This window comes from Paenarthrobacter sp. 10L412, from assembly GCF_056395565.1.
Window position 1 is genome coordinate 286934 of sequence record NZ_JBFTJT010000001.1, and the last position, 57671, is coordinate 344604.

Sequence of the window (57671 nt, forward strand, 5' to 3'; positions counted from 1 at the left end):
AGAAAAATCCGAGAGCACGTTGGGTCTTTTTTAAGTCGCTCAAGGTCGCTCATGGCATTAAGAACAAACCACGAGTCCGACCTGAATCCTTCATGGGCAGACTCGATGGCCGGCTGGCATACGTCTTTCCTGGAGAGCCGCCCCCAACGCTCCTGCGCAGATAGCAGACCGAGAAGGGTTCGGGGAACTCCGTTGGCACGAGGGCCATCTACGTTTGCGTTGTCCCTGACTGAGTGGATACCCAGAATCGCGGCAGCTGGCGCGCGGGAATCCAGAAGGAACATTTCGGCGGTTGCCGCTAGTGGAGCCTTGGGCCCGAATTCCACGGACTGCGGCGGTGCTGCAGTGCCGTCGCTGTAAAGAAGGAAGCCAGAGCCGGCAAGAGTGGTCTCCGTTGGTTCTATGACTCCGGCGACTAGGGCTGCGGCCACGGCGGCATCGACGGCGTTACCACCCTTGTGGAACATCTGCAGCCCAGCCTGGACACTTTCTTCTCGTGCGCAGACAACGGAACCCAGTTGGTCATCCGCTCTAGTGGAGACGGGTGTGAGTGCTCGAGTATGCGATCGCAATTGCAAACCTCCGGATCGATGATCTTCATTCATGTAAAAGTCTATGATTTAGGTCACGTGCCGCCCCTAGATTTTGCATAATTTTGTACCGGCCATTACTGCGAGGACTTGGGGCCAACTGATGCTCTTGATTGGGCGCCACAGCAGGGGTCTCTCCTGCGGCGATCTCAAGTGCTCCGGCCTTGCCGGGTCCCATCTCAATAGTCCCGAATATCATTGAGGCCCACTATCAGGCGTCTTGGGCGGATCCCACACGCTATTGGCGTTGCCTTCCGGGCAAGCCCAATGGCCGCGGCCACCCGGAGGTCGAACTGATCCAAGCTGTCGTGCTTCTCTCGGCCAGTGGGGCGTGGCAAATATCACTCAAGCCCTTGTCAACTCATACATTCGGAACTATATTTTTCTCAGGCTCCCACTCGGGTAAGGCACTGAAATGGCCGCCACCCTCAGGCAGACCCTTTGAGTAAGTCCACCGCCAGTGGTTGGATGCAACTCACCCACTGCGGATCGCCACCATGCCTTCGCCTCACTTCATCTATTGGAAGGAACCCATTATGGGCTCGTCTGTCGCTATTAGATCCGCTGCCGTCGTCGACGGAACCGGTGGCATTGTCCGTACTGGCCATACCGTCCTGGTGGAGAACGGTCGCTTCAGCAAGATTGGGCCTGATGGTTCCTTCGAGATTCCCGCTGGCGTAGATCTTGTCGATGGCACGGGAAAGTGGCTCATCCCGGGCTTCGTCAACGGAAATGTTCATCTCCTGGACGGCATCATGATGATGGGAACGGGGGGTATTGAATACCTCTCAAGATGGGAGGGGCAGTTCCACGAAGTATGTGAGGAAGCTGCTCAGTTGGCCCTCAAGGCTGGTTGCACGACTGTCTTTGATACCTGGAACGGGCACCAGCCTGTGCTCACCGCCAGGGACCGCATCAATGCAGGTGCCATCGAAGGTCCCCGGATCTTTGCAGCGGGAAACATTGTCGGTATGGGCGGTCCATTCAGCCTTGACTTCAACCACATGGCCAGATCAGTCATCAGCAAAACGTTTGCCGATCGTATGGACTCCTTGTTCGATGCCGGCGTGGGCGCTGAAACAAGCTTGATGTCACCAACTGAAATACGGGCCGTCATCCGGGACTATATCGGCACGGGAGTCGACATGGTCAAGATCGCCATCAGCGATCACCTTTTCGGGGTCACTCATGGCAACCGCTCCTATCTGACATTCAGTGAACGGGTCCTTCGGGTGCTCGCTGAGGAAACAAAGTCAGCAGGTTTGCCTCTACTGACTCACACTCAATCAGTGGAGGCAGTCCAGATGGCAATCGACTTGGACGCAGATCTCATGATCCACGCAACCCTGACTTCCCAGGCTCCCCTCGATGGCGACATTGTTGACCAGATCGTAGCCAAAGGCATCCACTGCGGCGTGCAGTCCGTGACCCACCCGTACCAAGAGAAACTGGAGGCCGTTGGCCACCCGATGGCTGGCTACGGTGGATTCCAGCACATTCTGAACGAGAAAATGCTGATTACCGCCGACGCCCCGATAGTACTAGGGACGGACGCCGGCTGTACGTCCCGTGACGTTCTTACCGATACTGGTGAGATTGGCGACCGTGAACGCCCGTGGAGCATCGGAACCGACCACTTCGCATGGGCCCGCGCGCTCCATCAGAAAGGCATGTCACCTTCCTCAATACTTCAATCCATGACAAGCAAAGTCGCCACCGCCTACAACAAGGGTAATGACCTCGGGACGGTGGAGGTTGGAAAACTTGGCGACTTCCTGCTTCTCGACAGCAATCCGCTCGAAGATGTCCGTAATCTCGAAAGCATTGAGGCGATCTATAAAGAGGGCCGGCTTATCGATCGGCAGGCGTTGCCCACACGGCCTCTGGTCACAGCTCCAATAGGTACACGCTAGCCAGGATGGTCGTTGCTTGGACAGATGATCAGGCAACGACCATCTTCTTGCCAGAAACTGAAACCACAGCGCTGGATGTTGAAGGCAAGCGCCCTGCCTTGCCGGTGCCGGCGAGGCCACTACCCATGAGGTCGACTGTGGCCGGATAACTACTGCCGGTGCACGTGCATGTGGCCAGGGCCGAACTATTCGCGGTGCGCGGCGTACTGCCAGGCCGGCCGCCTGTATGGCCATCAGTTGCATGGTTGCAAGTTCGCCCTGCACCTAGCCAGTCCTTCCTGCGCAATCTGGGACGCGGCCACGGGCGGCCAAACTGTTGGCGTTGCGCGGAGTTTACTATCAGGACGGATCGAGTACATACAGTCCAACCTTCAAGGTGCGTGCTAAACGCCGATTTCACTCACACGGCTGTTGCCCTACGGGACGCCCTGATCATTCCCGGCACCCTGGTCACGTCGTTGAAGTTACCTAGAACGCAAGGGCTTCGGATGTCGGCAAGGCAGTAACCCTGCCAACCAGCTCGCTCCAGAGCGGTCCCAAATCACCATGAAGCGGGGCCAACTGGGCTTTCAGTGGAGCCCGCACTTGGAGGCTCCCTTGACTGTGTTACTACGTTATCCGCGTCTCAGAGCGCCTCTCAAAAGACGCGGCGCTCAGATGATTCCCACAGTAGCGAGCCGAATACTTCACCGGTCCTCATCACAGAGTGGCACGCCTGTGAAGACAATTGCCATTGCTGCCAAGGGGTGGAATCGGTCTGGCGCCTTCCGGCAGCCATTTCCGCACACCATCGCCCCAATCCAGACACATCTATTGCCACACTTTTTGACCCAAAACAATCTAGCTACCGCCTAACGCAAGATCACCTGTCGTAGCACCCTTAGAGAGGACATATCCCATGCGCGTATTGATGTACGGCCTTGGATCTGTAGGAACCACGCTAACCAAAATGCTGCTGAAGCGAGAAGCCACCATCGTCGGTGCAATCGTCGCCTCAGACTCCAAGGACGGCAAGGACGTCGGCGACCTCATTGGCCTGCCCCAGCCCCTTGGGGTCAGGGCCTACACTGACGCAGATGAGGCGCTTGCCCTCAAACCAGACTTGGTGGTCATGAGTATCGCAAGCTATATGGATGACATGTATGAGCCACTTCGACGCTGTATCTTCGCTGGCAGCAATGTCATCTCACTTTCAGAGGAGCTGCTTTACAGCTGGCACACCGACTCCAAGAGGACGGCCGAGCTTGATACCCTCGCCAAAGAGCAAGGTGTCCGGGTGTTGTGTACCGGTCACCAGGACGGCTACTGGATTTCCCTCGTGTCCGTCCTAATGGGCACCGCCTTCTCCATTGACGCTGTCCATGGGCGTTGCAGCTGGAACGTCGACGACTTTGGCGCCGAGTTGGCCCACGACCAGCAGGTGGGCACGACTCCAGAAGAATTCGCTGCATGGTCCGGGGCCGCGTCGAACCGGCCTCCAACATTTGGCCGCACCTCCCTCCATGCCCTCGCCGCCATGGCAGGGCTCGAAATCAAAGAGTCCACCACAACTACTCGCGCGGACGTGGCCGCCACGCCCGTTTTCTGCAGAGCTCTGGATCGGGAGATCCCTACCGGCCAGGTGATCGGTTTCACTGACATCGACGAGGTTACGACCACGCAGGGAATCACCCTCCATCTGGAGATGACCGGCAAGGTCTATACGGCGGGCGAAACCGACTCTAACCACTGGGAAGTCCGCGGCGAACCCACCGTGAGCATCCACAGCGATGACCTCGCCACTCACTACACCACGTGCGGAACATTACTCAACCGCATTCCTCAGCTGCTAGCCGCGGGCCCGGGTTACCTGACGATTGACCAGCTCCCCCAGCTTCGCCACCAAAAGACGCTGGGCTGAAACGTCGCTACCTCTAGGTCCAGGGCGCCGGTCCGCTTCAGGAACATACATACTTGACGAAGGACGCGTACCACTCTGGCCCATTCCTGAGAGTGCCGTCTCCGGTACGGACGCCCAGAAGAATCATGGCGTGTTGACTCTTGTCCGATAAGAGCCTATAACTCCGATTGACTGGTCGAGGGGTGAAGACACCGGTTGCCGGGACAACGGATTAGGTACGTGCGCGTGAGCGAACTCCAGTACGAAATACGCTAGCTCGAATGCCAGGTTTTGGATCGAGTGTTCACGGACAGACCTCACAGGGAGGGACACAGTTAGGCACGAATTCGGATTTCCGCTGACCATGAAGGCTCCAGGGCAGGAGGATCCCTTCCTCCGGGTATTGGGCAATTCTAAGTCGCAAGATTCAGTGGAACTCGTAATCCGCCTCCGGTGCTTATTGGGACTGTTCCGCTAGCTCGGCCTCGTTGCCGCGGTTGGGAGAGTTCGCGCCACGTTTCGCCACGGTTGAAGTCGTCCCACACGCTGAGCAACTCGTGGACATCGCCACCGCTGAGTGCCTGCCATGGGTCTGCTTCCGGTACGGTCGCTGTCGCCGGCCTTGGTACTTGTCCCCGGACTGACAGCACGACGTTCAGCTGCCATCCAGACGGTCTAACGGATGCAAAAGACTTCAATTGCGGACACGTGGGAGAGCCTGATGTGCCCCTTGGCCAAAGGCACTCGACGTATCAGTATCTTGTCACTAGAACTTTTCCCCATCACGAGCAACGGATGCCCAGCGGGACACAGGACAGTAAACGCGGCATGCTCCTTTGGATAGACGGTACCGGCGGATCGCCTCAGTGACGACCTTAGCCCAAGACCGAGGCGGCCTGTGTTAAGGCCGTGATGGTGGCGCTGGAACTCGCGGTGGCGCAGGCCGGGGGTGACCCGGACCGCGCAGTCGTTGTTGCGGTTGAACCGGCGGGTCGGCTTTGACTGCACTGGGTGTGCGTGGCCAGAGTCGGACAAGAAGCGCAAGGCGGCCGAGTTCTGCGAGAACGGCGCCAAGGGCGATGCCGAGGAATACACCCTGGGTACGGTCGGCGCCGAGTTCTGGGCGAAGCACTCCATCGCCGAGCTGTCCACCAAGACCGAATACTGGCTGGATCTCCTGATCCGACGCGTTCGAGCTGATCGGCGAACACGTCCGGGCTTCCAGCCCTGACCGGTGCGTGTTCTACACCTTCTGGCGCACCGCGAACGAGACAGCCTTATGTACCAGCTGTTCACCCGGGCCCTGGGTACCAACAACCTGCCTGACTGCTCGAACATGTGGCCGATGAATACCTGCAGATCAAAGTGGGCGGGGACCTGGCCCTGTTCCAGGCCCTTGGCCACCTGCTCCTGGCTGAGGAGGAACGGAACCCGGTTTCTGTCGTCAACCTTCCTTCATCGACGCCCAGACCGACGGGTTCAAGGCCTACCGCCTCGAAAGATCTGTCCGACGTGGTGCGAAAGTCCTGACAGCTAGTCCAGCCATCCCTCCCCTGCGGGGGTAAGTGCAAAGGGGGGTATGTGGTGACCTATACCAACGAGAGGCTCGATGCGGAGCCGAGAGAGTCTCAGGAATGATATTCGCCATCCTTCGGCCGTCCGGACGTACTCTTCTTCATAGTGTCCGTATCCCCTGATCCCCCACATACCTGGTACGTGAAAGCCCTGCTCTTCGCGCGAGTCGGGCTCCCAAGTCAGCTGGTCAAACATGCTCCAAATGCCGCGAATCGAGTTATCGGATCTGGGCTCAAGTTGAGGCATGAATCCTTGGTGAATGGATACCACACCCGACATGTAGGACGACACGGCCTCAACGAACGTGTCCGGGTCAGCTGGCGAGAAGCTGAAACCCAAAATCCTGGCGTCCGAGGAGAAAAGCGTCCTTAGGTCCGGCCAACGCTTGAGGTCTATATAGCGAAAATAGCGAGCCTTTAGTCGGCGTACTTCTTCATAGTCGTCAGAAGAAATGGTGGTCCATCGCGTCGCTGCCATGAAACGACTCTATCGAGAGCGAAGACCATCTGTTTCGGCGATCTGTACAGACAAAATCGGATGTGTGGACGAACTGTACGGTGTCTCGCGTTTATGACCTCCTTACGATCATGGGACAGCCTGATTCTCCCAAGCAGCATTCAACGTTCAGGCAGTCACAGTCTGGGCCACGCTAAAAGAAGGGGCAATTATGCAGCTCCAGATAAACCGTTCAAACCGCTTGACCATCATTGCAGATACCGGGCATCACGCCCCTTCCAGCGGTTGGTGGCGGCCTGAGAACGACCCCTTGCCAATCCGTTACCTGCAGCAGGGAGAAATCATGCCGGCGCTCCGGGGCTCACAGACGGTATGGACGCTCCTTCGGGAGTTGGCCCCATTCCTAAAAGATGCCTCCTGGAACACATACTCCTAGCGCGATAAGGCACTTCCCTCTTTGGACTACCCGATTTGAGATAAGAAAAGATCATGAAAAGCAGGGCTCTTGTACAGAGCAAGAAGACCTCCCGGCGCCGCGGATCAACCGAAGAAGCCCTCGGTACTTCCTCTTTGGTTGGCGGTGCGCAGCAGTCCGGGCGTGCAAGCTCCCCCGGGAAGCAAGAGCACTCCGATCGGCGGAGTGAAACGTCACATCGCGCTGCCGCACAGAGCAGCCAGTGCCGCTAGCAGAGCCTCCTCGGTTCTTCCGAAGCCTCACTTTGTGCCGGTGCTCCCGCCTCTGGCAAAAGAACCTTGGGGCCCGCCAACTCTGCTCTGTCGCCGTCGTCATCTACAGCGCTGACTGTGATGGTGCGGCGCTCGTGCGGTCCCCACAGGACATGGGTTCCCTTTCGAGTCCCATCATCGGGTCTGGGCTTAGTTAGGTACGACCATTGCTGGACCTAAGCTAGGCGACCGCTGCTGGGGGGCCATCATGTGGCCTGCCTGCAGGGCAGCCCTTCATGTCCGTCGTGTCCGGAGGATGAGGACATATTTCTAGAATTGCACCGACCAGCGTCTCGACGATGAGGACATAGGGGTCACGGTGGGCGAGCTGGGCACCAGATGTATTACCGGTGCGCGTGACCCCATGGGAACGCCATATTGGCACACTGGTCGGTGCTGAACGCGAGGAGACGATAGTGATCATCACCACCGCGGAAGGCGTCTCCTCATACGCCCCGCTGCCAAAGTATGGCGGCAGAAGGACCGCGGCAATGATAACTCGAAGGAATCATTCCACCGCGTTTCCGTACACCAGTGCGGGAGCGATCTTCCATGCCGGGATGGCGATGGGCTTGCGACTCCAAGGTCGCGGCCGCTCGAGACAGCACCGCGCCGCGTTCGTGGATCGGGGTGCGGTTCCAGGCCCAGGCCCGCTGTGAGGCGCGCGCCGCCAGGACGGCTGTGTCCAGATCCTCAAGGACGGCAACGCCGCCTTCGGCAACTATCTCCTCGGGGCGGCTGGGATTGGCAGAGGTAAGGTGTCCGCCGTTGCCTGTACCCAGTTTCCGTCGATGAGGAGCCTGAGATGCACCGTCCCCGGCCGAACGGGTGCGGTGCCTGACGTGTCGGGTGCATCAACGGCGGCACTCACCGAAAGGCTCCGATACCTGTCAGCTTCTGGCCAAGGATGAGGGTGTGGACCTCGTCAGTGCCTTCGTACGTACGTACGGATTCAAGGTTGTTGGCGTGGCGAAGTGGCGAGTGTTCGAGGGTTATTCCGTTTCCGCCCAGGATCGTGCGTGCTTCACGACAGATTTCGATAGCTTCTCTACAGTTGTTGAGCTTGCCCACGCTGATCTGATGGTTCTGCAGCTTGCCGGCGTCTTTTAGCCGTCCCAGGTGCAATGCGAGGAGGAAGCCCTTGTTAATCTCCAGCGCCATGTTCACGAGCTTCTGCTGGGTTAACTGGTAACCGGCCAATGGTCGTTCGAACTGGAGCCGATTCTTGGAGTAGTCCAAGGCATCTTCGAAAGCGTCCCGCGCGGCGCCCATGGTGCCCCAGGCAATGCCGTAACGCGCCTCGTTGAGGCAGGTAAAAGGGCCGCGGAGGCCAGTGACCTTCGGCAGGACTGCGTCGGCAGGCAGGCGTACGTCATCCAGTGTGATTTCGCATTGAACGGAAGCGCGCATTGACAGCTTCGGCTGAATTGGGGTGGCGGTAAAGCCACGAGTCTGGGTTGGTACCACGAATCCGCGTATGCCATGGTCTGTCTGGGCCCATATAACTGCCACTTGGGCTATGTTGGCGAGTCCGATCCACCGCTTGGCGCCGGTCAATATCCAGTCCTCACCGTCGCGGCGGGCAAAAGTGGCCATGGCAGAGGGGTCTGAACCGGCAGTGGGTTCCGTAAGGCCAAAGCATCCGATGGCGGTGCCGGCAGCCATTTGGGGAAGCCATTCCTCTTTCTGTTCTTCAGAACCGTGCTTCGAGATGGCTGACATGGCCAGAGAACCCTGGACGGAAACGAACGTGCGGATGCCTGAATCCCCGGCCTCGAGTTCGGCTGCGGCCAACCCGTAGTCCACTGCGCTTCCCCCGGCGCAGCCGTAGCCTTTCAAGTGCATTCCGAGCAGGCCGAGTTTGCCGAGATCAGGGACGATTTCCAGCGGGAACCGGGCCTCTTCATACCAGCTGGCGATGTTCGGTTTGATTTCCTCCCGGACATAATTCCGGACCCGGTCGCGCAAGGCGATTTCCTCGGCCGTGAGCAGGGTATCGAAGGAAATCAGGTCCGAGGGCTCGAGTGCGGTAGTGGCCTCGACGTCGGCGGAGCTAGGGGCGAGAGTCATGATGTGGTCCCTCCTGGGCATAAAACGACTTCTGAACGGGCGGCACTTTGGGGTGAAGAGATGAACGTCTTAGTCTCGGGCTGCCGCAGCCAGTCCAGCACGTCTGCGGTGTGCTCACCGAGCGCTGGTGGGGCCTGTGTTCGGGGCGGCAGTGCCGGCGTCCAGGTGATCGGATGGCGGATCTGACGTCCGGTAACGTTCCCGCGGGCGTCATGGACGTGAATGGTTGGCTCCAGGCCCAAGGATTCAGCGTATGCGATGCCTTCATCTATGCCGGCCACCCGGCCGGCTGGTACTCCCACAGAAACCAGCCGGTCCTGCCATTCCTTCGCTCCAGCACCTGCGAGCCCGGCTTCCAGCAGTTTGACAAGTTCCCGCCGATGTTCGACGCGGACAGCGTTGGTGACAAACCGGGGATCAGCGGCAAGCTCCGGATAGCCGATAGCGCGGCAGAGCTTGGCGAATTGTGAGTCGTTTCCCACGGCAACGGCCAGTGGGTCATCCCCTGTGGCAAGAAGTTGATAAGGGACGATGGAAGGGTGGTCATTGCCCAGCCGCGAAGGAGTAACACCGGCGCCGAGGTACGCCTGACCCTGGTTGGCAAGGGCGCCCTGGAGGCTCGATAGCAGATTGACCTCGATCCGCCTACCCCGGCCTGTGGAACTACGCTCGGAAAGAGCCGCGAGGATGCCGATCGTGGCATCTTTGGCTGTCAGTACATCAACCAGGGCGACGCCTACTTTATAGGAGCCGCCCTGGGGGTCACCGGTAATACTCATCAGTCCGCCGACTGCCTGGACGATGAAGTCGTATCCGGGCAGATCACGGCCGCCTTCCGAGCCGAAACCCGAAATTGATGCATACACCAGGCCTGGGTTCTGCTCAGCCAGTGACTCATATCCGAGGCCCAGCTTGGCGAGCCCTCCTGGCTTGAAGTTCTCCACCAGGACGTCGGCGCGGCGTGCCAGTTCCCGGGCAAGCTCCAGGTCCCCGGGGTTGGTCAGGTCGAGGGTGACGGATTCCTTATTCCGGTTGACGCTTTCGAAGTACGTCGCACCTGTCTCTGAGGAAGGTGGCGCCCACTGCCGGGTGTCATCCCCGGTTCCGGGGCGCTCAACCTTGATGACCCGGGCACCGAGATCGGCCAGGGTCATGGTCGCGAGCGGACCGGCGAGCACGCGGGAGAAATCGGCGACGACGATCCCCTCCAGTGGTGCGCCGGAGCCCGCTCCCGACCTCATGGCTGACTCCGCCGGGTCCACCTTCCCCGGAAAATCATGACAATACCGACCGAATGGATGCCTCCAGCACCGCAAGGCCCTCGTCAAGGACGTCCGTTTCGATCCCTAACGGAGGCAGCAGCCGGATGATGTTTCCGTTGGTCCCGCACGTAAGAGTCAGGACACCATGAGCGTTGGCTGCCTTCGCGGCCGCGACAGCAAGGTCTCCACGGGGCCCTGAGGCATCGCGGAACTCGATCGCCATCATTGCACCCCTACCGCGAACGTCTGCGACGCCGTCAAGTTCTACAAGTGGCTCCAGGCGGCGCCTGACTGCGGTTTCGATGGCAGCCGCGTTCTTCAGAAGCTTGCCGTCTTCGAGGAGTTCGAAGACAGCCAGAGCCGCCTCGCACGCTACGGGGTTGCCGGCGTAGGTCCCGCCGAGGCCGCCGGTATGGACAGCGTTCATCAGTTCGGCGCGGCCGGTAGCAGCCGAAAGAGGCAATCCGCCGCCAAGAGCTTTCGCGGACAGTGTGATGTCGCCGGCAATACCTTCGTGCTCGGAAGCGAACAGCGTGCCGGTGCGGCCCATTCCGGCCTGGATCTCATCGATCACCAGTACGATGCCGTGGCGGGTCGCGATTTCACGAATACCTTCCAGGAACCCGGGGGCCTGGACAATGAAGCCGCCCTCGCCCTGAATCGGTTCGATAACCATAGCGGCAAACGTTTCGGCGCCGTGTTCTGCCAGAAGCGCCTCGATTTGTTCCAGTGCCTTCCCCGGTCCGTCAGGAGAGGTGTGGGCGGGCGCCGTCGGTCCGCGGAAGACAGAGCCCGGCAGCGGTCCGAAGTTGAGCCGGTACGGGTTCTCCTTGGCCGTCATCGCCATCGTGAGCTGGGTACGGCCGTGGTATGCCTCGTCGAACACGAGAACATTGGGCCGGCGCGTGGCGGCCCGGGCGACCTTAATGGCGTTTTCCACCGCCTCCGCGCCGGTGGTGAACAGCGCGGTCCGCTTCTCGAAGTCGCCGGGGGTGTGCTCGTTGAGCCACCGGCAGACTTCAACGAAGGACGCGTATTCGGTCACCATGAAGCAGGTGTGGGTGAAGCGCTCAAGCTGGGCGGCGGCGCGCTTGGCCACCTTCGGGTTTGCAGCGCCAACGCTGGTCACGGCAATGCCTGAAGCGAAATCAATAAGATGGTTGCCGTCAACGTCTACGAGCAGCGCGTCCTGCGCGTGGTCAATGAACACGGGCAGAGTGATACCAAAAGCGTCGGTGACGTGCTGGCGGCGTTCGGCCTCCAGTTCGCGGGAACGTGGACCCGGAAGCTCGGTGAGCAGGCGGCGTGCTGTGGCCTTAACGGCGGCGGGATCTTTGGCCTGGTTTGCGGCGAGTTCTGATGTGACAGTCATAGGTCCTCCTCGTGTGGTGAAATCCACGATAGGGACAGTCCGGCGACGTGTCGTTGGACGATATGTCCAGAGATATTCAAGGATCAGTCACAACGTACAAAAGGCGGTCGCCTATGATTTACCCATGATCACCCTCGCAAGGCTTGTTGAGGCTGCAAAGCGCGACTTGGCGCCCTACTGGCCGGTCCCGCTCCCCCGCGTCGAACTAACAGGCGTGCACGTCTCCGAGCTGGAGGATCCCACGATGTTCCTCTACGGCGGCGAGCTCCTCCTCACCGTCGGACTGCAGCTCACCGGCTTGGATGGAGACGCGCGTCAAGAGTCCGCAAGAAACTATGTGCAACGTCTGGTGGAAGGCGGCGTGGCCGCTTTGGGTCTCGGCCTGGGCTCAGGACATGCCATGGTGCCGGACGAACTGCGTGCGGCCTGCGTGGAAGCAGGCCTTCCTCTTCTGACTATTCCCCGCGAGTCCCCGTTCCTGGCAGTGTCGCGCGCATACTGGGAGCTTGTAAGGCAGGGCGGCGAAGCCGAACTCACCGCACTGCTAGGGCTTCAGGTGGAACTGACGCGCGCCGCCGCGCAGGATGACGCTGAACCGGAGATCGTCCGGGAACTGTCCCGCGCTCTGGGGACATGGGTTGCATACCTTCCTGAAGACGACCGGGCGCCATCCTCGGCCGCCAACGGCGCTGAACTTCCGCCGGGACTACTGAGCGAACTCATGCGGGAATCTACCATGCTGCGGAACGCGCGCCGGGGTGCCACCGGCAACATACAACTAGCGTCCGGTACCGCATCCCTCTACCCGGTATCTGACGGTCCAACAGCCTCGGGCTACCTGGCGTTAGGCAGAAACGGGCAACTGGCTGCTGCCGAGCGGCACTTGTTCCTCACCGCATCCACGCTCCTGGCGGCCAGAGCAGCCGGACAGCGCAGCGCCGCGGCTGAGCGTCGACGCGCTGAAGGTATGCTCGCAGCGCTGGTTCTGGAAGGACACGACGATGCAGCCCGGTTCCTTGCAAAGCAGATGGGCTCGGACCCGCTACCGGAAACAGCCTTCGTCGCCGTCCTGCCCGATAGCGAACAGCTGGTGGCGCAGCACGCTCTGTCCGGGCTGGTACTCGAACGTTCCGGTGTTGTATTTGTGCTTCAGGCAGCATCGAGTCCCTATCCTGCGCTGCCGAAGGGTGTCCGGGGTGCATGGGGTGGTCCGATGCCTCTACGGCGCCTTCACGAAATCGGATCGCAGGTGGCCGAGGTCGCCGCCTTAGCGCCCGCCGGTCAGCTGATACGCGTTGGCCATGGCCTCGACCTGCCGGCAGATGAATGGGTGGATGAACTGGGCTCCCACACGGGGCAGCTACTTGAAACGGTCCGCTCCTACCTGGCCCACCGTGGACAATTTGAGGCTGCCGGCCGTGAACTGGGAGTGCACCGGAACTCGGTCCGCTATCGAATTGCCCAAGCAAAGGAACTGCTGGGGGTTAACCTGGATGACCCCGATGTAGCCGCCCAACTCTGGCTCGCCCTCAGAGGACGGCCGCAAGAATCGCGCAAAGAATAGGGGGCCAGAACCTTGCCGCCCGGCCTGCCCTAGTTGACCAGACTCTGCGAAGGACCGGTCCGGAGCTCCGAAAAGTCTGCACAGCTCCTGCTGCCCTCCCGGATAACAGCAGAAGCTCGAGGGCCGATTATCGCTCCGGTCAAGCCGGGGACACGCTGCCCCTGCTGGCGGGAGTTTGACTGATTGTACAAAGAGTGAGCAATTTATGGAGGTTCAGCACCTCGACTGGCGTTGTTCAGTTGCCTAGTCTCGGGGGACCGCCCGTAGAGCCCCACCGAAAGAGATGTTGATCCGATGAGTCAAGCCCTGTTCGAGCCGATAACGTTGCGCGGCGTTGAAGTTCGCAACCGCATCTGGGTGCCCCCCATGTGCCAGTACGTCGTTGACAAGCGCGACGGTGTGCCCACGGATTGGCACTTGCTACACCTAGGGTCGTTTGCGCGCGGCGGAGCCGGAGCGATCATTGTCGAAGCAACCGGTGTCGTCCCGGAAGGACGTATCAGCCCCCACGATCTGGGACTCTGGAATGACCGGCAGCGTGACGCGTTCGGACCCATCACCACGCTCGTGCACTCGCTCGGTGCGAAGATCGGCATCCAGCTCGCTCACGCTGGCCGCAAGGCATCAACTCATCCCCTGTGGGGCACTACCCGGGATGGGTCCATTCCGCTCAACGAGGGAGGCTGGCAGACCGTCGCGCCCTCCGCAATCGCCTATCCGGGCCTGGACGAACCCGTCGCCCTTGACCACGAAGGCATCCGCGGGATCGTCGACGCGTTCGCCAGAGCGGCTCGCCGGGCTGTCGATGCCGGTTTTGACATGATCGAGATACACGCTGCACACGGCTACCTCCTCCACGAATTCCTCTCACCCCTGAGCAATCAGCGTGATGACGAATACGGAGGATCGCTTGAGAACCGAGCCCGGCTGCTCGTAGAAACCGTTGACGGCATCCGTGCCGCCATCAGCAACGACGTTCCCGTGCTGGTCCGGCTGTCGGCGACCGACTGGACAAACGGTGGCGTAACTATTGAGGAGACCTGCCGGGTCGTCGAGTGGCTAGCCGAGCATGGCGTCGACCTGGCGGACATCTCCACGGGTGCGAACATCCCGGCCGGCATCCCGGCCGGTCCCGGGTACCAAGTGCCCTTCGCCACCGCGGTCAAGAACGCCACAGGGCTGCCCACCGCCGCCGTTGGCATGATCGATGACCCCCGGCAAGCCGAGCAGATCATCGCTACCGGGCTGGCGGACGTGGTAATGGTCGGCCGAGAGTTCCTCCGCAATGCGAACTTCGCCCTCCACGCAGCAGACGCTCTCCGCGTCGACCTTCCCTATCGTCCACGCCCCTACCTGCGGGCGTACCACTAACTTTCTTCCCGGAAGGAACGACGGGGTATTTGGAGGATTAGCCGTATATCTAGGGTTGACCGACAGAGGTCATGAATGGGGTTACAGACCCGAGCGGCGGACCTCGCTGCCACGTGATCGACTGAACTCTCCCTACCCGGGGATCCAGCACTTCTAGAGACCGGCTCGATCGTCTCCCCTTTACCTGCCGCTGGATACCTCACCTCCAAGGGAAGTGGCCAAGCGGCGCGGTGCGCCAGTTTCGCTGACGCCGCATTGATGCTCGGCGCTCCGTCCAGTCATACGGTTACTTCTGGTTGCATACTCGATGCGAGCACTATTTGACGGATTGTACAAAGAGAAGCTCATGAATCTACTTTCCGCATCATGACGGGGACTCTTTGTCTGTCTACTCTCGAGGGACAGCCCTTTATTGGAGGAACTCCCCACTCGGGACGGGAGGAACGATGAGAGCAGCACGGCAAACCACCAAGGCGCCGCAGCGCAACACGGTCCCTCCCCAAACCCGCCCCCCGCCCAGCTTCACTGCATCACTGCATCACTGAGAGGACAATCGTGACGATCGAAGATATGAAGTCAACCGCGACGCCGGCCACCGGCACCAGGACCATACGCGGGGCTGTACTTGAGGCCATCGGGGAAGAGCGGCCTTACGCGGACACCCGTCCCATTCATGTGGAGAACCTTGAACTCGAAGGCCCTGGCAAGGGCGAGATTCTCGTCCGCATCGAGGCGGCCGGCGTATGCCACTCCGACCTTTCCGTCGTCAACGGAAACCGGCCACGACCAGTACCGATGCTGCTCGGCCACGAGGCAGCCGGCATCATTGAGGAATTAGGCGAGGACGTCAATGACCTCTCCCTGGGTCAGCGCGTCGTTATGACTTTCCTCCCTCGGTGCGGTGAATGCTCCGGATGCAACTCAAACGGCAAAACGCCGTGCGAGCAGGGCAGCGCTTCCAATACTGAGGGAACGCTACTGGGCGGGAACCGCAGACTCTCCCGCGCGGGTCAGCCTGTCCAACACCACCTCGGAGTCTCTGCGTTCGCCACCTATGCAGTGGTCTCCCGCCGTTCCGTTGTGCCGGTCGGGTCCGACGTCCCGGCGCACATCGCCGCTTTGCTCGGATGTGCCCTTCTCACCGGCGGAGGAGCGATCCTCAACGTCGCCAAGCCGACGCCTTCCTCCCGGGTAGCCATTGTCGGTCTCGGCGGGGTAGGCATGGCGGCACTCATTACGGCCATCGCCACCGGAGTTGAACACGTCGTCGGCGTCGATACCTTGCCGGCCAAACTTGAAGCCGCCCGGAACCTTGGTGCCGCGGACGCCATGACCTCTGCTGATGCCCTGGAACGCGGCGAAAAGTTTGACGCCGTCATCGAAGCCGCCGGACACCCACGCGCTCTGGAAGCTGCTATCGCACTGACTAAGCCCGGCGGCATCACTGTCACCGTGGGACTGCCGGCGCCGGGCCAGTCGGTCTCCATCGACCCCCTGACCCTTACAGCAGAGGCCCGGTCGATCGTGGGCAGCTACCTCGGCTCGGCAGTCCCGGAACATGACATCCCGATCTACGAACAGCTGTGGCGATCCGGCCAGCTGGCCGTTGAAGGACTTGTCTCAGACACTATCCCGCTCGAAGAAATCAACCGTGCCATGGACACGCTCGACGGCGGCCACGCACTGCGCCAGATCATCACCTTTTCCTGACCAACCACATTCCAGTTCTGAAGAGAGAACACCATGACCTCCACAAATGACCACATCTACAGCGCTATCATCATCGGTGCCGGATTCGGCGGCCTGGGCCAGGGAGCCCAGTTCGCCCAGGAAGGCATCGAGGACTTCCTGATCCTCGAGCGCGGCAACGATGTGGGAGGCGTATGGCGCGAAAACACCTATCCCGGTGCCGCATGCGACACGCAAGCCCTGGTTTACTGCTACAGCTACTTCCTGAACCTCAAGGTAACCAGGATGTTTGCCGGCCAGGAGGAACTCCAGGGCTACCTGCGTTCCATGGTTGAGGAATTCGGGCTCGGCAAGCACATCCACTTCGGCCAGAACATCACCGCGACTCAATGGGACCAGGACCGCCGCCTTTGGACGGTACACACGGCTGACGGCGCGGAGTTCCTGACCCGTTCGGTGGTGGCTGCCTGGGGCCAGCTGAACGAACCAAACATCCCCGACTTCCCCGGCACCGAAACCTTTGAAGGCGTGGCCTTCCACTCCTCCAAGTGGCGGCACGACCTTGACCTGACCGGCAAACGCGTCGCTTCCATCGGCTCCGCTGCAACTGCCGTTCAGTACGTGCCCGAGGTTGCCAAGATCGCATCGAACCTGACCGTCTTCCAGCGCTCCGCAAACTACATCCTCCCCCGCGACCAGTACATCTTCACCGAGGAAGAGAGCGCCCGCTTCCAGGAAAACCCGGACGCTTACCGCCAGTTGCGTCAGGAAATCCACGAATTCCGCGAAGCCGGATTCGAACGTACCCGCCGGCACACCGCAGCTTCCGAGGAAGGTGTCGGACTGGCCCGCCAGCACCTCGAGACCCAGGTCTCCGACCCGGAACTGCGGGCCAAACTCACGCCCGACTACGACTTCGGTTGCAAGCGCATCCTACGGAGCGACGATTTCTACCCCGCACTGACCCGCGAGAACGTAGAACTCGTGACAGAGGCAATCACGGAATTCACTCCCCGTGGCCTGCGCACCGCTGACGGCGTCGAGCACGAATTTGATGTCATTATCTACGCCACCGGGTTCAAGAGCCACGCGTTCATGGGATCCATGCGCGTCTCAGGGCGGGACGGAATCGGCCTCGACGAGCGGTGGGGTAACGCCCCGGAAGCCTACCTTGGCATCACAGTGGACAACTTCCCCAACCTCTTCCTGGTCTACGGCCCCAACACCAATCTCAACCACAACTCGGTCGTATCAATGCTGGAGGCCCAGCACCGTTACATCGCCCAGGCTGTCCAGTACATCGCGGCCGATGAATCACGCTTCCTGGAAGTAGACCGGGCGGTAGTGGAGAAGTTCAACGCATACGTTCAGGAAGAACTCCAAACGTCTGCTTTCTCCTCCGAATGCTCCTCCTGGTACAAAAACGAGGACGGCCGGGTCATCAACAACTGGTCCGGAACCGTCGAAGAATACCGGGCCCACACCCACGACCTCCGGCTCGACGACTACCTGCAGCTTGCCGAATCCGGGCCGGGAAAGTGACAAGCATCGACCGGTTCAGCGACAGGCCTGTAGCACCGGACGCTGCAGAGGTTCTGCAGCAATTCCGGGCCGGCGGAGGGCGCCCGTTTCACTCCTACCCTGTGAAGCAGGTGCGCGAACTCTACGAGAGCGGCTGCGCTGCCAACGGACTAAGCGGTGACCCACTGTCGTCGGTCACGGATTTCAACGTGGAGGAATTCCGGGTTCGGGTCTATGACCCACGCCACACCGGGGGACCCAGCCCCGCCGTCCTGTTTTTCCACGGCGGAGGATGGGTCATGGGGAGCCTCTCAACTCATGACGGGTTGTGCCGTCGATTGGCTTCCCTGATCAACCTGCCCGTCATTGCGGTGGACTACCGGCTTGCCCCGGAGCACCCGTACCCGGCTGCGATTGACGACAGCCGCAGCGCGATGCGTTGGCTGTTTGATGCCGGCAACGAGCACGGCCTGGACGTAACCCAGGTTGTGCTCGTCGGTGACAGCGCGGGAGGGCAATTGGTCGCAGTCCTGGCCAACGAGAACGCCACCACTGCGAATCCTCTACCCATCGTGGGCCAGGTCCTCATGTACCCCATGGTGGACCTAACCATGTCCTCGCCGTCCTACAACCGCGTCACCGACGGGTTTCCCCTGGTTGCCGACACCATCGCCTGGTTCGCGGACCACTATCTGCCTGACGGTGCAGACCGCTCGGCACCGGATATCAGCCCCGCCATGGCCAAGGTCCCTGCAGGACTGCCGCCAACATACGTGATCACTGTGGACAACGACCCTCTGGTTGATGAAGGCGCAAACTACGCCGCCGCACTAGCCCGGGCAGGCACGGAGGTCCTGTACCAGCACCTTCCCGGATACGCCCACGGGCTGTTCACCTCAGCGGGACGCATTCCCCGCGGAGAAAAAACAGTGGACCAGGTGGCAGCGTTCATCAGGAACCGCACAATCTGACTGAGACGGAGCACGTCCCTTCATCCGATCAGTCAAAGGACGGCGATAGCCCGCCACCCAAAGGGCGAGGGCTATCGCCGTCACTCACGTTCTACAGGAATCTCATGGCTACTCCCATCATCGAGGAGATCCTGCGCCCGTGCCTTTGAGCTTGTGACCGAGCGGGCCGAGGACTTCGGGCTGCTACTTCGGGGGAGCTCGGCGGCAACGAAACCTTCATATCGTTTGAAGACGCAGACCTGGACCAGGCCGTGGAAGGGGCCATGGCGGTTGGTTACTTCTGGCGGCCGACGGTGCTGGCCAACGTTCCCAACGATGCCCAGATCCTCCTCCAGGAAATCTTCGGGCTCGTCGCCCCCGTCACCACTTTCTCCATTGAGGAAGACCCATTCGCTTGGCCACCTCCAGCGAATACGGTCTGGCCTCCTACGTCTACAGCCGCGACTTCAACAGACTCCTGTGCGTTGCCCAGCAGATCGAGTTCGGCATGGTCGGCTTCAATGCTGGCATCATCTCCAACGGCGCCCACCCTTCGACGGGATAAGCAATCAGGACTCCGCCGTGAAGGCTTCGAGATAGATGCCGTCAGGCGGGGGCCCGCGAAAACAGCAGACCTCAGGGAGGTGACATTCAAAAATCTGAAATCCCATGTTTTACCTGGCAGTAACACGATGGAACCAAAAGGGGTGATTTTCCCGCCCAAACTGGGACTGCCACCCAACTGGTCAGCCCTCTACCATTCCCGGTTGAACATCTCCTCAAAATTCCTCAGGTCATCCCTTGCGATTTCAAACATCTAAAACTAGAGTTATCGGTGACGCGGATCACGATGAGCTGATTCGAGCCCCCAAGCAGACTTTTCTTTCCTTTCAGCGATAGACGGGCGGCGCAACCGTCCAAAAGGAGTCCCCATGTCCATCAATGCCAAGAGTGCGGACCGCTCTCCAATAGATGAAGACGCCGAGCAACTCGCACGGCTGGGCTACACGTACGAAAAACAGTTCAAGCGGGAAATGTCGTTCTGGGGGAACGTCTCTCTCGGATTCACCTACCTCTCCCCGGTTGTAGGCGTCTACACCCTATTCGCCTCGTCCCTTGGCCTGGGCGGGCCACCCATGATCTGGTCGTTCCTGATCGTCGGGGTGGGCCAGCTGTTCGTCGCACTGGTATTCGGCGAGATTGTTTCCAACTACCCCGTAGCTGGAGGTGTCTACCCCTGGGCAAGGCGCCTTTGGGGGGCTAAGTGGGGCTGGATGACGGGCTGGGTCTACCTCATTGCCCTGCTGACGACCATCGCTGGTGTGGCATATGGTGCAGGAACATTCCTTGATGCCCTGGTCGGCATGGAGTCAACGACGACTTCCACGATCATTTGCGCCATTGCACTGATCTTGGCGGCGACCGCGATCAACCTGGGTGGCACCAAACTGCTCAGCAAAGTTGCAATGCTCGGCCTCTTCGCCGAACTGGGTGGGGCGCTCGTTGTGGGCATCTGGCTCCTCATTGCCGCACGCCAGCATGACCTCAGTGTCCTCTTCAACTCCTTCGGCGCCGGCGGTGACGGGAGCAACTACTTCATTGCGTTCGCGGCTGCAGCCCTCATCGGCATCTATCAGTACTACGGGTTCGAGGCCTGCGGTGACGTCGCTGAAGAAGTTCCCAACCCCGGTGTCCGAATCCCCAAAGCCATGCGTATGACGATTTACATCGGAGGATTCGCCGCCACCTTTGTCTGCCTGTCCCTCGTCCTCGCGGTCCCTGACTACACCGCCGTCATCTCCGGAGAGAACACCGACCCCGTGGGCACAGTCCTTGCCGGCGCATTCGGCGAAATTGGCCACAAAGTCGTACTGGCGATCGTGCTCATCTCCTTCCTTTCCTGCGTCATGAGCCTGCAGGCTGCAGCGAGCCGCCTGAGCTACTCCATGGCCCGTGACCGCATGCTCCCCGCCAGCCACCTCCTCGCCCAGTTCCAGGAAAAGCGGCACGTTCCGCCATACTCGCTCCTGCTGGCCTGCGCCGTGCCTGTCCTGATCATCCTCGGCTCCGTTGTCTCCCCGGACGCTCTGGTCGTGATAGTCTCCTTCGCCGCGCTGGGAATCTACCTGGGCTTCCAGCTGGTCGTCCTCGCCGCCCTGCGGGCACGCCTCAAAGGCTGGAAGCCGTCAGGAGCGTTCCAGCTCGGCAAGTGGGGTGTGCCGGTGAACATCGCTGCCCTGACCTGGGGCGTACTGGGCATCACCAACATGGTCTGGCCCCGCACTCCCGACAGCCCCTGGTTCGTCAACTACCTCGTCCTGCTCTCCGCCGTGGCCGTCGTCGGCGTAGGCCTGATTTACCTATTCGCCAAAAAGCCCTACACCCACAGCGATGCCCCTGCAGCGGACGCCGTCCCGCCCAGCGGAAGCAACCGCTCCGTGGCAGAAAACGCCCAGTCCCACAACGTTGAAAACTACCTGTGAGAGAACGATCATGACTACACCCATTGCTGAAGCCCCGTACTTGGACATTTCCGATCCCACCTTCGCCATGCAGTCCGAAGCACTTCGGAACGCCCGTGAACAAAGCTGGTACGCACGCACAAACTATGGAATCGCCGTCCTTCGCTATGAGGAAGTGACCAAGCTCCTCAAGGACCCGCGGCTGAAGCAGGGCAGCGCTCAGTGGCCCCAACACCACGGTGTCCACAGTGGCCTGTTTTACGACTGGTGGACCAAAAACCTCCTGGTCCTTGAGGGCGAAGACCACCACCGCATCCGTCGGCTGCTGAACCCTGCCTTCTCGCCCCGATTGCTTAAGTCACTGGTTCCCAGGTTCCAAGCCCTGGCCAACGAACTTGTCGACGCGTTCATCGACAAGGGGGAATGTGAATTCGTCAGCGACTTCGCCGAGCCCTACGCCACCCGCGTGCTGACCATCATGCTGGGAATCCCCGAATCCGAATGGCCGACCATCGCCCGCCTCGCCTCAACCATCGGCCTAGCCCTGGGAGTAACCCTCAAGCAGGATCTTCACAAGGTCGAAGAAGCCCTGGCCGAGTTGTACGAGTACGCCGAGGAACTCATCAAGGACCGCCAGGCCAACCCGGGGGAAGACTTTGTCAGCCGTCTGGTGCTTGCAAGCCGCGACGGCGACAGCCTCAGCGATGCCGAACTCCGGAACGCACTTGTACTGCTGATCTTCGGCGGCATGGACACCACCCGCAACCAGCTCGGACTCGCGATGCAGTCGTTCATGCGCAATCCGGATCAGTGGGAGCTTCTGGCAGACCGCCCCGAGCTTGGATCCAAGGCCGTTGAAGAAGTCATGCGGATCAACCCCACAGTTACGTGGGTAACCCGCGAGGCAGTCGGAGACTTCAGCTACGAAGGACTGGATATCACCAAGGGCACAACCGTCCACCTCTTCACGCAAAGCGCCGGCACCGATCCCAGGGCTTTTCCCGAACCAGAAATGAACCTCGTGGGCGAGCACGCACCGCACCACGGCTTCGGCGGCGGCGTCCACCACTGCCTCGGTCACTTTGTCGCACGATCAGATATGAGCGAAGCTCTCCCGCTCCTGGCGCGGCGACTCCGCAACCCCCAGATCAACGGCGCGGACGAATGGATGCCGGACTCCGGCAACACGGGCCCGATCCGGCTCCCCATCAGCTTCACCAAAGGCGAATAGCCGGACCCGCCCCCAATGGACTCACAAGAACAGGAATGACCATGAAAATCTTTGTTGACCGCCAGCTCTGCGAAAACCACGGCCAGTGCGCCATCGCAGCGCCCGATGTATTCCGGATGAACTCCGAAGGCATCCTTGAATACGAGGAGAACGTCACCGACTCGTTGCTCGCTGATGTTGAAGACGCCATGGACGCCTGCCCGGTCCAGGCCATCTTCATCCAAGACCAGCCATGACCCGCCGAATCGTCATCGTCGGCGGCTCAATGGGCGGACTCCGCGCTGCAGAACAACTCCGGGCCGCAGGCTGGACCGAAACCATCACGGTCATCGGCACTGAGACGCATCTGCCCTACAACCGGCCGCCCCTGTCCAAGGAGCTTCTGCAGAACCCAGGAACGACCGCTGAGGCCTTCGATTCGGTGAAGTTCCGCCACCGGTCTTCGGTCTCGGACGTCCAATGGCACCTGGGCACGGAGGTTATCGGCGCGAATCTGGCCAAAAACACCCTTACCCTGGACACCGGTGAGACTGTGGCTTACGACGGACTCGTCATCGCCACCGGACTGCGGCCTCGTCGGCTGCCATTGCCCGGACCGCTGCGGGCAAGGCATGTCCTGCGCACGCTCGAAGATGCAGTTGAACTGCACCAGGAGCTCCGCCCGGGTACCAAGGTAGCCGTCATCGGCGCTGGTTTCATCGGCTGCGAAACAGCAGCCACCGCAACCAAGCTCGGTTGCACTGTCACCCTCATTGAGGGCACCAGCGGACCAATGCAACGGGCATTGGGTGAAGAGCTCAGCGCCGGTATCCGGGACTACCTGGTCCAGCAAGGCGTAACCTACCACGGGCATGCCGAGGTTGCAGGCATTCTCTCCACGCAGGCCGATACCGAAAGCGACTCCAGGTGCAACGGCATCACGCTTGCGGACGGCACCGAGATCATGGCGGATGTCATCATCGAGTCAGTCGGCTCGATCCCTAACGTCGAGTGGCTTGAGGGCAATGAGATTGACATCAGCAATGGCGTGCTCTGCGACGAACACCTTCGTGTTGTAGGAACAAAGAACGCCGTGGCGGTAGGCGATGTCGCCCGCTTCCCAGATCTGCGGAACGGCTCCGGCGCCCGACGAATCGAGCACTGGTCCATCCCGGGCGATACAGCGAAAATCGCAGCCAAGGCCCTTATTGCAGAGCTTAACAACACGGCACTTCCAGAGCCGGCCATTCCCCTGCCCAGCTTCTGGAGCAACCAGTTTGACCTCAAGATCCAGGGTGTGGGCAGCGCCAACCTGGCAAACAGGATCGTGGAACTGGAAGGCTCCGCAAAGACCCCCCATGACGGAGTCGTCATGGGCTACTACCAGGGCGAAGCTCTCGTAGCAGTAGTAAGCGTGGGCCTTCCGGCTGACAGGCAGCTGCATTACAGGCAGCTCGTGGACAAAGTGCATTCAAACCAGCCGCAGCAAGACACCCAGCTTCAAGCCATCTGACCCAAGGACCGAGATCACCATGACTACCCTTTCCGAACGCCCCGTCCTTGACATAGTCAGCGACCGCAATGCCTTCGCCGCTCACCGGGAAAAGAACCTCAGCGCCGCCGTCATCGAGGACATGCAGCGCAAGATCAATGAGGCGGGTGTTGAGTACATCTACTACATGCTCCCCACCATCGGCTCGCGCGTCATCGCGAAGATGGTGCCTGCGAACCACTTCAAACGCAACCTTGAAAAGGGCATCGCGTTCCACCGCACCGCGCTGGCTGATCTTCAGGCCGACCGGTTCGGCAATCTCATCGGTGGCGGTATCGAAGCGAAGGAATTTGTCGGGCTTCCCGACCCGGAAACGTTCGCACCCCTTCCGTGGGACACCAGCGTCGCCCGCGTTTTCTGCAGCGCATACGAGCCGCCCCACCTCAATGACGTCGGTGGCCGCCCGCTGGCAACGGATTCCCGCAGCCTGCTGAAGCGCGCCCACGCAGCGTTCACCGAACGCACGGGCATGGAAGTCCGCTCCGGCTGCGAACCGGAAATGACCTGGACCGGTCCGGGCATGGAAGTTATCAAAAAACCAGGCTCCAGCCCGGCCTACCAGGTGGAAAACCTCGAGCGCATGCGGGAGGTCTACAAGAAGCTTGTGACGTACTCAAAGGCCCTGGGGCTCGACATGATCGAGGGTGACTACGAGGACGACGGCCAGCTTGAGCTGAACTGGATGTACGACCGTGTTGAACTGACAGCAGACCGCCTCGTCACCTACCGCCAGATCTGCAAGCAGGTTGCCCGTGAACTCGGTGTTCATGCCAGCTTCATGCCCAAGCCCTACACCGGATCAATGGGTAACGGCTGCCACCACAACATCAGTCTCTGGAGGGACGGCACCAATCTCCTGATCGACGAGGGACGGGTTGAACTTCACCTCAGCGACATCGGCCGCTACGCGGTAGGCGGAATGCTCGAGCACGCCGCGGGATCCATGTCGATCATGGCGTCAACCGTCAACTCCTACAAGAGGTTCTGGGACGCCGGACAATTCGCGCCCAGCGCCGTCAACTGGGGCCTGGACAGCAGGGCGTGCATGGTACGCATCTCCTCCAACGGTCGGATGGAGTACCGCCTGCCGGATGCGAGCGTCAACCCCTACCTTTCCCACACCCTGCTGATCGCTGCCATGGAAGACGGCATCAACAAACAGACCGATCCGGGCAAGCCCCTCGACGACCAGATCCGTGGTTCGGCAGAACCTAAGTTCAAGCCCTTGCCGCTGACTCTGGGTGACGCCATCGATTCGCTCAGCGCCGACCCGTACATCCTGAACGCACTCCCCGAAGAGCTCGGAGACATCTACACCGCACTCAAGAATGACGAGTGGGCCCGCTACTGCGGCGCCGTCACCGACTGGGACCGCAGCATGTACTGGGAGACCCTGCCGTGAGCGACCGACTGACACTGGCCTGCATCGACTCCGAGGCCCCCCCGCTGTTCAATGCCAGCCCCGACGGTGTCCACCGAACCGGTTACGAGCCAGAGGCCGCAGCCCTCGTAGCGGGCGAGATCGGCCGTGAGGTGGACTGGCTCATCACGTCCTGGACCGAGATGATCCCGAAAGTCCAGGCGGGTGAAGCCGATGCTGTCTGGTGCGGACAGGGCATCACTGCCGACCGGCAGGCCCAGGTTGATTTCACCATTCCGTATGCGATCTTCAATGAGACCGTCCTCGTCCGCAAAGACGACCCCGCGCGGACACCCGAAGATCTCAACGGCTACCGAGTTGCTGCCATCGCCCACAGCACGAATATGGCCTTGGCTGAAACCTTCCCGGGCATCCTTCCCGTCCCCTTCGGTGCCAGTGATGACGTCTTCGCGGACATGCTGGATGCCTTGCGCAAAGGAACCGTGGACGCTGTCGTGGACGATGACGTCGTCACCGTGCCGCTCGGAGCAGACCCGGACTTCGCCATCGCGTTCACGGAACCGACTGGGAATCGATGGGGAGTCGGGGTAGCTAAAGGCAACTCCGAGCTGCTTCAGCAGTTGAACAATGCTCTGGAGACAGTCATCGCCGACGGACGGCTTGAAGCCATCTGGACGAAATGGATGCCCGATCTGGCCTTCCCACTGAACCAACCTCAAAAGGAACGTCAATGACAACGCCGCAAACCAACGCTGCAGCAGCTGGTGGCACCCATCAGCCCAACGACCAGGCACGGCCGCTGATTGGCGTGCCGGGCATGTGGTCCGGCACGGTCCAAGGCCTGCGCTTTGACGGCATCGCAGTGGCCGTTGAAGTCCTGAGGTCGATTCTGCGCGCTGGCGGAGAGCCGGTAATTCTGTTCCCCAGCGAAGACCACAACGGTCGCTCCCGCTACGCGTTGCTCGACGGTGTGGTCCTGCCCGGCGGCGCGGATGTGTCGCCGGAACTCTACGGAGAGGTGCCGGCTGACACCACTCGGGTAGCCCACTACCGAGGGCAGGACGCCGCCGAAATCGCAGTAATCCGGGACTGCATCGAACTGGAAATACCGACGCTCGCGATCTGCAGAGGCCTCCAACTGCTGAACGTCGCATGCGAAGGGACCCTAACCCAGCACCTGGATGCGGAGGAGATCGACCACGTCAACAGTCTGCACACCGTGGACATTTCAGAAGGCTCCCGAACTGCGGCAGCAATTGGCACCCTCACGCCCAAGGTCTCGTCCTATCATCACCAGGGAGTGGCGAAACTGGGGCGCGGCCTGCGGATCGTCGGCCGCGCTGACGACGGGGTGATTGAGGCAATCGAGCACGACAGCGCCCCAATCATCGCCATCCAATGGCATCCAGAAGACAACGCGGCAACCCTGGCCTCCGATCAAGCACTGTTCGACTGGGTCGTGCGGGAAGCCCGCACCAGGAAACTGGGCAAGGCCGAACCACGTGCAGCAGACAAGAAAGTAGACACTCACTCATGACTAGCCGAGATGGCCGCGTCAGGACCTTGGCTCTCATTAAGCCAGCTGATGTTATCCCCGATGGATTTGCCGAGCTCCCCGGGAATGCGCCGATCATTGCGGTGGTAGTTTCGTTGAACTTCCCTGACATGACCGTCGAGGTATCCCAGCTCGTGAAGCGTTTCACCAGGACCGCTCTGGAGACCCTGCTCAAATCGGGTGCCAGGGCAGTCCTGGTGGACAGCAGCGCCACCAACCTGCCAGACCCCAAGCACATCGCCGGTGCCAGTGGTGTAATCTTCCTCGGCGGTGGGGACGTTGATCCCACCCTGTATGGGGTCCGCGGTCCGGTGCCGAACCTCTACGGAGTGGAACGCCGCGCCGACGAATACTGCATGGAACTGATCGACGAGACGCTGGCCCGCGATGCACCCCTGCTGGCCATTTGCCGCGGCTCCCAACTCCTGAATCTCACCAGCGGGGGGACACTCATCCCTGATCTTGACCCTTACGAGCTGCACCGCGGCGGCAAGGGAGAAAGCATGTTCCTTGACGAACCGGTCACTATCCTGCCGGGAAGCCGCCTTCACAGCATTCTGGGCAGAGACCGCATCACTGTCCGCTCGGGTCACCACCAGGCCGTCGAACAGGTAGGTCCCCGTCTCCGGGTCGCCGCAGTCGCCGATGACGGCATCATCGAGGGAACTGAACATAAGGACAACACCTGGGTTGTGGGCGTCCAGTGGCACCCGGAGGACTCCGACGGAAACGCCGAGGACCGGGAGCTGCTCTTCAAAGCATTCGTCCAACAGGCCCGCAGTCATGCCGAAAAGATGCAGAACCAGGCATTGGCGCCCACAGGCGGTCCGGTGTGAGCGCTTACGAGGTCAGGTACAGGAAATGAAGATCCAGAGCCGGAATTCCCAGCGCGACCTTGCGTGCGCCGGGTGGGGCTTCCTTAACCCGGTCCCCCACCAGGAATCGGCCCGAGTTGCTCACAACGACCCGGTCCTGACCGTTCAGCAACGCTGCGTCCTCCGGCACCGCGCGCATGGCCGGAATGAAGACTCCTTCCAGGTCCCTGACCCTGATATCACTACCCGTAACGCCAACGAAGTCACCGTTGATGTACAGCGGCACCGTCAGGGTGAGAATGTACTCCCCCATGCCGAGGTAGTCGACGTAAGGACCTACCAGGGTGGGCTGGCCGGTACGGGCGGCGATCGTGAACCAGGGCTGCTGCTCGTAGTCGTAGAAGGCATCGGTATCAGGAATCAGGTCGAACTCGCGCTTGCTGATCCGGCCGGCGTCATCCCGGAGCCACCACTCAAGAACGCCCTGGGCCTTGCTGACACTGGCCACCGCGAAGATGGCGCCGGCGCCAACGGCGGCATGGTGTCCTTCCAGGAACGAACGCGATATTTCAGGAAGGTCAAGCAAGTCAGAATGATTAATCTTGGCGCGGTCGGCCATTCGCCGCGTCAGCGATTCGCTCATTTTATCGGAGGCGGATTCAAGGTCGCGGTAAAAGGATTCAAACCATTGGCTGATCTTGTTAGCGCACTCCCGTGCGATAGCGTCATTGTTCATAATTGGTCCCTGTCATGCGTCGCGTATGTCAGCGTTAGTTTGACGTCAATCAGATGATAAATATTCGCACGGATGTGCTCGAGCGCAATTTTTTGGGCAAGCTCCCGGTCATCCCGGCGCAGGGCCGCAACGATGGCGAGGTGGTCCTCAGCCGCGCGGACCTGATCGAATTCCCTGGTGAGAGGCGCCCACAGCAGTTCGCCCACTTCTCCCTGAAGGCGGACCTCGGACGTCATGAGCCGTTCGGACTGAGCTACCACCGCGATGCCGATATGAAACCTGCTGTCAGCACGCGTACGGGCGCCAGGGGAATCGGCGCGCTCCAGTGCATGAGCCAGAGACTCAAGCATGTCCAGATCCGTAGGGTCCGCCCGATCGGCCGCCATGCGGATCGCGCCAGCGGCGATGGTTGCGTGTTCGTCACCCAGGTCCCGCAGCTCAGCCATGGACAGAGAAGTGATGCGTTTGCGCAGCAGGTCCAAGGAGGGACTAGGCGCTCCGACGACGAACGTGCCCCCGAAACGACCCCTCCGCGTCTCAACAACATTAAGATCCCTCAGCGTGGCCAGAGCCTCTCTGAGCGTGGCAACTGCGACACCGAACATTTCGGCGAGCTCAAGCTCGGCCGGAAGCTGGTCACCGGGACGGATGAGGCCAAGCGACACTGCGGTGTTGATGCGCTGCACGATGGCATCGGCCCTGTCCAACTCGGGAAGGGCGCGGTAAATCTGTGCACTGAAGTCCGCCAGCTCTGCCATGCGCGCGTCAGCCTCCTTCATCAACCAAACCGTTTTCTATTCTATGCGATTCTATATTCCCACCCGGGCGGCACAGCAGACATACCGAGCGTGTTGGATATTGATCGCTTATATCTTCTCGGACTTATCCTGTTCGAGATCTCTCAACTTCACCGCCCGTCACAGACAATCGATTGGTAAAGGCAAATAAATGACTGCTTATAAAACCGTTAACCCCGCTACTGGCGAGACACTCCGGGTTTTTCCGGAAGCCACTTCAGCAGAAATCAGTGACGCAATCAGTCGCGCTCACAAGGAATTTCTTAAGTGGCGTGAGACGCCGGTAGCAAGCCGCGCAAAGATAATCGCAAGGGTCGCCGAGCTTTATCGCGAACGCAATGACGAACTGGCACGCATCATCAGCCTCGAGATGGGAAAACCGCTCGCCCAGGCCCGCGGTGAAGTTTCATTCGTTGCGGACATCTTCGACTACTACGCGGCCGAAGGACCTGGCTTCTTGCAGGATGAACACCTGAGTGTAAAAGGCGGTGGTGAGGCCATCGTCAGATCGACCCCGGTCGGCGTGCTCCTGGGAATTATGCCTTGGAACTACCCGTACTACCAGGTTGCCCGCTTCGCGGCCCCCAATTTGATGCTGGGCAATACAATCCTGCTTAAGCACTCGGCCAACTGCCCGCAGTCCTCACTGGCCATGGAGAAAATCTTCCATGATGCAGGCCTTCCCGAAGCTGCCTACATTAATGTGTTTGCGCGGCGCGAGCAGGTGGCACAGATTATCGCCGACCCGCGGGTTCAGGGTATCTCCTTGACGGGTAGTGAGGGTGCCGGCGCAGCCGTCGCCGAGGTGGCCGGCCGCAACCTCAAGAAATATGTTCTCGAACTTGGAGGCAGTGACCCGTTCATTGTGCTCGATACCGAGGACATGGATGCAACGGTGAAAGCTGCGGTCAGTGGCCGCATGAGTAATGCCGGCCAAGCCTGCACAGCCGCAAAGCGTTTCATTGTGGTAGCTGATCTTTACGATGAGTTTGTTCGGAAATTCACTGATGAAATGTCCCGGATCCAGCCTGGCGATCCGCTGTCCCCGGACACGAAATTCGGACCGATGTCTACGCAGGCAGCAGCCGATGACTTGATCGAGCAGATCCAAGATGCCGTGGACAAGGGAGCCACGTTGAAAACTGGAGGCAAGCACCTGCCAGGGCCCGGTGCCTTCGTCGAGCCCACAGTCCTGGCGGATGTAACCCCGGACATGCGAGCCTTCTCAGAAGAACTTTTTGGGCCTGCCGCCGTTGTGTATAAGGTCGCTGACGTGGACGAAGCCGTCGAGCTGGCCAACAATTCCCCCTATGGTTTGGGTGGCGCGGTGTTCAGCAAGGATGTGGAAAAGGCCAAGGCCGTTGCTGATCGTCTCGAGACTGGAATGGTGTTCATCAACGGAAACACCGATTCCCAGGCCGACCTTCCATTCGGCGGAGTCAAGAGGTCCGGAGTCGGCCGTGAACTCGCGCGTTACGGTATGAACGAGTTCGTGAACAAGAAGCTGATTCGCACCCCTTAACGACCTGCGCCCAAGATAGAGACCGGGGATTCAGTAAAGCCCTAAGGCCGACAGGGGCATCGGTCAGCAGCGGCGGGAGCCCATGGATAACGGGTTCCCGCCGCTGCCAAGCTTGCTGCCCCGCAACTCTTCGAAGCGACACCATGTAAGCATCAACCCGATCATCTGCAGTCCCAGCAACTAGCAGGCTTTCCCGAGGACAACCGACAGATGGCCGGCGGTTGACCTTAGTGCGCACCCACGGCTCCTGGGGGAGATGTACCCGTCTGGGCTGTCACTGAAGTATTGAGCTTCGGAAATCTTCCATTCCTCTACGATCTCTTGCAGACCCTGGACGCGCGCTCGGTCGCCCGCGTGTTTGGATTCGCCCACCCCAGCCGCTTCGGTGGCGTGCTGCGAATGATGGCGGACTTTCGAAACACGTGCGCCCACGGCTCACGTGTTTTCAACCGCGCGTTCAAAAGCCACTCTCATTTCGCGAACATGACACAGCCAGCGATCTTCTAGCCCACTTGCTCGAACCCGACTTCACATTCTCGGCAGTCAAAGTACGGGAGCGGAAGTATCTGCGGAAACTCCCGCCCCATGACGATGCTTCTTGGATCAGGTCTTGTTCGTTCCCCAAGCCGGTGCATGACAATTCGGCACTCTGTGGCAGACGGGACGTGGGCTCATTGGCCTCGCTTTGCCGATAATGGCTCTGACCCGTGGTGCTCCAACCGGCAACACCAGAAGGACCAAACGCCTGTCGTGTTGTGAGGGAGGCTTGGAGTGACGCGGGCCCGAAGCTGCGCGCCAACCTGGTTAGCGCGCCGCAACTTGGCCTACACACGTCTGGTTTGGCAGACGCCTCTCGCGAACTGAACGAAGCCGTCGACCTTGCCACACCCGGCGTCGCCCCGCGAAGTTCATACGAGGTTGCCGCTGGTGACAAAGTCACTGAGCCGTCCCTGGATCAGCGCCTCGGCCTCCCCCATGATCCGATCGATCAGGTCTTGAACGCTGGGGATGTCGTCGATCAGACCGGCGATCAGACCACACGACCATGCGCCCGCATCCATTTCACCGTCGCGCATGACCTTCGGATATACGCCCGCTACCTCGGGCGCGATATCTTCAAAGACGATGTCCGCCCCGAGTTTGCGTTCCTTCTCCAGCAGGCGCTCCACGGCGGCGTTTGTTATGACTCGTTCGGTGTTGCCCAGCGGGCGCATAACCAGCCGAGTATCGAGCTCACTCGCACGCACGATCGCCTGTTTAACGTTGTCATGCACTGGCGCTTCCTTGGTGGCGATGAAGCGAGTGCCCATGTTGATGCCCGACGCGCCTAGTGCGAGCGCGGCGACCATTTGCTCGGCGGTGCCGAAGCCGCCCGAGGCGACGAACGGGATCTCTAAGTTCCGCGCCGCCAGGGGTAGCAGGATCATGTTCGGGATGTCGTCCTCGCCCGGGTGTCCAGCGCACTCAAACCCATCGATGCTGAGCGCGTCAACGCCGATTTTCTGAGCACTCAGCGCATGGCGCACCGAGGTGCACTTATGGATGACCTTGATGCCGGCTTCTTTCAGGTACGGCAGCACCTCTTTCGGGTTGTTCCCAGCCGTTTCGACGACCTTCACTCCACCGCGGATGATTGCCTGAGCGTAGCCGGCGTAGTCGGGCGCGTTCACTATCGGAAGGAACGTGAGGTTCACGCCAAAAGGCCGGTCGGTCATCTCGTGGCACCGTGCGATCTCGCGAGCCAGGTCATCAGGGGTGCGCTGGGTGAGGCCGGTAATTATCCCGAGCCCTCCTGCATTCGAGACGGCCGCAGCCATTTCGGCGAATCCGACCCAGTGCATGCCACCCTGAATGATTGGGTGTTCAATCCCGAACATCTCGGTGATTGCGGTTTTCATAAAGCTTCCTTTCCAGTGGTTCCTCGTTTTAGAAGTGTGAAAAGTCGGGGGCGCGCTTCTCTAAGAAAGCTGCGAGGGCCTCCGCGACTTCTGCCGACGCTAGGCGCTCGTCAAAATGTGCGCCTTCAAGCTGCATGCGGTGAGCAATGGCGTCGGCAGTTGCCCGCTTCAGCAGGAGCTTTGTCAGGCGCACCGCCGCCGGGGGCTTGGCAGCCAGCTTCATTGCCGCCGCCATCGCGATTTCGAACACATCAGCTTCGTCCGCGACCACCTCGGTGATAATGCCGTAGACCTGCGCCTTCCGGGCCGAAAAGGGCTCACCGAGAAGAAGCAACTCGGCCGCGCGCTGATGGCCCAACGCCGCGGGCAGCAACAGCGTCGACGCCGCCTCCGGTACCAGGGCGAGGTTGACAAACGGAAGCTGCAGGCGGGCTGTGCTCGTGGCGTAGATCAGATCGCAGTGGAGAAGCATCGTGGTCCCGATGCCGACGGCCGGTCCAGTTACTGCCGCAACAATCGGCTTCGAAGCTGTGCTGAGCAATCGCAGGAATCTCCAAACCGGACGCTCCTCAGCAGCGCTGCTAGGTGGCGTGTTTCGGAAATCAGATAGATCGTTGCCGCTGCTGAACACCTCCTCGTGGCCCCGCAGAAAGACCGCCCGAACCGCAGGATCGTTCTGTGCAACCTCGAGCGCATCGGCGAGAAGAGAGTACATCTCGATGGTAAGAGCGTTCTTCTTGCTCGGTCGATCGATCCGGACGGTCATGACGCCTTCGGTGAACGCGGTGAGGATTTCGTTGCTCATCTCGTGGGCCTCCCCGGTAGTAGCGTGTAAATCTCGCCGCATTTAGGCAGCGGCTAAACAGCGGCAGCGATGGCTCGCAAGAATTCGACGTTCTCAAGGTCTCGATTGGTGCCCTCGCCGGTCGATGTCCCATATTGTCGGTTCGCCGAGAGCTTGACGATAGTCACCGCCTTCGACGGGTTCACGTAGATGAGCTGGTTGAGCACGCCTATCGCACAGTAGTCGCCTTGGCCCCCGGCTGGTATCCACCACTGATATCCGTACCCCAGTTCGAACTCGTGATCACCAACGATCGGACGTCCAGGAGTGCGGACGGGAGAATTGATGCTTGTCGAAGCCTCGATCCACTTGCTCGAAAGGATGCGTCGACCGTCTGGCCCGATGCCATTGTTGCGGTACAGCTCCCCAAACTTGGCATAGTCCCGGGCGATGAGGTTGAGCCCCGCGTAGACCATCTCGGTCCCGCGCATGTCGGTGACCCAGTAGCTCGGCGACTCGAAGCCGAGTGGTTCAATCAATTTCTCAGTCATATAATCGGACACCCTCCGCCCAGTTGCTCGCGCGATTAGGGCTCCAAGCACTTGGGTGTCCCCGGAGTTGTAGCGGCAGATTGTGTCAGGATCGGACTCCTTGACCATACGCGCCACGAATCCGTTGAGTCCCCCTCGCGAACCCAGCATCGCCGCTGTCACTTGGTGAATGTCCGACTCGGGGTCGTTGTAGTCCTCGTTCCACCGGGCACCCGAGGACATGTGCAGCACGTTTTGGATGGAAACACCGTCATATGCCGATCCAGGTTCGACCGGGACGTAGTCGCTGATGGGTTCGTCGATGCTCCTGATGTGGCCCTCGTCGACTGCAATGCCCACCAGCGCCGAGACGACGCTCTTGGCAACGGACATCGAGAGCCAATTGACCCGGGGCCCGCCCGTGAGCAGGTAGCGCTCGTAACGCACGACCCCGTCGACGAGCACGAGAAGCGTCGACGTGTCCGTGTCGACGAGGAAGTCCTCAGTCGACCGAACTGATCCAGCAAAACTGTAGGACCTTGGAATGTCGATTCCCGGACCCACGTGAAGTGGATGCGGTATCCTCGACGCCGGCATCCGGCTGACTGGCGCCAACTCGTCAAGGCGCATCAGGTGGCCATGTTGTTGAGCACCGGTGAATAAGCCGATGTCGGCGAACGACGCCGGCTTCCGCATGAAAATTTTCCGGATGATGTAGCGTGCCATGAAGGACCCGACAGTTGTCTTTCGGCGGTGAATCATGATGCTCCTCTTCGGGAGCCGGGTAGGTCTCCCGGGTATGGTGTGGGCATTCATGTGGAAGACATTTAGGGGTACCACATGGTTCATGTACCATACGGTACGCCAAGGTGGAACGGCAAGAGTCTGTTTTTCGAGCAGCTCCAGGAGGGATGCTGATGGCTGATTACACGCGAATTGACGGCCGTACCCTGCGCTACCAGCACCGTCGCCCGGAATTGCTCGAGGGCGCCGCGGAGTATCTGCTCGATCACGGAACTGCGAAGTTGGGGCTGCGACCTGTCGCCAACGCAGTGGGGGTCACCCATGCAACGCTGCTCCGTCACTTCTCAACAAAGGATGCGCTGTTGGTTGCCGTCGTCGACAAGATCCGCGTCGACCTCCAGCGGGCCGTTGCCAGTGACCCGGAGTTCGTGGCTGCGAAGTCTCTCAGCGAACTGGCGCGCGCCGTGTGGCAGCGTCTTTGTGACCCATAAGAACAGCGCCAGTTCGCTTTGCTGTTCGACATAGTTCAGGAGAGGAGTCGCGTGGATTCCGATGACAACATCTCCCGGGCCGTCGTCGACGACGGCATCAAGCTCATCGCCGACAGTCTTCGTCGCTTTGACCGCGGGGATGACTGCATAGCAGTCTCGACTCTGCTGCCCGCCCAATTCCGGGGTTTGCAGCTCGATCTGGTCCTAACGGGTGATCGCGGTCGGGTCGATGCTGCCTTGCATGCACTACTTCGAGTGCTCGATCCGGCGCCCTGACAGTCGCCGCACGCTTGACCGTGATCGCTGCTCGAACTTGTGGCTGAGTTGACCCGGCGGGCAGCACTCTGACCTTGCGCGACCACAGTATTTTCGCAGCAACTGAGACTCCCGGCGCCAGGCCCACTGCTACTGGACCGTCGAGCAGCTGCCCCTACGCACCACCCACCGCACAGCGACCGCCGCTCAGAACACCCTTCCCGACATCGACCAGGCTGCGGTCACCGCCTGGGCAACCCACCCCTGCCTCGAGAGCTCCAGAGGACCGGCAGCATCGTCGACCTCCACCCCGAACGTGCGCCTGCGGGCCCAACCAGATACTGGGGACAGGGGCGTGGGCGGGGTGCTGAGCGCATTCGCAGCAGTGCCAAGCCCGCCGCTTGTGGAGGTGTTAGACTCACGCGAGTGGCGAACGATTCCCGTGATGACCAGACCCGGCCAATTGCCGCGGTAATCGATCTGCTGGTCCAGCAGGGCTATGAGGTCACGTCGGTTGATGAGCTTGCCGAGGCGGCAGGTATCAGCCGCAGTACCTTCTTCCGGAAGTACGGGTCCAAGGAGGCTATGGTATTCGCCGACCATGACCGCATCCTCAGCCGCCTCAGCGACTACCTCTCGCACAGCACCACGGATCCGCTGCTGGCAGTGGCCGATGCTGCGGCTGTGGTTTTCGATCAGCATGTGAGTCACCGCATGACATCGCTGGCCAGGTATCAGCTGCTGCAGCGTGTGCCAGCCCTTCGGGACCGTGAGCTCGTCACTTCGCACCGTTACGAGCGAGCCTTGCGCCTGCATCTCCAAGAGAACCTTCCGGTGAGTGGGAGCAGGGATTACGGCGCTGTCGCCGTGGCGGCTGCAATGGTGGCTGTCCACAATGCGTTCCTGCGCCAATGGCTGCGTTCCCCGGACGCTGAACCAACCGCAGAGGTCAGGAGGAGGCTCACCGATGAGTTGAAGGCGCTGGCCGAGACCTTCCGCCCCGCGCTTTATGGATCTCCGTCCCAGGGTCGACCGCATGCGGTGATCGTCACCGTGTACGAAGCCGGTGCGAGCAAGCAGGCCATTCTCGAGGCGGTTACCCGCGCCCTCGCCTAACTGATGAAACTCAATCTCTTGACATGAGACTCAGGTCCACGTGATCATAACTACGGGCTCCGTCACTTTCGTGGTGTTTGGGAGCAATAACCGAGGCGATCCGAGGACCGAATTATGACGACGCAGTCAATGCCTGCGGAAAAGGATCTGGCTGACATGCCAGGCGCTTTCCCGGCGGGAACGATCGAACCCGAATATGTGCTGAGCGGAGCGGTTGAAATCGATCCAGCAGGGGTCTTCAGCTCGATCAGCCCGGCGGAGCGGACCTTTCGGGACCGTGCCCGAACTTTCGCCACTGAGGAGATCTTGCCGGTAATCAGCGACTACTGGAACCGCAGCGACTATCCCCTGCATTTGATCAAGCGTCTGGGGGATCTGGACCTGCTCCGGGACGGGATTGACGTTGAGGGCTTCGAACCCATGAGTAAGATGGCCGCAGGGCTGGTGACGATGGAGCTCAGTCGAGGCGACGGATCGATCGGTACCGTGGTCGGAGTGCAGGGGGGTCTGGCCCTGCGATCTGTCGCATACTGCGGCTCGCCCGAGCAGAAGCACCGCTGGCTGCCAGCGCTGGCCCGAGGTGAGGAGTACGGAGCGTTCGCGCTGACCGAACCGACACACGGCTCGGATTCCGTGGGACTGGAAACCACCGCCACGCCCACCCGGGGTGGAGTCATCCTCAACGGGGAGAAGAAGTGGATCGGCAACGGCTCGATCGGCGGCGTCACTGTAGTCTGGGCGCGCGCCGACGACGGTCAGGTGCACGGCTACCTGGTGCCGCAGGACTCCCCCGGATACTCGGCAACCACGATTGAGGGCAAACTGTCTTTGCGGGCTATCTGGCAGGCTCATATCCGGTTGGAGAACGTCTTCGTCCCGACCGAGAACGAACTTCCTCTGGCCCGCAGCTTCAAGGACACCTCTCGCGTGCTCCTGGCCTCCCGCCTCGGCGTTGCCTGGTCCGCCGTGGGGCACGCAACCGCCTGCTACGAAACGGCAGTGCAGTATGCGGCACAGCGAAAGCAGTTCGGCCGCCCCCTGGCCGCTTCGCAGATCATCCAAGAACGATTGGCCCGGATGCAGAGCGAACTGGTGACGATGCAATTGATGGCTGCGCAGATGACGCGACTTGACGAAGCCGGCCAGCTCACACCCGCCCGAGCCTCCCTGGCCAAGTTCACCTGCACGCGCACCGCCCGCTCCATTGCCTCCAACGCCCGGGACCTGCTCGGCGGCAACGGCATCCTGTTGGAAAACCGTGTGGCCCGCCACATGGCCGACATCGAGGCGATCCATACCTATGAAGGCACCGAGACAGTCCAGGCCCTGATCATCGGCCGCGACATCACTGGGATTTCTGCGTTCGCCTGAACGACGCGCACATTACCGGCACCTATGAAACAAGGTGCCCTCTACCAAATCTGTGATCTTCCGCCCCCGAAAGGCAGCCACACATGTCCTCAGACGCACACATTCCCGTTATCCTCGGCGGTGCCCGTACCCCGTTCGGACGGTTCCGCGGGGGGCTTGCTCCCCTCTCCGCGAGCGAGCTCGGTGCCCACGCTATCCGCGCCGCGCTGGAACGCACCGGCGTCCGGGCCGAGCAGGTCGATGCCGTCATCGTCGGCCAGGTGATCCAGGCCGGAGCTGGTCAGGGACCCGCCCGACAGTCGAGCCTGGCTGCCGGGATCGGCTGGGATGTACCCACCGTGACGGTGAACAAGCTCTGCCTCTCGGGCCTCACCGCCGTGATCGACGCCTCGCGTATGGTGCGGGCTGGGGAGGCCGATTTCATCGTTGCCGCCGGCCAGGAATCCATGACCAACGCCCCGCACCTGCTTAAGGGCCTGCGAGCGGGCGTCGCCATCGGAGACACGACCCTAGTGGACTCTCTGAACCACGACGGCCTCCAGGACCCCCTAAGCGGGGAACTGATGGGCACTGTCACCGATTCCGGAAACGTCAGCCGCGGCATCAGCCGCCGCGAACAGGACGAAGTTGCAGCCCGTTCTCACCAGCGCGCGGAGGCCGCCCGCGCAGCGGGCATTCTGGCCCAGGAAATTGCACCGATTGAAATCCCCCAGCGCAAAGGACCAGCTCTCGTACTCGACACCGATGAGGGCATCCGACCGGAAACGACGGCGGAGTTGCTGTCCCAGCTCAAGCCCGCCTTCGCCTCCGGTGCAGAGGCGACCATTACCGCCGGTTCCTCCTCCCCCCTCTCCGACGGCGCTGCCGCGCTGGTCATCGCCAGCAAGGCGGCGGCCGAAGCGGCCGGCCTGGAGTGGATCGCCGAGATCGGCGCGCACGGACAGACGGCCGGCCCTGATGGCTCGCTGCATTCCCAACCAGCACGGGCCATAGAACAAGCCCTCAAACGTGAAGGACTGGACGCCGAGGACCTCGATCTGATCGAGATCAACGAAGCCTTCGCCTCGGTGGTCATCCAGTCCGCCAGGGATCTCGGCGTCGACACGGACCGTGTCAACACCGACGGCGGCGCCATCGCGCTGGGGCATCCCGTTAGCGCATCGGGCGCCCGACTTGTCCTTCACCAGGCGCTGGCACTTGTGCGGCGCGGCGGTGGCGCGGGCGTCGTCGCCCTCTGCGGCGGTGGCGGACAGGGCGACGCCCTGATCCTCAAGGCATAGCCGACCGCATTTCCTACGTCCAATCAAAAAGGATCAGCCACAATGACCAACACCCCCCAGATCGACGGGTTAGGCAGCATCTCCGTCGCGGCCATTCTCGCCGAGTCGGCAGCCCGTTTCCCGGACTCCACTGCCCTCGTCGTCGGAGACGACGAGATCACCTACGGCCAGATGTGGGACCAGACCCGAGGCTATGCCGGGGCCCTGCGCGACCGAGGCGTAGGCCCCGGGGACCCCGTCGCCATCCTCATCCCCAACGGGGCCGATTTCGCTCGCGTCTACTACGCCGTCCTGGCCCTTGGAGGCGTTGTGGTCCCCGTCCACGCACTGCTGAAGGCAGGCGAGATCGAGTACGTGCTGCGCGACAGCGGCACAAAACTGCTGGTCTGCGCTGCGCAGCTGTTGTCGGAGGGTGCCGCGGCCGCATTGGCGGCTGGTATCGACATTCTGAGCGTTCTGGCACCCGAGAGTGCTGCCGGCCCCGCCCGGCTGGAAGCAGAAGCAGCCGCCGCGTCCGCGATCCGAAGCTACGTCCCGCGCAGGCCCCAGGACACCGCGACCATCATGTACACTTCCGGGACCACCGGAAAACCCAAAGGTGCCTTGGGCACCCATTTCGCGCTCGTGGAACAGGTCAACGTTTTGCTGACCGGGACTCTCGGCCTCCGCCGGGGCGATATGGTCTTCGGCGGCCTGCCGCTCTTCCACACCTTCGGCCAGACGTGTGTGCTCAATGCGGGCTTTCGCGCGGGCGCCACCTTGGTGATGTGTCCGCGGTTCACCGGGGACGCCGCCCTGCAACTGCTGCACAAACACAAGATCAACGTGTTCTTTGGCGTGCCCACCATGTACGTGGCACTGCTCGAAGCCGCCAAGGCCGCTCCACTGCGCCCTCAAGGTCTGCGCTACGCCATCTCCGGCGGCTCGGCGCTGCCGCTGGCCGTGTTGGAGAAATTCCGCGAGGCCTTCGGAGTGGAAATTTACGAGGGCTACGGCCTGACTGAAACCTCCCCCGTGACCGCCTTTAACCATGTGGGAATAACACCGAGACCGGGTACCGTCGGAACCCCCGTATGGGGTGTGGACGTCGAGATCGCCAGCCCGGAGATCGCCGACTCTATCAACTTCCTTCCCCGTGGCGAGCTCGGAGAGCTGGTGGTTCGCGGACACAATCTGTTCAAGGGCTACCTGAACCGACCAGAGGCCACAGCCGAGGCGGTGGTGGAGGGATGGTTCCGCACGGGAGACCTCGGAATCAAGGACGAGGACGGATACCTGCACATCCTAGATCGCAAGAAAGACATGATCATCCGCAACGGCTACAACATCTATCCGCGCGAAGTCGAAGAAGTCCTGAACCAGAACCCGGAGGTCCTCAGCGTTGCCGTCTTCGGCATTCCCCATGAGGTGCACGGCCAGGAAATAGCCGCCGCTATCGTTGCGATCCCGGGCAGCACCGTCACCCCCGAGGAACTGGTCGCCTACACCAAGGACCGGCTAGCTGCCTACAAGTACCCGCGCATCATCGAACTGATGACAGAGCTGCCGCAGGGGCCCAGCGGCAAGATCCTCAAGCGGAAACTCGCCGCCCACTACGCCGAAGACCTGAACTCCCCAGCATCGGCTCCGGAAAGGGCGACGAAATGAGCTACACCGATTGCGAGACGCCGGCGCACCGCAGCCCTCAGGACGGTTCAGATTGCAGACGTCAAGCTCGAGGACGTCTGGCTCGATGAATCCTTCAGGCTCCAGCATGCGAATTCGTTCGCCGACACCGCCCGGGTCCTGAGCCAGTCGCGTCTGGAAGTCGCCTTCTCTGCAACCGGAAACGCCATGGGGGCGTATGAGAAGGCCCGCTCGTGCCCCTGCAACGTCGACAAGTTCGGCAGACCAATCGCAGAATTCCAGCTCGTCCAGGACCTGCCGGTGTGAGCACGCGGAAACGTTACATCGGCCCTGCCTTCGCCGTGTCCGTTGCGCGGATGCACGACGAGAGCAGGCAGAAGTCGGAGCATTCATCGATGGCGAAGCTAGTGGTCCTTGGCCAGTGCCGAGAGGCCGCTGTTCTGTGCCGCGAAGTGGTTGGCGGGAATGGGATCGTGGTCGAGCACGGGGTGATGCGCCATTTCATGGATGCTGAAGCTCAATACTCCTTCGAAGGGACCGGCGAGATCAATGCCTTGATTATCGGGCGCCGCTCACGGGTAAGGCGGCGTTCGCGTGATGAACAAGCCACCGACCCGTGACGATTCGATCACAGTCGACAGAACGAACTTCAATTTCCCAGTGAAGATGGAGCTGTCATACGGGGGTGGCTGTACCGGCCTTCCGGCCCTGGACTTCGGGCCGCCACCTCTTGATTCCTCCCCCCCACCTCAACCCACCCAAGACGAAAGAAGTTGTGTCATGAATAGTACGGACAAGTCACACGAGACCACTCCTCGCCTGTCACTGGACAAGTCGAGCGCATTTGTCACCGCTGCCGGACTCCATATCGTCGAGGCGCGAGGAGACAGGGTATCGGGTTGGATCGACCTCGGATCTGACCACCACACTCCTTGGGGAATTGTGCACGGCGGAGTGTACTTGACAGCAGTGGAGTCTGCCGCAAGCATCGGTGCGAGTGCCGCGGTCGCGGACCGGGGTCTCATCGCGGTCGGTGTTCACAACGCAACCGACTTCATCAGGGGCGCCAAGGAGGGTCGCGCCGAGGTTGTCGCACTGCCGATTCAGCAGGGCAATGTCCAGCAGTTGTGGGAGGTCACGATCTCGCGGGCGGCCGATGGTCAAGTGCTCGCGCAGGGCCGTCTCAGATTGCAGAATGTTGAGCCGAGGGCATAACGCCTTGATGCGCGGCCCGCTACGACGCTAAACCCGATTTAGAGACCCTCGCATCAACTGCAATTGAGGAGCCCCGTGCATCTGTCGCCTCTACGTCTCGGTGTTGAAGGCGGAGATCTCTTTGACGCAAATGCTCAACAGTCCGGTGTCGGGGCGAATGCTCTTGGAGAACGTGATCCCCGGGAAACCTTGTTTCGGCCACCCGGACCAGGTCGGCCTGGTCTTCGGCCGCCGGCTGATGAGGGCAGGGCCCCGTCCACCCCGGGCCGGTTCAGGACCAGGGTGATCACCGAGGGCTCGCCCCGAGCCTGCTTGTCGGATATAAGCAATGCCACGATCAAGCAGTACCACAAGGAAGGGAGGGCCCTGCGGACCGAGACAATAATCAACGACAGCCAGGATTTCCGAATCGGCAAACGACTGGCAAACATGCCCGCACTGCGGGAGATCGGCTTCACTGCCAACAGGCGCCTGCTACGCGTCCAAAGAATCAGCCACGACCCGATCACCGGAACCCAGGCACTACGGCCATCACCGACCCAGTCATCACCGCCACTGGGGCCCGGATCCCTGGACTGCGCCTCGGGCAACAACGAAGCCACGCACTCTTGTCCGCGTTGCCAGTGTTCAAGCTGCAACCGGACGGGTCCATCAAGCGGGATCTGCCCGCGCTCACCGCACGGCTAGGTGGAACGCACCCCGGCACCGTTACCGTCGGGCAGACGACCCATGATCTGCGCCGGCTTCGTCACCACGGCCTCCCCGAACGCATCCCACACTCCCACCGCTACCGGGTCACTCACACCGGCCTTTCCACCGCCATGTTCATCAGCGCCGTTCACGACCGGCTGCCCCCACCGGCCTGGCCGACCTGGAAACCCCGGCACCAACGAGGCTTCGAGCCGCCACGCGCTCCTTCCAAGCCGCGATGGACAACCTCACCCACATCATGGGACTGGCCGCTCAGCCCCGAATCTGACCCAGCCACCAAAAACGCGTCCCAAAAATCAGGGGTTCGCCGACTTAGCCTTCTAGTCGCCGTGCGGACCATGCGTATTGAAGTCAATAGTCAGGCGGCCGGCTCGTCGAGGTGTTCGCGGCCTCGATGCCGGCGAGGAACTGCGCGCTGTCCCGGTGCTCCAGAAGGGCCGTAACGATCTCGTGAGTGTCCGGGTCTATCCGGGTCAGCTCCGCCGCGAATGCCTCGAGGTAGGCCGTCCTGTCGATGCGGGAGGCCACCTTGCCGGAGGTCGCGGCGTACTGTGCTGCAGCTCCGAGCAGGTAATTCATCAGGGCCACTCCTGCGTCCGAGCTGCCAGTGCCGGTAACTTCCATGCGGCTCCAGCAGGGGATCCCAGCCCTTTACAGATGCGCAAGACCTGCCGGCTGCATGGGTTCTCTCCCTAGTTGCGTTCCGACCCAGGGGCGTGCGGAGAGTGCATCGAATCTCCCGAGGGCGAGCCCGCGAGATGATTCGCGGGATCTGGATCGTCAGCAGCGCTCGAAAATATCCCGCCGACGATGTGATCCGTTGCTCCGCGAGGAGCTCATCCTTGCCGGCCACGTAGTGGCAGATCGCACCGCGGCCGGTGGCGAGGTAGTCCGTCAGGGCCCGGACGGCCAGGACGCCCTCCTACGACGAGTCGAGCAGCTCGACGGTCGCTGGAAGGGGAGCAGGGCGGCTGCGTCGTCGCAAGATCGCTTGCACGCCATGCTTCGACAGCTATAGTCCATAGAGTGAGTGTTCAGATACCCCGATCGACGTCCGACCGAATCGACGGCCGTGCTCTGCGTCACCAGCATCGGCGTCCAGAGATCGTGGCCGCCCTCGCCGAGTACATTCTCGAATTTGGTTTGGCGGAATTTTCTCTTCGGCCTGCTGCGGTCGCGGTTGGGGTGACCCACGCGACTCTTTTGCGTCACTTTGAGAGCAAAGAGGCTCTAATCCATGAGGTCGTCGACAAGATCAGGGCCGACATCGTCAGGACCACCGTCGGAGCGGGTGTGCCGCTGGCTTCCGGAGTAACAAAACTCGAGGACTTCGTTTTTGACGTTTGGAAGCGACTGACTTGCGGGTCGAATGTGCATCAGTTTCCTCTGTTATACGAGCTTGTGGCTGATCTGCATTACAAGGGCGTCGACCGTAACCAAATTCGCGGCTCCCTGTCTCAGGATCTAACGGTGCCGATCGTGCAAACTTTCATGAGGCATTTTGGTCTCAGTGCGGATGAGGCTGACATTGTCACGACACTTGTAGTGGCGCAGTATCGGGGTGCGGCGGTCGAGCTCATTTTGACCAGAGACGAGGCCCGCGCGGATCGCGCGATGCGCCGCTTTGCAAAGGCGGTTGCAGTGGATGTGCGCAGCCGCGGCGGAAGCACAACAGTCTGACTTCGTTCGTCGAGGCAAGGGTTCGGAGGGCTGCACGTTTCCGGCGTGTTAAGAACGCGTGAAATGTGACTACCAATCGGTACGCGTACCGATTGGTAGTGTTACTTTTGGAACTGACGAGCCAGGCAGACGGCCCGCCCATGTCGCAGAACGAATGGATCTCATCGTGCCCGAATACCCCCACCGCAGCATGCTCGAATTTGAACTCTTCACCGGAGCCGAGCAGCATGAGAATTTCAGCCGCATCAGCGAGCTCGTACCGAACACGGTAATGAGCGCGGCAACGCAGCCACGGCCCTGGCCGCAAGGCGAGGACGCCGAGCTTCCCACGAGCTACGACTTCGAGGGAGTCAAACGCTCGACCACGCAATTCCTTGCCGACACTGACACTGCTGCACTCTTGGTGTTGCAGGACGGCGCGATTCGCTTCGAGAAGTACTGGCTCACGGGCGGGGTAGATGTTCCGTGGTTGTCAATGTCGGTCGCTAAGAGCTTTGTTTCGGCCCTGGTCGGTATTGCGCTCGAGGAAAAGCTCTTTTCCTCCATCGACGAGTCCATCAGTGCCTACGTGCCGGTGGAACCCGGATCCGCGTACGACGGAGTTTCGATCAGGGATGTCCTGCACATGTCGTCGGGTGCACGATGGAACGAGGATTACAGTGACACTGACTCGGATATCTTCAAACTGTCCGGGGCTCTCGTCGGTGAAGGAAACGGACTTGACGGGTTCATCGCGAGGATGACGCGTGAGAGCGAACCCGAGACGGTCTGCCGTTATAACTCCGGCGAAACTCAAGTACTTGGCGCGTTTATTGCTCGCGTCACAGGCCGCAGTCTGTCGGAATACATGCGTGAAAAGCTCATCGAGCCGCTCGGTTTCGAGGCCGACGGGACTTGGATCACCGACTCCCTCGGCACCGAGATGTCATTCGCCGGACTCAACCTCATCTCGCGAGACTACGCCCGTCTCGGCGAGCTTTACCGCAATGGCGGCAACTGGTTCGGCGAGCAGGTAGTCCCAGAATCGTGGGTGAAGGACTCCGTCACAGTCGACTCACCCATCCGGGAGGCGGGCGCCGCGATCGTTGGTACTCATCCAATCGGCCTCGGTTACGGCTATCAGTGGTGGGTTCCCAATATCCGCGAGGGTGAATTCGCCGCTATCGGCGTGTATAACCAGCTGATCTACGTACTGCCCGAGGCGCGAGCGGTAATTGTGAAGTTGTCGGCGAATCGGAAGTATGGTACGTCGCCTGACGAGGCAACGAACCAGGACGTCGAGAACGTGGCGTGCCTACGAGCGATTGCTGAGTCGCTTTAGTCCGTGGCTCTCCCGCGTTCGACAGGAAATCCCGTACTCAACGCGCCGATTGCAACCAGCGGCGGCCACTGCGCCACCGACTCGCACCACGGGCACCAGGGGGACCACGGGTGAGAATCCGACGCGCCAGCGCTGTCATCGCCGCTAGCCTCCGATCTGCCGCCGCAGCGATTCGCCTCATCGCTGCCGCAACAGCGCCTACCGCTATGGCTCTCATCATGGTGCTACTCGCCCTGGTCTGCGGAGTGTGAACGTTTGGCCTTCTGGGCAACGACAGCGTGCGTAGTTTGATATCTGTTGCAGGAGGATGTGGCCTGATGTAAACGCGGGCCGATGTCCGGGCCTGGCGGGACTCCTCTTGGTCGTGGGAATCGTTTTCGCGTACTTCCCGCTGATGGCGGGTGAACTTGACGCCGCGGGCCCGGCCGTCTTCGGCCCGGTCAGCATCACCCTTCTGGCGGTAGTCGTCACCGCCCCGGTTGTCGGACTCATCCAGGCAGCGGCGCTGCGCCGCAAACCCCGTGCCGGGCAAGACCTGGATGAGCAGCCGTTCCTCGACGAGGCGGTTACCCCCTGAAGCTTGTCTCCTGCAAGACTCCATCCTTCACGAATCCCCACCCAACGCACTCATACAGTGCACTAAGGAACTTTCCCCATGAACCTCCCCTCCACTGATGCCGCCGCAGGCACCGCCGGAATGCTGACCCTGCAGCCCGCCGGACCGTTGGCCAACCTCACAGCTTCAGAGTTCGTACAGATCCGCGAGATCATCTCGGCCGGACCCACCTTCACACTCACCACCCGTTTTGCGTATGTAGGGCTGGAGGAGCCGCATAAGCGGGAAGTTCTTGCTTTCCAAAAGGGCGGCGGTCCGCGTCCTGAGCGTCTTGCCCGGGTGATGCTGCTGGATATGGCTACCGGTGCTGCCACGGACAATATCGTCTCCCTCGATCAGGCCCGCGTGCTCCGGTCTGTTGACATCGACCCTGGCGAGGGCCAGGTCCCGATCCTACTGGAGGAGTTCGACGCCATCGCCGGGATCTGTGCCGAAGATCCTCGCTGGGTTCAGGCCCTGGCCGACCGCGGGACGGTTCCGGAGAAGGTCATGTGCATTCCGCTGTCGGCAGGGTCCTACGGGTTTGAGGAGGAAGTCGGCCGGCGCATCGTTCGCGTTCTGGCTTTCCGTCAGGACTACCCCAAAGACCACCCCTGGGCGCACCCTTTGGAGGGCCTGTGCGCATACGTTGACGCCACAGACCGCAAGATCACGCGACTTATCGACACAGGGGCGGTGCCCATCGCGGCCGAGTCCGGCAACTTTGATGACCCCAAGGTGCAAGGTGAACCGTTGACGTCTTTGAAGCCGATCGAAATCACCCAGCCAGAAGGTCCGAGCTTCAGTGTTGACGGGGAATCGGTGAGCTGGGCGAACTGGAAGTTCGACATCGGCTTTGATGCCCGGGAAGGACTTATTCTGCGCAACCTTTCCTTCACCGACGACGGGAAGGAAAGGCCTGTCATTTACCGCGCCTCAATCGCTGAGATGGTCGTGCCCTACGGTGATCCTTCCCCGATCCGGTTCTGGCAGAACTACTTCGACCTCGGCGAATACCTGTTCGGGCGGTTCACCAATTCACTTGAGCTGGGCTGCGACTGCGTAGGCGAGATTAAGTACTTCGACGCGGTCCTCGCGGACGAGGCCGGCACCCCATACACCATCAAAAACGGGATCTGCATGCACGAAGAGGACTTCGGGACACTCTGGAAGCACTCCGACATGTTCACCGGATCCAATGAGGTCCGCCGTTCCCGACGCCTGGTCATCAGCAGCTTCACCACTGTGGGCAACTACGATTACGGCTTTTACTGGTACCTCTACCTGGATGGCACCATCGAGCTTGAGGCCAAGCTCACCGGCGTCCTTTTCACGTCCGGCTACACGGCGGCCGGCGCTCCCTATAACTCCGAGGTGGCACCCGGGTTGGGTGCCCCGTATCATCAGCACCTGTTCAGCGCACGCCTCGACATGATGGTCGATGGGGTCACCAACGCAGTGGATGAAGTGGACGCCGTGCGTCTTCCCTACAGCGACACCAACGACCGCGGAGAAGCTTTCACCAAATCAGTCACGCGCCTGACCACCGAACAAACAGCATCGCGGGAAGCCAAGGGCTCCGTAGGCCGGGCTTGGCACATCGTTAACACCGAGAAGACAAACCGTCTGGGCCAGCCCACCGGATACGTCCTTTACCCGGATGACAAGCCCACCCTGATGGCCGACCCGGACTCCTCGCTCGCAGCGCGGGCAGCCTTTGCCACCAAACACCTGTGGGTCACCCAATACGACCCGGCCGAACGCTACGCTTCCGGGGATTTCGTCCACCAAAGCCCCGGAGGAGGCGGACTCCCGGCCTTCACGGCCCAGGACCGGTCCGTGGACGGCGAAGACATCGTCCTCTGGCACACCTTCGGACCCACGCACTTCCCCCGCCCCGAAGACTGGCCAGTCATGCCCACCGACTACGCCAAATTCACCCTGAAACCCTACGGCTTTTTCGGCAAGAACCCGGCCCTGAACGTCCCACCCAACAAAGCAGCCACAGGACACTGCACAACCCCGACCGCCGCTGACACCCATGGGTGCCACGACTAACCATGGTCGAAGCCCTGCACCTTGGGACCGTCGGCCTGGCCGCGGTCGGTGCCTGCTGCACCGCCGCGGCCAAGTCCCGCGGAAAGACCCTGAACATGATCACCGCGCTGATCATGCTCCTCGCGATGGCAGACAGTGCCCTGCACGTAAGCCCGATCCCCGGAGCCGGTTGGGCGGCGATAATGCTGGTCGCGGCCCTGGGCAGCGCTTTCGCGTCGCGGCGCGGACAGGGCGGGTCGCCTGCCCGCGCCGGTTCCCGGTTCGCCGAAGACGCTGTGAGCCGCAACCGGATGGGCATGCACCGGAATATTGGGCTCATCCTGACGGCGGCCTTACTCATCATCATGGACACCCATCCGATGGCGTCCGGACGTATGCCGGACAGTAGTCATTTCGCGCACGACGGTCATGCGACCGACGCGCTGGTCATGGTGCTCAGCGCAGGCGCGGCGCTCTATGCGGCGGCGAGCGGGTGGATGGCACTACGTTGCCATGGATCACCGCGCAGCAACCGCATCGAAGCCGCAGCGATGGGACTCTCCGTGGTGATCATGTCCCTGACAGGAATTGGATGACATCTCGCGAAGACTTGGTAAGCCGTCGACCAATTAGCTGCCTCGTTCGACGATCCTGACGGGGGCGTGTCAGCTTATCCTTGATCCACCCCCCTTTGCCTGTCAGCTCCTCAGCATGTCCCTTGCGTCGGAAAGGCACCGTCCCAAGCGGTCGAGTTTGGTCACCACAGAACATGACAGATCCTTGTGACCAGTCCGACGACAGAACGCCCATTATCGACGTTTGAAGCGCCGTATGAGTAGCGGCGCGGTTCGGTGTTCCGGTCGCCGACCATCGACCCCGAGGCCAACGTCAGGAACGACCGGAGACCAAGCCCTCCCAGGAAGGGTGCCCGGAAGAAAAGCTATGGATCCATATGGTTATCAGAACCCGGGCCAGCCTCCGGCATACAGACTTCCTGGGACGACGATTCCCACCTCGTTCACAAAGACAGTCGCAACGCAGTCTTTTCTGCTTCGAAGGCGGCGACTTCTTCGAGAATGATCGGCGCGGCGGTGGTGGCTGCATGGATGCCAATAACGCTAGCGATTTCCATGACTTCGAGTATTTCCTCGATCGTAGCGCCGTAACGGAGCGCGTTCTCCATGTGCAGCTTGGTTCCCCGCTCGTAAAGGTGCGTCGCGGCAATGTCGAAGGCGATATAGATCAATTCCTTGACCTTGGGCTCGAGCGGACCGTGTTTCCAGGATGCCGAGGAGAATTCGGTGTAGCCCTCTAAGTATTCAGGGTCAAGCTCCAAGGTGTCGTCCCAGATCTTGTTCCAGTAGCCGCGGTTCGCGGTGAACTCCTTCTTAACCCGCTCCTGGTACTCGGTGAGCGGTTCTTTTGCCTGACGCGCTCCGGCTTCATCAAGGACCTCACACAGAATAGGAACTCCCACGTTCATGGCGTGCACGCCCAGAGTGCTGGCCAGTTCCACTACCTCCATAATTTCCGCGGACGTGGCACCGGAGCGAAGGGCGGCCCGAACATGTTGCCGAACACCAGGGAGATACATGTGGGTTGCCGCACTGTCTACGGCGATATAAATGAACTCCTTGACCTTGTCTTCCAAGTGATTCTTTTTCCACGGGACGGATGCCATGGAAAGGTAGCCGGACAGGAACTCGGGGCTGAGAATCAGGATCGATTCCCACGCCTCTCCCCAGGTCCCGCGGACGCTGATGAATTCGTGCTTGATTTCTTGTTGGCGGGCTGTCAGTTCCATTGATGTCCTTTTCTGCGTGTATGTCGGGCCGGCGGGGATGAGTAACCCTATCTTTGGCTGACTATGGATCCTTGCGAAGTTGCAGCCACCCATCGGGCAATTTCCGTGTGGTCGGCGTTGTCCGGGAGGTTTGCTGCCGCCTCTTCCCAAAGCTGGATGGCGGCGTGGCTGAGCCTGGACTCGGAATGGACCCGGTCAGCGAGGTCAACTGCAATCTTCATGTCCTTGAGCATCAGTTTCAGGGCGAAGCCCGAGTTGAATGTGCCGGAAAGAATGAAGTTGGGCCACTTGTTCTCGGTCGAGCCGCTTTTTCCGCTGGAGTCATTGACAATTTGCAATAGAAGCGAAGGGTCCACGCCGAAGCTTTGCCCGGCGAGGATGGCCTCGCTGCTAACAAGCAGATGAGCGGCGGACATGAGATTGTTCAGTGCTTTGGCCGCGTGACCTGCACCCACCATGCCGGCGCGCTTGACGGTTCCGAAGCAGTTCAGAATAGCGGAGGCATCGAGGAGGTCCTCGTCGTCTCCCCCTGCCATGACGGTCAACGTGCCGTTTTGGGCACCCCTCACGCCCCCCGATACAGGAGCATCAATGAAACGGATGCCTCTTTGGCGAAGTTGATGTTCCAAGGACTGGCTGCGGAACGGATCGCTGGAGCCCATGTCGATGACCAGACTGTTGCTGGTCAGGCTGTCGTTCACTTCCGGGCTCATGATGACAGCTTCGACGACATCGGAGTTGGGCAGCATCAGGATGACGGTGGATGCACCGGCAACTGCTTCCGCTGGCGACGCACAACTGGTGCCGCCTGCTTCGGCCAGTCGCGTTCGTGCCTCCTCGGCGAGATCGAAACCGCGGACCTTGTGTCCTGCCGCCAGGAGTCGTTTTACCATTGGCATTCCCATGTTGCCGAGGCCAAAGAATGCGGTTGTAGTCATGACGTCTCGCTCAATTTCATTTCAGTGAGAACCTTTTCCGCCACCCGAAATGACTCCAAGGCGGCGGGGACGCCGACGTAGATGGCTGTCTGCATAAGAACTTCCTGAATTTCCCGTTGCGAGAGGCCGTTGTTGATGGCGCCGCGAACATGAACTTCGAGTTCGTGTGACCGGTTCAGAGCCGTGAGCATCGCAAGGTTGATCATGCTGCGGCTACGCCGGTCAAGACCATCGCGGTTCCATATGGCGCCCCAGCAGTACTCTGTGACGAGTTCCTGAATGGGGCGGCTGAACTCGGAAACCTGCCCGAGGGATCGCTCCACGTGGCTGGCGCCGAGGACCTCTTTGCGGGTGGTCAGTCCCTCTTCGTACCTGGTGCTGTCGGTGCCGATGTTTTCCATTGTTATTCCTTCCGGAGCTCTGCGGTCTTGGTGTAGTCGGATTCCCCGACCGGCTCGGCCCAATGGGTCACTCCGAGGGAAATCGCGGTGTGCGTCATGAATGAGTCTGGTGCGGCCCCATGCCAGTGGCGCTCCCCCGGCGGGCACCACACGGTGTCACCGGCGTTGAGGACGCGCGGGTTGTTTTCGCCTGATGCTTGGATGAGGCCGCGGCCGGCGATTATCTGGAGTATCTGACCGTCCTCGTGGTGGTGCCAGTACGTCCTTGCGCCGGGCGTGAAGTTCACCGTATTGATGGTGACGCCGTCCGTGGATGCCATCGTCAGGTAGGGGAAGACGGTACCGCTGAACTGTGAACCTTTCTTGTCGGCTGTGCCGTCCTGTACAGGTCCGTTGATGATCCTCATTGCTGCTCCTTCGTTTCGGGCAGCTTTTTGAGGCCGACGGATGCCTGCTCAAAAAGCCGCACACCGCCGGAGGCATCGCCGATGGCATCAACTACTGTGTTGCTGATCTGCTCGGAGTAACCAAGGGCATTGGCCAGACCGAAACTCGCAAGTGGTCCCGCAGAATTGGGGCTAACCACTCCGAGTTCCGCGGCAAGTTCGACGTAGGCCAACACGTCTTTCATCATGAGGGTATTGGTGAGGCCACCTTTGAGATAATCTCCTTTGATGATTTTCGGGAACCGGTTCAGCGACGCGAAACTTACGCCCGAGCTGTTGTTAATGACATCCAGAAGCACATCAAGGTTTAGTCCGGCCTTCTTGCCAGCGACCATGACTTCAGCCGTTGCAGAGAGCGTGGTGGCGTTCAGGAAGTTGTTCAGGAGCTTGGTGGTATGCCCGGCCCCTGACTCGCCGGTATAAAAGATTTTGCTTGAAAAGAGTTCGAGAACCGGGCGCGCACGAGCAAGCGTGGTTTCCTCGCCTCCAACCATCAGAACCAGCTGGCCTTTTTCTGCGGCAGCCGCTCCTCCGGAGATCCCGGCGTCCAGGTAACTCGCACCGGCGGCAGACACCTTACCGCCTAGCATGCGGGTCGACGCAGGGGTGGAGGTGCTCAGGTCGACGACAATTTGCCCGTGCCGCAGGTTCTCCAAAACGCCGCTTTCACCCAGCATGACGTCCTCCACAACGGAGCTCTTGGGCAAGGACAGCAGGACGATGTCCGAGCTGTTCGCCACATCCGCTACGTTCGCGGCAGGGGTAGCACCGGCGGCGGAGATGTTTGCCGGGACGGTATCGAATCCCAACACTTCTCTTCCAGCGCGGGTAATACAAGTGGCCATGCGGCCGCCCATGTTGCCCAGGCCGATAAACCCTATCCGGAGTCCAGTCATCGTTCCATCCCTAAGAAGTTGTTGCCGTAAATCGCCTCGTCAACGCTGGTGGTGTCCCAGGCCCCGGCTCCGCCGCTGGGGCGTACAGTGTTCACAATGGATGCGCCGCCGTCAGCGGCAATCAGCTGCCCGGTGACGTAAGCGGAGTCTTCGCTCAGTAGGAAGGCCACTACGGTTGCTATTTCATCGACAGTGCCTGCCCGCCTCATAGGGGTGGTGCTGGCACGCTGCTCCATATCGTTCTTGCCGCCACTGGTGCTTGCGGCGGCGGCAAAGAGTTCGGTCGGGACGATTCCAGGTGCTACTGCATTGACGCGGACGCCCAGCGGCCCCCCGTAGACGGAGCCGCCATGGACCAACCCCACCACTGCATGTTTTGAGGTGTGGTAGGCCAACAGGTCGGCGGCTCCTGTGAGGCTGGCTATGGATGCCGTGATGGCGATGTTGCCGCCACTGCGCTGCGCCTTGAACTGGCGGAAAGCGGCCCTCATGCCCAGGAACTGTCCGCGCACGTTGACGTTCATGACCCGGTCGAAATCTTCCACCTCGACGTTCGGCAGGGCAGCGAATTTTCCGAAGATCCCCGCGTTGAGATGGTGCAGGTCCACCCGTCCGAAGGCGTCCAGGGCCTCCTGGATGTAGTTATTGACATCAGTCTCGTCAGCAACATCTGCGGCTACGGCGATGCAGCGGGTAGGCAGCGATCGTGCAACGGCGGCGGCGGCTTCTGCCTTGATATCCACGGCGACTACATGTGCGCCCTCCATGGCGAGACGCCTGGCGGAGGCTTCGCCCAGACCGCCGGCCGCGCCGGTAACAATGGCGACCTTTCCGGCAAATCGAGGGAGGGTCATGACTTTTCTTCCTTTCTGCCGATGGTTGCTGCCAGTCCGGCCAGCGGTCCGGCTGTGACGGGTGTAAACCGCTCCAGGGTGGACGGATCGTGGCCCGTCACGAGGTGCTTCGCGCTCGTGGCCATCAGCTGCCTGATCGTGTCGAAGCCGGCGTACACTTCCCTAATGTCATTGACGAACATGAACGGAAGGTCCTGATCGTATTCTTCGTAGTAGTGGATGGCGTCTGAGGCGAGCACTACCTGGCCCTCATTCGTGTCCACGGTGACGATCGACTGGCCGGGCGTATGGCCCCCGACCCGGAACATCCGGATACCGGGGGCGATGATGTGCTCGTGGTCAAAGGTCTTGATTCTTCCCTCGCCCGCCGCCCGCTTCAGGTAGTCAAGCTCCTCTCCTTCTACCGAATGCCGGAACTGCTTTCGGGCGGCGAAGCTGCTGAGCCAAAAATCCAGCTCAGCGCCGGCCATGATGATGTTGGATTCGGGGAACAAGTCCAGGTTTCCGATGTGGTCATAGTGACCGTGGGTGACCAGGACCTGCGGTGCTTCGGAGGGATCGACCCCGAGGGCGGCGAATGCCGCGGCCGGCTCTATCAGGAAAGTGCGGTTCCGGACCTCCCCGCCGTGTTTGGAGAAGCCAGTATCGACGACAACGGTACGTTGTGCGTTGCGGATTACCCAGAAAAAGTAATCCATCTCTATGGGCTCGTCATCCATCTTGTAGATGTGGAAGTTCAGATAAACGTCGCTCTTCACCGTGGACCGCGTACCGAACTTCACAATGCTGACTTGATACCTATCACTGCTACTCATGCTCGCTCTCCTCGCTTGAGGTCCAGCCGCTTGACGTCGGGCGGGTCCCGATTGGGAGGACGAAAAACTTCGTACAGATCGTCGTTACTGTGTTCAGCCAAGGGAAGTAGCGATCGCCTTGGCCGGCCCATTCAGGGCGGGGTACTCGGCTGCCACCCGCGGATCGTGCCCCGGAATGACGGGTGCTCCGGTATCTGCAGAGAGCTCCTTGGCAAATGCCAACGCAGCGCACATCTCGTCGAGGTCTGTGTGCGCGAAAAACGGCCAGCCCTTCTCGAGTTGCTCGGCGAAATGGATCGCATCCGACGCGAGGATCAACGGCCCCGATTTGCTCTGCACGAGTGTCAGTAGCTGTCCTGGGCAGTGGCCGCCGACCGGGTAGACACGCACGCCCGGGTGGACCTCGGTCTCGCCGTCGATCAACCGCAGCCTTTGCTCCTCGCCAGCGCGCATAATCGCCTCCAAGTCGGCGGCCGCAGTGAACTCCCCGACCAGACCGTTCTCCTCGAACTTTGCGGTCCAGTACTCGTACTCGGCGCGGGCGGCGACGATGACGGCTTGGGGGAAGAGGTGAACGTAGCCGATGTGGTCGTAATGGAAGTGGGTGGTGATCACCATGCTGACCTGGGCCGGTTCGATTCCCAGCAGCGCGAGACCCTCGGGAGGCGGCGTGCGGCTAGTCTCCCCGAGCCAGTCTTTCCCGGCGACGTCGTAGCCGGTGTCGATCAGGATGATCGCCTCATCGTTCCGAGCTATCCAGAACGAGTAGTCCATGGGCTGATCCTCATCAGCCTCCCCGGAATTTGCGAACCCATGGAAGACAATGCTCTTCCTGGTCACACGTTCGCCGTACTTGACCTGGATGACGTTGAATTTAGATACGGCAGAAGACACAGGCGCTCCTCAGGGCTATCGTGCTAGGTTCGAAAGGCGGCGTTCCGCCATGGACACAATGTTCGAAAGCAACATCGCACGGGTCATGGGACCCACCCCTCCTGGATTCGGCGATAGCCAACCGGCGACATCGCCGACAGCGGGATCGACATCCCCGGCGAGCTTCGCCTTTCCGGACTTGGCGGTGCCCACCCGGGTTACCCCGACATCGAGTACGGCTGCACCCCGCTTCACCCAGTCGGGCTTCACGAAGTGCGGCTGCCCCAGCGCGGCGATAACGATGTCGGCTCGACGCACCTGGTCAGGAAGATCCCTGGTGCGCGAATGAGTCAGGGTCACGGTTGCATCCAGGCCCTTACATGTCAGCAGCAGTCCGAGCGGCCGTCCTACCGTCACACCGCGGCCGATAACCGTCACCTGCCGGCCGGCTATTTCGACCCCTGCGCGCAGCAGCAACTCGACAATGCCAGCGGGGGTGCAGGGCACCGGTGAGCTCAGTTCGCGGGCGACACTCAAAACGAGTCGTCCCAGATTCGTGGGGTGCAGTCCGTCCGCGTCCTTCTCTGGCTCGATCGACTCCAGCACAGCGTTGTCGTCGACGCTGTCCGGAAGAGGCAGCTGCGTGATGAACCCGGTCACCGCCGAATCGGCGTTGAGCTCTGCGACGCTTTGCTCGATCTGGGCCCTTGTCGCCCCCTCCGGAAGGTGGTGAGGGATCGAGGCGATCCCCACCTCCGAACAGTCACGATGCTTCCCAGTCACATACGAGACCGACGCCGGGCTCTCCCCCACCAGCAAGGTTCCAAGCCCCGGGGTGATCCCGGCCGCTTTCAATGCGACCACCCGCTCGCGCAACTCCGCCTTGATAATCGCTGCAGTAGTCGCACCGTCAAGCATCTCGGCCATCCGGCCCTCCCTCCACTATCGCTCTATGCGCCCAGGGGCAGTCGCTCCTGGGCCGACATGATTTACGCTCCGGCAGGCACGTCGAGTGCCGGACGCGGAACCGCCCCGACGTCGATGGCGTTGTTGTTTTCGAGGTCGAAGTAGGGGTACCGGCCGACGGTCACTCGGATCTCCTTCTGCGGTGTGCCGGGGCGGCCCCACAGGACGGTGATATTGGTACCCTCAGCTGCATATCGCTTGTCGACGAAGCCGAGCGAGATCATGCGACGGTAGTAAACGCTGTTGATGCGTCCGGTTGAAGTGCCGATCCGCTGACCGTCCGCGAGGACCCAATCCGCGTGATAGGCGAAGCCAGGTTGACCGCCGAGGTTGAAGTAGATGTCGAAGGGGCGGTCGTCGATCCTGTCGTACGGCTCGACGTCGCGTCCCCGGTACTTGGAGGCGACGACGTCGGCGATGTCCTCCTCGTTCCAGACGAGGCTCACTACTGCCCAATGGTCGGCTTCGGCCTCACGCTGCAGCGCTTCCTTGCCTATGAAGTCGTGATTGAAGTCGACCATTTTCCCCCAGCCGACTTGGTAGGGCGTCACGAACCGCGCCTCGGCATCCGGGCCAACGCTGCCGTAGAAGTGGCGGTACTTGTTGTAGAAGTTCTGCATCGGCTGGGTATCGAAGTAGGCAGCCATGTCTGGCTCCTCGTACCACGGCAGGGGGTAGTGGAGGTTGATGTTCGGGAATCCCGCCTCGGTGTGCTGCATGAGATAGGCGACCTGCCCCTGCTTCACGAGGCCAAAGGGCTGGCCTGCTTCCCAGATGGCCCGGTAGACGGTCTCGGTGTCCGGCGTCGCACCGTGGACCTCATAAGCCAACCCGCCAGCCATCCCGAGCCGGAGGATGCGGACGGGGAGGCCTGCGATCGTTCCCATGCGATGCCTGCCGAAGGCGATGTCGTGGAGGTCCTCCTGCGCGGCGGCTTCAAGAACCTCCAGCGAACGCGGGCCAGCGATCTGGAAGAAGAACTCCTTGTTTGATTGGTCTTCACCCTTCACGTTGAGTCCGGAGTTGATCAACCGGTACTCCAGCGCGGGAGCGAGC

General features: G+C 61.0%; 52 protein-coding genes and 3 pseudogenes (2 of these 55 running past the window's edge). 32 read left to right on the forward strand and 23 right to left on the reverse strand.

Annotated elements, in window-relative coordinates:
• On the reverse strand, positions 1-605 hold the start of the coding sequence (locus tag AC1DD7_RS01300) for a gamma-glutamyltransferase (RefSeq protein ID WP_477513470.1). 1186 nt of this gene lie to the left of the window's left edge; only the first 605 of its 1791 coding nucleotides appear in the window; it begins with the start codon at positions 603-605; its stop codon lies off the left edge, out of view.
• A 521-nt stretch (positions 606-1126) separates the two neighbouring features.
• Between AC1DD7_RS01300 and AC1DD7_RS01305 the strand changes: the two genes are divergently transcribed.
• The 3 genes and pseudogenes from AC1DD7_RS01305 to AC1DD7_RS01315 all read left to right on the forward strand — a co-directional run.
• Entirely contained in the window at positions 1127-2503 is a 1377-nt protein-coding gene (locus AC1DD7_RS01305; RefSeq protein WP_477513471.1) for an amidohydrolase family protein, read from the forward strand.
• Between the two features lie 898 nt (positions 2504-3401).
• Positions 3402-4403 carry an NAD(P)H-dependent amine dehydrogenase family protein gene (locus AC1DD7_RS01310; protein WP_477513472.1) on the forward strand — a complete coding sequence of 334 codons (1002 nt, stop codon included), beginning with the start codon at positions 3402-3404 and terminating at the stop codon, positions 4401-4403.
• A gap of 858 nt (positions 4404-5261) precedes the next feature.
• Positions 5262-5875, forward strand: a pseudogene (locus AC1DD7_RS01315) (hypothetical protein); the annotation flags it as partial.
• 40 nt (positions 5876-5915) lie between these two features.
• Here the strand turns inward: AC1DD7_RS01315 and AC1DD7_RS01320 are convergent.
• From AC1DD7_RS01320 to AC1DD7_RS01340, 5 genes are all read right to left on the reverse strand, one after another.
• Positions 5916-6434, reverse strand: a complete 519-nt coding sequence (locus AC1DD7_RS01320) for a nuclear transport factor 2 family protein (RefSeq protein ID WP_477513473.1) — start codon at positions 6432-6434, stop codon at positions 5916-5918.
• Positions 6435-7585: 1151 nt separating this feature from the next.
• A complete protein-coding gene (locus AC1DD7_RS01325) occupies positions 7586-7921 on the reverse strand; it encodes an aldehyde dehydrogenase family protein (RefSeq protein WP_441431052.1) in 336 nt (111 codons plus the stop codon).
• Between the two features lie 85 nt (positions 7922-8006).
• Positions 8007-9209, reverse strand: coding sequence for an acyl-CoA dehydrogenase family protein (locus tag AC1DD7_RS01330; protein WP_477513474.1), 1203 nt, complete (start codon positions 9207-9209; stop codon positions 8007-8009).
• Positions 9206-10450, reverse strand: coding sequence for a CaiB/BaiF CoA transferase family protein (locus AC1DD7_RS01335; protein WP_477513475.1), 1245 nt, complete (start codon positions 10448-10450; stop codon positions 9206-9208). Before AC1DD7_RS01335 ends, AC1DD7_RS01330 begins: the two co-directional genes overlap by 4 nt.
• 34 nt (positions 10451-10484) lie before the next feature.
• Positions 10485-11843, reverse strand: coding sequence for an aminotransferase class III-fold pyridoxal phosphate-dependent enzyme (locus AC1DD7_RS01340; RefSeq protein ID WP_477513476.1), 1359 nt, complete (start codon positions 11841-11843; stop codon positions 10485-10487).
• Positions 11844-11967: 124 nt separating this feature from the next.
• Between AC1DD7_RS01340 and AC1DD7_RS01345 the strand changes: the two genes are divergently transcribed.
• From AC1DD7_RS01345 to AC1DD7_RS01410, 14 genes and pseudogenes are all read left to right on the forward strand, one after another.
• The gene (locus tag AC1DD7_RS01345; protein ID WP_477513477.1) at positions 11968-13407 is read left to right on the forward strand and encodes a PucR family transcriptional regulator; all 1440 of its coding nucleotides are present in this window, start codon (positions 11968-11970) and stop codon (positions 13405-13407) included.
• 294 nt (positions 13408-13701) lie between these two features.
• Positions 13702-14778 (forward strand): NADH:flavin oxidoreductase/NADH oxidase, encoded by a 1077-nt coding sequence (locus tag AC1DD7_RS01350; RefSeq protein ID WP_477513478.1) that lies wholly within the window; start codon positions 13702-13704, stop codon positions 14776-14778.
• Positions 14779-15348: 570 nt separating this feature from the next.
• Positions 15349-16488, forward strand: coding sequence for an alcohol dehydrogenase catalytic domain-containing protein (locus AC1DD7_RS01355; RefSeq protein WP_441431053.1), 1140 nt, complete (start codon positions 15349-15351; stop codon positions 16486-16488).
• Positions 16489-16521: 33 nt separating this feature from the next.
• Positions 16522-18009: a flavin-containing monooxygenase gene (locus AC1DD7_RS01360; RefSeq protein WP_477513479.1), complete on the forward strand. Its 1488-nt coding sequence runs from the start codon at positions 16522-16524 to the stop codon at positions 18007-18009.
• Positions 18006-18959: an alpha/beta hydrolase gene (locus AC1DD7_RS01365; RefSeq protein WP_477513480.1), complete on the forward strand. Its 954-nt coding sequence runs from the start codon at positions 18006-18008 to the stop codon at positions 18957-18959. Before AC1DD7_RS01360 ends, AC1DD7_RS01365 begins: the two co-directional genes overlap by 4 nt.
• 185 nt (positions 18960-19144) lie before the next feature.
• Positions 19145-19528, forward strand: a pseudogene (locus tag AC1DD7_RS01370) (aldehyde dehydrogenase family protein); the annotation flags it as partial.
• A gap of 342 nt (positions 19529-19870) precedes the next feature.
• Positions 19871-21421 carry an APC family permease gene (locus AC1DD7_RS01375; protein ID WP_477513481.1) on the forward strand — a complete coding sequence of 517 codons (1551 nt, stop codon included), beginning with the start codon at positions 19871-19873 and terminating at the stop codon, positions 21419-21421.
• Between the two features lie 10 nt (positions 21422-21431).
• Positions 21432-22631, forward strand: coding sequence for a cytochrome P450 (locus AC1DD7_RS01380; RefSeq protein WP_477513482.1), 1200 nt, complete (start codon positions 21432-21434; stop codon positions 22629-22631).
• A 41-nt stretch (positions 22632-22672) separates the two neighbouring features.
• Positions 22673-22867: a ferredoxin gene (locus tag AC1DD7_RS01385; protein ID WP_441431008.1), complete on the forward strand. Its 195-nt coding sequence runs from the start codon at positions 22673-22675 to the stop codon at positions 22865-22867.
• A complete protein-coding gene (locus AC1DD7_RS01390; protein ID WP_477513483.1) occupies positions 22864-24123 on the forward strand; it encodes an NAD(P)/FAD-dependent oxidoreductase in 1260 nt (419 codons plus the stop codon). The genes AC1DD7_RS01385 and AC1DD7_RS01390 overlap by 4 nt, the downstream gene beginning before the upstream one ends.
• A gap of 19 nt (positions 24124-24142) precedes the next feature.
• Positions 24143-25564: a glutamine synthetase family protein gene (locus tag AC1DD7_RS01395; protein WP_477513484.1), complete on the forward strand. Its 1422-nt coding sequence runs from the start codon at positions 24143-24145 to the stop codon at positions 25562-25564.
• Positions 25561-26277: a substrate-binding periplasmic protein gene (locus AC1DD7_RS01400; RefSeq protein ID WP_477513485.1), complete on the forward strand. Its 717-nt coding sequence runs from the start codon at positions 25561-25563 to the stop codon at positions 26275-26277. The genes AC1DD7_RS01395 and AC1DD7_RS01400 overlap by 4 nt, the downstream gene beginning before the upstream one ends.
• Positions 26274-27080, forward strand: coding sequence for a gamma-glutamyl-gamma-aminobutyrate hydrolase family protein (locus AC1DD7_RS01405; RefSeq protein ID WP_477513486.1), 807 nt, complete (start codon positions 26274-26276; stop codon positions 27078-27080). The genes AC1DD7_RS01400 and AC1DD7_RS01405 overlap by 4 nt, the downstream gene beginning before the upstream one ends.
• Positions 27077-27934, forward strand: a complete 858-nt coding sequence (locus tag AC1DD7_RS01410; RefSeq protein WP_477513487.1) for a gamma-glutamyl-gamma-aminobutyrate hydrolase family protein — start codon at positions 27077-27079, stop codon at positions 27932-27934. The genes AC1DD7_RS01405 and AC1DD7_RS01410 overlap by 4 nt, the downstream gene beginning before the upstream one ends.
• 4 nt (positions 27935-27938) lie before the next feature.
• Here the strand turns inward: AC1DD7_RS01410 and AC1DD7_RS01415 are convergent, their stop codons facing one another.
• Positions 27939-28649, reverse strand: coding sequence for a cache domain-containing protein (locus AC1DD7_RS01415; protein WP_477513488.1), 711 nt, complete (start codon positions 28647-28649; stop codon positions 27939-27941).
• Complete coding sequence (locus AC1DD7_RS01420; protein WP_477513489.1) at positions 28646-29407, reverse strand: FadR/GntR family transcriptional regulator; 762 nt, start codon at positions 29405-29407, stop codon at positions 28646-28648. Before AC1DD7_RS01420 ends, AC1DD7_RS01415 begins: the two co-directional genes overlap by 4 nt.
• Positions 29408-29597: 190 nt before the next feature.
• Between AC1DD7_RS01420 and AC1DD7_RS01425 the strand changes: the two genes are divergently transcribed.
• Both AC1DD7_RS01425 and AC1DD7_RS01430 read left to right on the forward strand, forming a co-directional pair.
• Positions 29598-30968 carry an NAD-dependent succinate-semialdehyde dehydrogenase gene (locus AC1DD7_RS01425; RefSeq protein WP_477513490.1) on the forward strand — a complete coding sequence of 457 codons (1371 nt, stop codon included), beginning with the start codon at positions 29598-29600 and terminating at the stop codon, positions 30966-30968.
• A gap of 264 nt (positions 30969-31232) precedes the next feature.
• Positions 31233-31475 (forward strand): annotated as a pseudogene (locus AC1DD7_RS01430) (Abi family protein); the annotation flags it as partial.
• Positions 31476-31876: 401 nt separating this feature from the next.
• Here the strand turns inward: AC1DD7_RS01430 and AC1DD7_RS01435 are convergent.
• The 3 genes from AC1DD7_RS01435 to AC1DD7_RS01445 are packed head-to-tail and all read right to left on the reverse strand — an operon-like array spanning position 31877 to position 34942.
• Entirely contained in the window at positions 31877-32866 is a 990-nt protein-coding gene (locus AC1DD7_RS01435) for an NAD(P)H-dependent flavin oxidoreductase (RefSeq protein ID WP_441431017.1), read from the reverse strand.
• Positions 32867-32894: 28 nt separating this feature from the next.
• The gene (locus AC1DD7_RS01440; RefSeq protein ID WP_477513491.1) at positions 32895-33671 is read right to left on the reverse strand and encodes an enoyl-CoA hydratase; all 777 of its coding nucleotides are present in this window, start codon (positions 33669-33671) and stop codon (positions 32895-32897) included.
• A 53-nt stretch (positions 33672-33724) separates the two neighbouring features.
• The gene (locus tag AC1DD7_RS01445) at positions 33725-34942 is read right to left on the reverse strand and encodes a serine hydrolase domain-containing protein (protein WP_477513492.1); all 1218 of its coding nucleotides are present in this window, start codon (positions 34940-34942) and stop codon (positions 33725-33727) included.
• Between the two features lie 155 nt (positions 34943-35097).
• On the opposite strand from AC1DD7_RS01445, the gene AC1DD7_RS01450 reads away from it, so the two are divergent.
• The 8 genes from AC1DD7_RS01450 (at position 35098) to AC1DD7_RS01485 (ending at position 42278) form a co-directional block, all read left to right on the forward strand.
• Positions 35098-35415 (forward strand): TetR/AcrR family transcriptional regulator, encoded by a 318-nt coding sequence (locus AC1DD7_RS01450; protein WP_477513493.1) that lies wholly within the window; start codon positions 35098-35100, stop codon positions 35413-35415.
• A gap of 51 nt (positions 35416-35466) precedes the next feature.
• Positions 35467-35691: a hypothetical protein gene (locus AC1DD7_RS01455; protein WP_477513494.1), complete on the forward strand. Its 225-nt coding sequence runs from the start codon at positions 35467-35469 to the stop codon at positions 35689-35691.
• A 405-nt stretch (positions 35692-36096) separates the two neighbouring features.
• Entirely contained in the window at positions 36097-36786 is a 690-nt protein-coding gene (locus AC1DD7_RS01460; RefSeq protein ID WP_477513495.1) for a TetR/AcrR family transcriptional regulator, read from the forward strand.
• A 114-nt stretch (positions 36787-36900) separates the two neighbouring features.
• Complete coding sequence (locus tag AC1DD7_RS01465) at positions 36901-38157, forward strand: acyl-CoA dehydrogenase family protein (RefSeq protein ID WP_477513496.1); 1257 nt, start codon at positions 36901-36903, stop codon at positions 38155-38157.
• An 83-nt stretch (positions 38158-38240) separates the two neighbouring features.
• Positions 38241-39437 carry an acetyl-CoA C-acetyltransferase gene (locus AC1DD7_RS01470; RefSeq protein WP_477513497.1) on the forward strand — a complete coding sequence of 399 codons (1197 nt, stop codon included), beginning with the start codon at positions 38241-38243 and terminating at the stop codon, positions 39435-39437.
• A gap of 42 nt (positions 39438-39479) precedes the next feature.
• The gene (locus AC1DD7_RS01475; protein ID WP_477513498.1) at positions 39480-41084 is read left to right on the forward strand and encodes a long-chain-fatty-acid--CoA ligase; all 1605 of its coding nucleotides are present in this window, start codon (positions 39480-39482) and stop codon (positions 41082-41084) included.
• A gap of 281 nt (positions 41085-41365) precedes the next feature.
• On the forward strand, positions 41366-41683 hold the full coding sequence (locus AC1DD7_RS01480) for an acyl-CoA dehydrogenase family protein (RefSeq protein ID WP_477513499.1): 318 nt from the start codon (positions 41366-41368) through the stop codon (positions 41681-41683).
• 160 nt (positions 41684-41843) lie between these two features.
• Positions 41844-42278, forward strand: a complete 435-nt coding sequence (locus AC1DD7_RS01485; protein WP_477513500.1) for a PaaI family thioesterase — start codon at positions 41844-41846, stop codon at positions 42276-42278.
• A gap of 683 nt (positions 42279-42961) precedes the next feature.
• Here AC1DD7_RS01485 and AC1DD7_RS01490 read toward each other — a convergent pair.
• Both AC1DD7_RS01490 and AC1DD7_RS01495 read right to left on the reverse strand, forming a co-directional pair.
• Positions 42962-43120 carry a hypothetical protein gene (locus tag AC1DD7_RS01490; protein WP_441431026.1) on the reverse strand — a complete coding sequence of 53 codons (159 nt, stop codon included), beginning with the start codon at positions 43118-43120 and terminating at the stop codon, positions 42962-42964.
• A 220-nt stretch (positions 43121-43340) separates the two neighbouring features.
• Positions 43341-43613, reverse strand: a complete 273-nt coding sequence (locus AC1DD7_RS01495) for a hypothetical protein (RefSeq protein WP_477513501.1) — start codon at positions 43611-43613, stop codon at positions 43341-43343.
• A gap of 402 nt (positions 43614-44015) precedes the next feature.
• On the opposite strand from AC1DD7_RS01495, the gene AC1DD7_RS01500 reads away from it, so the two are divergent.
• The 5 genes from AC1DD7_RS01500 to AC1DD7_RS01520 all read left to right on the forward strand — a co-directional run bounded on the left by AC1DD7_RS01500 (position 44016) and on the right by AC1DD7_RS01520 (position 49218).
• The gene (locus tag AC1DD7_RS01500; RefSeq protein ID WP_477513502.1) at positions 44016-44669 is read left to right on the forward strand and encodes a TetR/AcrR family transcriptional regulator; all 654 of its coding nucleotides are present in this window, start codon (positions 44016-44018) and stop codon (positions 44667-44669) included.
• A 166-nt stretch (positions 44670-44835) separates the two neighbouring features.
• The gene (locus tag AC1DD7_RS01505; RefSeq protein ID WP_477513503.1) at positions 44836-45990 is read left to right on the forward strand and encodes a serine hydrolase domain-containing protein; all 1155 of its coding nucleotides are present in this window, start codon (positions 44836-44838) and stop codon (positions 45988-45990) included.
• A gap of 307 nt (positions 45991-46297) precedes the next feature.
• Positions 46298-46567, forward strand: a complete 270-nt coding sequence (locus AC1DD7_RS01510) for a hypothetical protein (RefSeq protein ID WP_441431030.1) — start codon at positions 46298-46300, stop codon at positions 46565-46567.
• Between the two features lie 78 nt (positions 46568-46645).
• Positions 46646-48643, forward strand: coding sequence for a primary-amine oxidase (locus AC1DD7_RS01515; RefSeq protein WP_477513504.1), 1998 nt, complete (start codon positions 46646-46648; stop codon positions 48641-48643).
• Positions 48644-48645: 2 nt separating this feature from the next.
• On the forward strand, positions 48646-49218 hold the full coding sequence (locus AC1DD7_RS01520) for a hypothetical protein (RefSeq protein WP_477513505.1): 573 nt from the start codon (positions 48646-48648) through the stop codon (positions 49216-49218).
• Between the two features lie 422 nt (positions 49219-49640).
• Here the strand turns inward: AC1DD7_RS01520 and AC1DD7_RS01525 are convergent, their stop codons facing one another.
• From AC1DD7_RS01525 to AC1DD7_RS01570, 10 genes are all read right to left on the reverse strand, one after another.
• Entirely contained in the window at positions 49641-50426 is a 786-nt protein-coding gene (locus AC1DD7_RS01525) for a carboxymuconolactone decarboxylase family protein (protein WP_477513506.1), read from the reverse strand.
• Between the two features lie 47 nt (positions 50427-50473).
• The gene (locus AC1DD7_RS01530) at positions 50474-51364 is read right to left on the reverse strand and encodes an NAD(P)-dependent oxidoreductase (protein WP_441431034.1); all 891 of its coding nucleotides are present in this window, start codon (positions 51362-51364) and stop codon (positions 50474-50476) included.
• Positions 51361-51765, reverse strand: a complete 405-nt coding sequence (gene pcaC, locus AC1DD7_RS01535) for a 4-carboxymuconolactone decarboxylase (RefSeq protein WP_477513507.1) — start codon at positions 51763-51765, stop codon at positions 51361-51363. Before pcaC ends, AC1DD7_RS01530 begins: the two co-directional genes overlap by 4 nt.
• Before the next feature lie 2 nt (positions 51766-51767).
• The gene (locus AC1DD7_RS01540) at positions 51768-52172 is read right to left on the reverse strand and encodes a cupin domain-containing protein (protein WP_441431036.1); all 405 of its coding nucleotides are present in this window, start codon (positions 52170-52172) and stop codon (positions 51768-51770) included.
• Positions 52169-53107, reverse strand: coding sequence for an NAD(P)-dependent oxidoreductase (locus tag AC1DD7_RS01545; protein ID WP_477513508.1), 939 nt, complete (start codon positions 53105-53107; stop codon positions 52169-52171). The genes AC1DD7_RS01540 and AC1DD7_RS01545 overlap by 4 nt, the downstream gene beginning before the upstream one ends.
• Positions 53104-53961 carry an SDR family NAD(P)-dependent oxidoreductase gene (locus tag AC1DD7_RS01550; protein ID WP_477513509.1) on the reverse strand — a complete coding sequence of 286 codons (858 nt, stop codon included), beginning with the start codon at positions 53959-53961 and terminating at the stop codon, positions 53104-53106. Before AC1DD7_RS01550 ends, AC1DD7_RS01545 begins: the two co-directional genes overlap by 4 nt.
• Positions 53958-54776, reverse strand: a complete 819-nt coding sequence (locus tag AC1DD7_RS01555; RefSeq protein WP_477513510.1) for an N-acyl homoserine lactonase family protein — start codon at positions 54774-54776, stop codon at positions 53958-53960. The genes AC1DD7_RS01550 and AC1DD7_RS01555 overlap by 4 nt, the downstream gene beginning before the upstream one ends.
• Before the next feature lie 93 nt (positions 54777-54869).
• Entirely contained in the window at positions 54870-55670 is an 801-nt protein-coding gene (locus AC1DD7_RS01560) for an N-acyl homoserine lactonase family protein (RefSeq protein ID WP_477513511.1), read from the reverse strand.
• Between the two features lie 15 nt (positions 55671-55685).
• The gene (locus AC1DD7_RS01565) at positions 55686-56576 is read right to left on the reverse strand and encodes a bifunctional methylenetetrahydrofolate dehydrogenase/methenyltetrahydrofolate cyclohydrolase (protein ID WP_477513512.1); all 891 of its coding nucleotides are present in this window, start codon (positions 56574-56576) and stop codon (positions 55686-55688) included.
• 62 nt (positions 56577-56638) lie between these two features.
• Positions 56639-57671, reverse strand: the 3' portion of a protein-coding gene (locus AC1DD7_RS01570) for a hypothetical protein (protein ID WP_477513513.1). It continues 326 nt past the right edge of the window; the window shows 1033 of its 1359 coding nt (coding positions 327-1359); its start codon lies beyond the right edge, outside the window — the gene reads right to left on this strand; it ends in the stop codon at positions 56639-56641.

Excerpts from the sequence above, each read along its gene's own strand:
- AC1DD7_RS01305 (WP_477513471.1), top strand. The coding sequence starts at position 1,127 with ATGGGCTCGTCTGTCGCTATTAGATCCGCTGCCGTCGTCGACGGAACC.
- AC1DD7_RS01310 (WP_477513472.1), top strand. The coding sequence starts at position 3,402 with ATGCGCGTATTGATGTACGGCCTTGGATCTGTAGGAACCACGCTAACC.
- AC1DD7_RS01320 (WP_477513473.1), bottom strand. The coding sequence starts at position 6,434 with ATGGCAGCGACGCGATGGACCACCATTTCTTCTGACGACTATGAAGAA.
- AC1DD7_RS01330 (WP_477513474.1), bottom strand. The coding sequence starts at position 9,209 with ATGACTCTCGCCCCTAGCTCCGCCGACGTCGAGGCCACTACCGCACTC.
- AC1DD7_RS01335 (WP_477513475.1), bottom strand. The coding sequence starts at position 10,450 with ATGAGGTCGGGAGCGGGCTCCGGCGCACCACTGGAGGGGATCGTCGTC.
- AC1DD7_RS01340 (WP_477513476.1), bottom strand. The coding sequence starts at position 11,843 with ATGACTGTCACATCAGAACTCGCCGCAAACCAGGCCAAAGATCCCGCC.
- AC1DD7_RS01345 (WP_477513477.1), top strand. The coding sequence starts at position 11,968 with ATGATCACCCTCGCAAGGCTTGTTGAGGCTGCAAAGCGCGACTTGGCG.
- AC1DD7_RS01350 (WP_477513478.1), top strand. The coding sequence starts at position 13,702 with ATGAGTCAAGCCCTGTTCGAGCCGATAACGTTGCGCGGCGTTGAAGTT.
- AC1DD7_RS01355 (WP_441431053.1), top strand. The coding sequence starts at position 15,349 with ATGAAGTCAACCGCGACGCCGGCCACCGGCACCAGGACCATACGCGGG.
- AC1DD7_RS01360 (WP_477513479.1), top strand. The coding sequence starts at position 16,522 with ATGACCTCCACAAATGACCACATCTACAGCGCTATCATCATCGGTGCC.
- AC1DD7_RS01375 (WP_477513481.1), top strand. The coding sequence starts at position 19,871 with ATGTCCATCAATGCCAAGAGTGCGGACCGCTCTCCAATAGATGAAGAC.
- AC1DD7_RS01380 (WP_477513482.1), top strand. The coding sequence starts at position 21,432 with ATGACTACACCCATTGCTGAAGCCCCGTACTTGGACATTTCCGATCCC.
- AC1DD7_RS01385 (WP_441431008.1), top strand. The coding sequence starts at position 22,673 with ATGAAAATCTTTGTTGACCGCCAGCTCTGCGAAAACCACGGCCAGTGC.
- AC1DD7_RS01390 (WP_477513483.1), top strand. The coding sequence starts at position 22,864 with ATGACCCGCCGAATCGTCATCGTCGGCGGCTCAATGGGCGGACTCCGC.
- AC1DD7_RS01395 (WP_477513484.1), top strand. The coding sequence starts at position 24,143 with ATGACTACCCTTTCCGAACGCCCCGTCCTTGACATAGTCAGCGACCGC.
- AC1DD7_RS01405 (WP_477513486.1), top strand. The coding sequence starts at position 26,274 with ATGACAACGCCGCAAACCAACGCTGCAGCAGCTGGTGGCACCCATCAG.
- AC1DD7_RS01410 (WP_477513487.1), top strand. The coding sequence starts at position 27,077 with ATGACTAGCCGAGATGGCCGCGTCAGGACCTTGGCTCTCATTAAGCCA.
- AC1DD7_RS01415 (WP_477513488.1), bottom strand. The coding sequence starts at position 28,649 with ATGAACAATGACGCTATCGCACGGGAGTGCGCTAACAAGATCAGCCAA.
- AC1DD7_RS01420 (WP_477513489.1), bottom strand. The coding sequence starts at position 29,407 with ATGGCAGAGCTGGCGGACTTCAGTGCACAGATTTACCGCGCCCTTCCC.
- AC1DD7_RS01425 (WP_477513490.1), top strand. The coding sequence starts at position 29,598 with ATGACTGCTTATAAAACCGTTAACCCCGCTACTGGCGAGACACTCCGG.
- AC1DD7_RS01435 (WP_441431017.1), bottom strand. The coding sequence starts at position 32,866 with ATGAAAACCGCAATCACCGAGATGTTCGGGATTGAACACCCAATCATT.
- AC1DD7_RS01440 (WP_477513491.1), bottom strand. The coding sequence starts at position 33,671 with ATGAGCAACGAAATCCTCACCGCGTTCACCGAAGGCGTCATGACCGTC.
- AC1DD7_RS01445 (WP_477513492.1), bottom strand. The coding sequence starts at position 34,942 with ATGATTCACCGCCGAAAGACAACTGTCGGGTCCTTCATGGCACGCTAC.
- AC1DD7_RS01450 (WP_477513493.1), top strand. The coding sequence starts at position 35,098 with ATGGCTGATTACACGCGAATTGACGGCCGTACCCTGCGCTACCAGCAC.
- AC1DD7_RS01465 (WP_477513496.1), top strand. The coding sequence starts at position 36,901 with ATGACGACGCAGTCAATGCCTGCGGAAAAGGATCTGGCTGACATGCCA.
- AC1DD7_RS01470 (WP_477513497.1), top strand. The coding sequence starts at position 38,241 with ATGTCCTCAGACGCACACATTCCCGTTATCCTCGGCGGTGCCCGTACC.
- AC1DD7_RS01475 (WP_477513498.1), top strand. The coding sequence starts at position 39,480 with ATGACCAACACCCCCCAGATCGACGGGTTAGGCAGCATCTCCGTCGCG.
- AC1DD7_RS01485 (WP_477513500.1), top strand. The coding sequence starts at position 41,844 with ATGAATAGTACGGACAAGTCACACGAGACCACTCCTCGCCTGTCACTG.
- AC1DD7_RS01495 (WP_477513501.1), bottom strand. The coding sequence starts at position 43,613 with ATGGAAGTTACCGGCACTGGCAGCTCGGACGCAGGAGTGGCCCTGATG.
- AC1DD7_RS01510 (WP_441431030.1), top strand. The coding sequence starts at position 46,298 with ATGTGGCCTGATGTAAACGCGGGCCGATGTCCGGGCCTGGCGGGACTC.
- AC1DD7_RS01515 (WP_477513504.1), top strand. The coding sequence starts at position 46,646 with ATGAACCTCCCCTCCACTGATGCCGCCGCAGGCACCGCCGGAATGCTG.
- AC1DD7_RS01520 (WP_477513505.1), top strand. The coding sequence starts at position 48,646 with ATGGTCGAAGCCCTGCACCTTGGGACCGTCGGCCTGGCCGCGGTCGGT.
- AC1DD7_RS01525 (WP_477513506.1), bottom strand. The coding sequence starts at position 50,426 with ATGGAACTGACAGCCCGCCAACAAGAAATCAAGCACGAATTCATCAGC.
- AC1DD7_RS01530 (WP_441431034.1), bottom strand. The coding sequence starts at position 51,364 with ATGACTACAACCGCATTCTTTGGCCTCGGCAACATGGGAATGCCAATG.
- pcaC (WP_477513507.1), bottom strand. The coding sequence starts at position 51,765 with ATGGAAAACATCGGCACCGACAGCACCAGGTACGAAGAGGGACTGACC.
- AC1DD7_RS01540 (WP_441431036.1), bottom strand. The coding sequence starts at position 52,172 with ATGAGGATCATCAACGGACCTGTACAGGACGGCACAGCCGACAAGAAA.
- AC1DD7_RS01545 (WP_477513508.1), bottom strand. The coding sequence starts at position 53,107 with ATGACTGGACTCCGGATAGGGTTTATCGGCCTGGGCAACATGGGCGGC.
- AC1DD7_RS01550 (WP_477513509.1), bottom strand. The coding sequence starts at position 53,961 with ATGACCCTCCCTCGATTTGCCGGAAAGGTCGCCATTGTTACCGGCGCG.
- AC1DD7_RS01555 (WP_477513510.1), bottom strand. The coding sequence starts at position 54,776 with ATGAGTAGCAGTGATAGGTATCAAGTCAGCATTGTGAAGTTCGGTACG.
- AC1DD7_RS01565 (WP_477513512.1), bottom strand. The coding sequence starts at position 56,576 with ATGGCCGAGATGCTTGACGGTGCGACTACTGCAGCGATTATCAAGGCG.